General features: G+C 71.0%; 48 protein-coding genes and 1 tRNA gene (1 of these 49 running past the window's edge). 27 read left to right on the top strand and 22 right to left on the bottom strand.

Annotation, left to right across the window (positions count from 1 at the left end; genetic code table 11):
* The 4 genes from ACZ7NC_RS32525 to metH form a co-directional block, all read right to left on the bottom strand.
* Positions 1 to 1,169: the 5' portion of an ABC transporter substrate-binding protein gene (locus ACZ7NC_RS32525; RefSeq protein WP_471493368.1), read on the bottom strand. The gene continues 412 nt to the left of window position 1, outside the view; 1,169 of the gene's 1,581 nt are visible here — the first part of the coding sequence; the start codon lies at positions 1,167 to 1,169; the stop codon falls past the left edge of the window.
* A gap of 100 nt (positions 1,170 to 1,269) precedes the next feature.
* Positions 1,270 to 2,874, bottom strand: coding sequence for an ABC transporter substrate-binding protein (locus ACZ7NC_RS32520; protein ID WP_471493366.1), 1,605 nt, complete (start codon positions 2,872 to 2,874; stop codon positions 1,270 to 1,272).
* Positions 2,875 to 3,298: 424 nt separating this feature from the next.
* Positions 3,299 to 3,994, bottom strand: a complete 696-nt coding sequence (locus ACZ7NC_RS32515; RefSeq protein WP_471493364.1) for an HAD family hydrolase — start codon at positions 3,992 to 3,994, stop codon at positions 3,299 to 3,301.
* 159 nt (positions 3,995 to 4,153) lie between these two features.
* Complete coding sequence (gene metH / locus ACZ7NC_RS32510) at positions 4,154 to 7,672, bottom strand: methionine synthase (RefSeq protein ID WP_471493362.1); 3,519 nt, start codon at positions 7,670 to 7,672, stop codon at positions 4,154 to 4,156.
* A 295-nt stretch (positions 7,673 to 7,967) separates the two neighbouring features.
* On the opposite strand from metH, the gene ACZ7NC_RS32505 reads away from it, so the two are divergent.
* From ACZ7NC_RS32505 to ACZ7NC_RS32480, 6 genes are all read left to right on the top strand, one after another.
* Positions 7,968 to 8,732 carry an IclR family transcriptional regulator gene (locus ACZ7NC_RS32505; protein WP_403459151.1) on the top strand — a complete coding sequence of 255 codons (765 nt, stop codon included), beginning with the start codon at positions 7,968 to 7,970 and terminating at the stop codon, positions 8,730 to 8,732.
* Positions 8,733 to 9,075: 343 nt separating this feature from the next.
* Positions 9,076 to 9,870 carry an MIP/aquaporin family protein gene (locus ACZ7NC_RS32500; protein WP_471493358.1) on the top strand — a complete coding sequence of 265 codons (795 nt, stop codon included), beginning with the start codon at positions 9,076 to 9,078 and terminating at the stop codon, positions 9,868 to 9,870.
* A 97-nt stretch (positions 9,871 to 9,967) separates the two neighbouring features.
* The gene (gene glpK / locus ACZ7NC_RS32495; RefSeq protein WP_471493356.1) at positions 9,968 to 11,509 is read left to right on the top strand and encodes a glycerol kinase GlpK; all 1,542 of its coding nucleotides are present in this window, start codon (positions 9,968 to 9,970) and stop codon (positions 11,507 to 11,509) included.
* Between the two features lie 46 nt (positions 11,510 to 11,555).
* Positions 11,556 to 13,172, top strand: coding sequence for a glycerol-3-phosphate dehydrogenase/oxidase (locus ACZ7NC_RS32490; protein WP_471493353.1), 1,617 nt, complete (start codon positions 11,556 to 11,558; stop codon positions 13,170 to 13,172).
* A gap of 266 nt (positions 13,173 to 13,438) precedes the next feature.
* A complete protein-coding gene (locus ACZ7NC_RS32485) occupies positions 13,439 to 14,110 on the top strand; it encodes a FadR/GntR family transcriptional regulator (RefSeq protein WP_471493351.1) in 672 nt (223 codons plus the stop codon).
* A gap of 152 nt (positions 14,111 to 14,262) precedes the next feature.
* Positions 14,263 to 15,189 (top strand): PAC2 family protein, encoded by a 927-nt coding sequence (locus tag ACZ7NC_RS32480; protein WP_471493349.1) that lies wholly within the window; start codon positions 14,263 to 14,265, stop codon positions 15,187 to 15,189.
* A 72-nt stretch (positions 15,190 to 15,261) separates the two neighbouring features.
* On the opposite strand, the gene ACZ7NC_RS32475 is transcribed toward ACZ7NC_RS32480, so the two are convergent.
* The gene (locus ACZ7NC_RS32475) at positions 15,262 to 16,236 is read right to left on the bottom strand and encodes an SMP-30/gluconolactonase/LRE family protein (RefSeq protein WP_471493347.1); all 975 of its coding nucleotides are present in this window, start codon (positions 16,234 to 16,236) and stop codon (positions 15,262 to 15,264) included.
* 317 nt (positions 16,237 to 16,553) lie between these two features.
* Here ACZ7NC_RS32475 and ACZ7NC_RS32470 point away from each other — a divergent pair, with 317 nt between their 5' ends.
* Together ACZ7NC_RS32470 and ACZ7NC_RS32465 are read left to right on the top strand one after the other, a co-directional pair.
* Positions 16,554 to 18,278: a S8 family peptidase gene (locus ACZ7NC_RS32470; RefSeq protein ID WP_471493345.1), complete on the top strand. Its 1,725-nt coding sequence runs from the start codon at positions 16,554 to 16,556 to the stop codon at positions 18,276 to 18,278.
* A 35-nt stretch (positions 18,279 to 18,313) separates the two neighbouring features.
* Positions 18,314 to 18,886: a hypothetical protein gene (locus ACZ7NC_RS32465; RefSeq protein WP_471493342.1), complete on the top strand. Its 573-nt coding sequence runs from the start codon at positions 18,314 to 18,316 to the stop codon at positions 18,884 to 18,886.
* A 60-nt stretch (positions 18,887 to 18,946) separates the two neighbouring features.
* Here ACZ7NC_RS32465 and mshC read toward each other — a convergent pair whose 3' ends face one another.
* The 4 genes from mshC to ACZ7NC_RS32445 form a co-directional block, all read right to left on the bottom strand.
* Positions 18,947 to 20,176, bottom strand: a complete 1,230-nt coding sequence (mshC, locus tag ACZ7NC_RS32460; protein WP_471493340.1) for a cysteine--1-D-myo-inosityl 2-amino-2-deoxy-alpha-D-glucopyranoside ligase — start codon at positions 20,174 to 20,176, stop codon at positions 18,947 to 18,949.
* A 95-nt stretch (positions 20,177 to 20,271) separates the two neighbouring features.
* On the bottom strand, positions 20,272 to 21,090 hold the full coding sequence (locus ACZ7NC_RS32455) for an SCO1664 family protein (protein WP_471493338.1): 819 nt from the start codon (positions 21,088 to 21,090) through the stop codon (positions 20,272 to 20,274).
* Complete coding sequence (locus ACZ7NC_RS32450) at positions 21,054 to 21,644, bottom strand: DUF3090 domain-containing protein (protein WP_471493336.1); 591 nt, start codon at positions 21,642 to 21,644, stop codon at positions 21,054 to 21,056. Before ACZ7NC_RS32450 ends, ACZ7NC_RS32455 begins: the two co-directional genes overlap by 37 nt.
* Before the next feature lie 67 nt (positions 21,645 to 21,711).
* Positions 21,712 to 22,398 carry a histidine phosphatase family protein gene (locus ACZ7NC_RS32445; protein ID WP_471493333.1) on the bottom strand — a complete coding sequence of 229 codons (687 nt, stop codon included), beginning with the start codon at positions 22,396 to 22,398 and terminating at the stop codon, positions 21,712 to 21,714.
* A gap of 62 nt (positions 22,399 to 22,460) precedes the next feature.
* On the opposite strand from ACZ7NC_RS32445, the gene ACZ7NC_RS32440 reads away from it, so the two are divergent.
* On the top strand, positions 22,461 to 23,459 hold the full coding sequence (locus ACZ7NC_RS32440; protein WP_471493331.1) for a magnesium and cobalt transport protein CorA: 999 nt from the start codon (positions 22,461 to 22,463) through the stop codon (positions 23,457 to 23,459).
* Between the two features lie 31 nt (positions 23,460 to 23,490).
* On the opposite strand, the gene ACZ7NC_RS32435 is transcribed toward ACZ7NC_RS32440, so the two are convergent.
* Both ACZ7NC_RS32435 and ACZ7NC_RS32430 read right to left on the bottom strand, forming a co-directional pair.
* Positions 23,491 to 24,279 carry a ferritin-like domain-containing protein gene (locus ACZ7NC_RS32435; protein WP_471493329.1) on the bottom strand — a complete coding sequence of 263 codons (789 nt, stop codon included), beginning with the start codon at positions 24,277 to 24,279 and terminating at the stop codon, positions 23,491 to 23,493.
* A 239-nt stretch (positions 24,280 to 24,518) separates the two neighbouring features.
* Positions 24,519 to 25,574: an LLM class F420-dependent oxidoreductase gene (locus ACZ7NC_RS32430; protein ID WP_471493326.1), complete on the bottom strand. Its 1,056-nt coding sequence runs from the start codon at positions 25,572 to 25,574 to the stop codon at positions 24,519 to 24,521.
* Between the two features lie 185 nt (positions 25,575 to 25,759).
* Here ACZ7NC_RS32430 and ACZ7NC_RS32425 point away from each other — a divergent pair, with 185 nt between their 5' ends.
* The gene (locus ACZ7NC_RS32425) at positions 25,760 to 26,743 is read left to right on the top strand and encodes an aldo/keto reductase (RefSeq protein WP_471493324.1); all 984 of its coding nucleotides are present in this window, start codon (positions 25,760 to 25,762) and stop codon (positions 26,741 to 26,743) included.
* A complete protein-coding gene (locus ACZ7NC_RS32420) occupies positions 26,740 to 28,926 on the top strand; it encodes a helix-hairpin-helix domain-containing protein (RefSeq protein ID WP_471493321.1) in 2,187 nt (728 codons plus the stop codon). The genes ACZ7NC_RS32425 and ACZ7NC_RS32420 overlap by 4 nt, the downstream gene beginning before the upstream one ends.
* A 116-nt stretch (positions 28,927 to 29,042) precedes the next feature.
* Here the strand turns inward: ACZ7NC_RS32420 and ACZ7NC_RS32415 are convergent, their stop codons facing one another.
* On the bottom strand, positions 29,043 to 29,774 hold the full coding sequence (locus ACZ7NC_RS32415) for a hypothetical protein (RefSeq protein WP_471493318.1): 732 nt from the start codon (positions 29,772 to 29,774) through the stop codon (positions 29,043 to 29,045).
* 47 nt (positions 29,775 to 29,821) lie between these two features.
* On the opposite strand from ACZ7NC_RS32415, the gene ACZ7NC_RS32410 reads away from it, so the two are divergent.
* A complete protein-coding gene (locus tag ACZ7NC_RS32410) occupies positions 29,822 to 30,010 on the top strand; it encodes a DUF5703 family protein (protein WP_005485166.1) in 189 nt (62 codons plus the stop codon).
* 119 nt (positions 30,011 to 30,129) lie between these two features.
* On the opposite strand, the gene ACZ7NC_RS32405 is transcribed toward ACZ7NC_RS32410, so the two are convergent.
* The 3 genes from ACZ7NC_RS32405 to ACZ7NC_RS32395 form a co-directional block, all read right to left on the bottom strand.
* On the bottom strand, positions 30,130 to 30,945 hold the full coding sequence (locus tag ACZ7NC_RS32405; protein ID WP_471493316.1) for a chaplin: 816 nt from the start codon (positions 30,943 to 30,945) through the stop codon (positions 30,130 to 30,132).
* A gap of 146 nt (positions 30,946 to 31,091) precedes the next feature.
* A complete protein-coding gene (gene chpH / locus ACZ7NC_RS32400) occupies positions 31,092 to 31,325 on the bottom strand; it encodes a chaplin ChpH (RefSeq protein ID WP_030954008.1) in 234 nt (77 codons plus the stop codon).
* 130 nt (positions 31,326 to 31,455) lie between these two features.
* Entirely contained in the window at positions 31,456 to 32,781 is a 1,326-nt protein-coding gene (locus ACZ7NC_RS32395) for a M20/M25/M40 family metallo-hydrolase (RefSeq protein ID WP_471493314.1), read from the bottom strand.
* Between the two features lie 188 nt (positions 32,782 to 32,969).
* Between ACZ7NC_RS32395 and ACZ7NC_RS32390 the strand changes: the two genes are divergently transcribed.
* The 3 genes from ACZ7NC_RS32390 to ACZ7NC_RS32380 all read left to right on the top strand — a co-directional run bounded on the left by ACZ7NC_RS32390 (position 32,970) and on the right by ACZ7NC_RS32380 (position 38,670).
* Positions 32,970 to 33,057 (top strand) — tRNA-Leu (locus ACZ7NC_RS32390).
* Between the two features lie 313 nt (positions 33,058 to 33,370).
* Positions 33,371 to 37,225, top strand: coding sequence for a Pls/PosA family non-ribosomal peptide synthetase (locus ACZ7NC_RS32385; RefSeq protein ID WP_471493311.1), 3,855 nt, complete (start codon positions 33,371 to 33,373; stop codon positions 37,223 to 37,225).
* Positions 37,226 to 37,302: 77 nt separating this feature from the next.
* Positions 37,303 to 38,670 carry a M1 family metallopeptidase gene (locus ACZ7NC_RS32380; RefSeq protein WP_471493309.1) on the top strand — a complete coding sequence of 456 codons (1,368 nt, stop codon included), beginning with the start codon at positions 37,303 to 37,305 and terminating at the stop codon, positions 38,668 to 38,670.
* Positions 38,671 to 38,708: 38 nt separating this feature from the next.
* Here ACZ7NC_RS32380 and ACZ7NC_RS32375 read toward each other — a convergent pair whose 3' ends face one another.
* Positions 38,709 to 39,410, bottom strand: coding sequence for a FadR/GntR family transcriptional regulator (locus ACZ7NC_RS32375; protein ID WP_471493307.1), 702 nt, complete (start codon positions 39,408 to 39,410; stop codon positions 38,709 to 38,711).
* 137 nt (positions 39,411 to 39,547) lie between these two features.
* On the opposite strand from ACZ7NC_RS32375, the gene ACZ7NC_RS32370 reads away from it, so the two are divergent.
* The 5 genes from ACZ7NC_RS32370 to ACZ7NC_RS32350 all read left to right on the top strand — a co-directional run bounded on the left by ACZ7NC_RS32370 (position 39,548) and on the right by ACZ7NC_RS32350 (position 44,645).
* Positions 39,548 to 40,066, top strand: a complete 519-nt coding sequence (locus ACZ7NC_RS32370) for a gluconokinase (protein WP_471493305.1) — start codon at positions 39,548 to 39,550, stop codon at positions 40,064 to 40,066.
* Between the two features lie 72 nt (positions 40,067 to 40,138).
* Positions 40,139 to 41,536: a GntP family permease gene (locus ACZ7NC_RS32365; protein WP_471493303.1), complete on the top strand. Its 1,398-nt coding sequence runs from the start codon at positions 40,139 to 40,141 to the stop codon at positions 41,534 to 41,536.
* A gap of 27 nt (positions 41,537 to 41,563) precedes the next feature.
* Positions 41,564 to 42,325, top strand: coding sequence for an SDR family oxidoreductase (locus ACZ7NC_RS32360; RefSeq protein ID WP_471493301.1), 762 nt, complete (start codon positions 41,564 to 41,566; stop codon positions 42,323 to 42,325).
* Between the two features lie 14 nt (positions 42,326 to 42,339).
* Positions 42,340 to 43,365 (top strand): L-idonate 5-dehydrogenase, encoded by a 1,026-nt coding sequence (locus ACZ7NC_RS32355; protein ID WP_471493299.1) that lies wholly within the window; start codon positions 42,340 to 42,342, stop codon positions 43,363 to 43,365.
* A 137-nt stretch (positions 43,366 to 43,502) separates the two neighbouring features.
* Positions 43,503 to 44,645: a hypothetical protein gene (locus tag ACZ7NC_RS32350; RefSeq protein WP_471493297.1), complete on the top strand. Its 1,143-nt coding sequence runs from the start codon at positions 43,503 to 43,505 to the stop codon at positions 44,643 to 44,645.
* Here ACZ7NC_RS32350 and ACZ7NC_RS32345 read toward each other — a convergent pair.
* The 4 genes from ACZ7NC_RS32345 to ACZ7NC_RS32330 all read right to left on the bottom strand — a co-directional run bounded on the left by ACZ7NC_RS32345 (position 44,556) and on the right by ACZ7NC_RS32330 (position 48,705).
* Complete coding sequence (locus ACZ7NC_RS32345) at positions 44,556 to 45,179, bottom strand: cytochrome b/b6 domain-containing protein (RefSeq protein WP_471493295.1); 624 nt, start codon at positions 45,177 to 45,179, stop codon at positions 44,556 to 44,558. The two genes, ACZ7NC_RS32350 and ACZ7NC_RS32345, sit on opposite strands and share 90 nt — an antisense overlap.
* Complete coding sequence (locus tag ACZ7NC_RS32340; protein WP_471493293.1) at positions 45,163 to 45,912, bottom strand: molybdopterin-dependent oxidoreductase; 750 nt, start codon at positions 45,910 to 45,912, stop codon at positions 45,163 to 45,165. Before ACZ7NC_RS32340 ends, ACZ7NC_RS32345 begins: the two co-directional genes overlap by 17 nt.
* 102 nt (positions 45,913 to 46,014) lie before the next feature.
* A complete protein-coding gene (locus tag ACZ7NC_RS32335; protein WP_471493290.1) occupies positions 46,015 to 47,562 on the bottom strand; it encodes an APC family permease in 1,548 nt (515 codons plus the stop codon).
* A 192-nt stretch (positions 47,563 to 47,754) separates the two neighbouring features.
* Positions 47,755 to 48,705, bottom strand: a complete 951-nt coding sequence (locus ACZ7NC_RS32330) for a hypothetical protein (RefSeq protein WP_471493442.1) — start codon at positions 48,703 to 48,705, stop codon at positions 47,755 to 47,757.
* 316 nt (positions 48,706 to 49,021) lie between these two features.
* Between ACZ7NC_RS32330 and ACZ7NC_RS32325 the strand changes: the two genes are divergently transcribed.
* The 4 genes from ACZ7NC_RS32325 to ACZ7NC_RS32310 all read left to right on the top strand — a co-directional run bounded on the left by ACZ7NC_RS32325 (position 49,022) and on the right by ACZ7NC_RS32310 (position 51,247).
* On the top strand, positions 49,022 to 49,915 hold the full coding sequence (locus tag ACZ7NC_RS32325) for a DMT family transporter (protein ID WP_471493287.1): 894 nt from the start codon (positions 49,022 to 49,024) through the stop codon (positions 49,913 to 49,915).
* Between the two features lie 33 nt (positions 49,916 to 49,948).
* The gene (locus tag ACZ7NC_RS32320; protein ID WP_471493285.1) at positions 49,949 to 50,464 is read left to right on the top strand and encodes an NUDIX hydrolase; all 516 of its coding nucleotides are present in this window, start codon (positions 49,949 to 49,951) and stop codon (positions 50,462 to 50,464) included.
* Between the two features lie 64 nt (positions 50,465 to 50,528).
* On the top strand, positions 50,529 to 50,921 hold the full coding sequence (locus tag ACZ7NC_RS32315; protein WP_471493283.1) for a YidH family protein: 393 nt from the start codon (positions 50,529 to 50,531) through the stop codon (positions 50,919 to 50,921).
* Positions 50,918 to 51,247, top strand: coding sequence for a DUF202 domain-containing protein (locus tag ACZ7NC_RS32310; protein WP_471493281.1), 330 nt, complete (start codon positions 50,918 to 50,920; stop codon positions 51,245 to 51,247). The genes ACZ7NC_RS32315 and ACZ7NC_RS32310 overlap by 4 nt, the downstream gene beginning before the upstream one ends.
* Positions 51,248 to 51,993: 746 nt before the next feature.
* Here the strand turns inward: ACZ7NC_RS32310 and ACZ7NC_RS32305 are convergent.
* On the bottom strand, positions 51,994 to 52,971 hold the full coding sequence (locus ACZ7NC_RS32305) for an NADP-dependent oxidoreductase (protein ID WP_471493279.1): 978 nt from the start codon (positions 52,969 to 52,971) through the stop codon (positions 51,994 to 51,996).
* 111 nt (positions 52,972 to 53,082) lie between these two features.
* On the opposite strand from ACZ7NC_RS32305, the gene ACZ7NC_RS32300 reads away from it, so the two are divergent.
* The 3 genes from ACZ7NC_RS32300 (at position 53,083) to ACZ7NC_RS32290 (ending at position 55,823) form a co-directional block, all read left to right on the top strand.
* Positions 53,083 to 53,379 (top strand): hypothetical protein, encoded by a 297-nt coding sequence (locus ACZ7NC_RS32300; RefSeq protein WP_471493276.1) that lies wholly within the window; start codon positions 53,083 to 53,085, stop codon positions 53,377 to 53,379.
* Positions 53,380 to 53,567: 188 nt separating this feature from the next.
* On the top strand, positions 53,568 to 54,602 hold the full coding sequence (locus ACZ7NC_RS32295) for a phosphotransferase family protein (RefSeq protein WP_471493274.1): 1,035 nt from the start codon (positions 53,568 to 53,570) through the stop codon (positions 54,600 to 54,602).
* Between the two features lie 6 nt (positions 54,603 to 54,608).
* The gene (locus ACZ7NC_RS32290; protein WP_471493272.1) at positions 54,609 to 55,823 is read left to right on the top strand and encodes an acyl-CoA dehydrogenase; all 1,215 of its coding nucleotides are present in this window, start codon (positions 54,609 to 54,611) and stop codon (positions 55,821 to 55,823) included.
* A gap of 60 nt (positions 55,824 to 55,883) precedes the next feature.
* Here the strand turns inward: ACZ7NC_RS32290 and ACZ7NC_RS32285 are convergent, their stop codons facing one another.
* Positions 55,884 to 56,474: a peptidase inhibitor family I36 protein gene (locus ACZ7NC_RS32285; RefSeq protein WP_471493270.1), complete on the bottom strand. Its 591-nt coding sequence runs from the start codon at positions 56,472 to 56,474 to the stop codon at positions 55,884 to 55,886.
* Between the last annotated feature and the right edge of the window lie 78 nt (positions 56,475 to 56,552).

Raw genomic sequence — 56,552 nt, 5'->3', positions numbered from 1 at the left:
TGCTGGGCGATGGCCTTCAACTCGTCGTCGGTGGCGGGGCCGTAGCGCGACGGCGTGGACCACAGGGTCAGCTTGACCTTGCCGGTGATGCCCTCGTCCTGCAGCGCTGCGGCGGCCTTGGACTTGGAGGGACGGGCGCCGTAGGTGTCGAAGAAGGCCGTGTTGTGGCCTGCGATACCGGCCGGGATGATCGAGTACAGCGGGGAGGCCGTGCCCTGGTAGACGTCCTTGATGAGGGCGTCACGGTCGATGAGGTAGGCGATGGCCTTGCGGACGCCGAGCTTTCCGGTGACCGGGTCGTCCATGTTGAAGACAAGGTGCTGGACCTCGGCGCTGCTGCCCTCGACGACCTCGACGCCCGAGTCGCCGCCGGACTTCTCGACATCGGCGATGGCGCCCGCGCCGAGGCCTCGGTAGGCGATGTCGACCTCGTTGGCCTGCAGCGACTTCTTCAGGGCGTCCTGGTCGCCGTGGAAGAACTTCAGCGTGACGCCGTCGTTCTGCACCTCGGCGGTGCCCTTGTAGTTCTCGTTGACCGAGAAGACGGCTTCGTTGTCGTCGAACTTGTCGAGCTTGTACGGCCCGGAGCCGACCGCCTCGCCGTCCTTGCGCAGGCCGTCGGCGTCGTACTGGTCCTCGTCGACGATGGAGCCGGCGCCGGAGGCGACCTTGCTCGGGAAGGTCGCGTCGGGGGTGTTGAGCCGGAAGACGACCCTCTTGTCGTCCGGCGTCTCGACCTTGTCGAGCGTGGGGAACATGACCGCGGGGCCGTCGGGGTCGTTGATCTTCAGCATGCGGTCGAAGGAGAACTTGACGTCCTTCGAGGTGAGTTCGTCACCGTTGCTGAACTTGAGCCCGTCCTTGAGCGTGCACTCGAAGACCGTGGCCTTCGTGTCGGAGAAAGCGCACTGCTCGGCGGCCTCGGGCTGCGGCTCGGTGGCGCCCTTGGGGAAGCTGAGCAGCGACTGGAAGACGTTGTTGAACAACAGCCAGGAGCCGGGGTCGTAGCCGGAGGCAGGGTCGGTGGCCAGGACGTCGTCCGACATCCCCATGACCACCGAGGTGCCGCTGGTACCGGAATCCCCGCTCTCGGTTCCACAGCCGGTCAGCAGGCCGGAGGCCAGCCCTGCCACTACGGGCAGGACCGGCCACTGGTTGCGCATGTTCACGTACGAGTGCCTTGTCGTCGATTGTGAGGAACCCGGGCCCTCGTCCCGGTTCCCGGGCCGGACCCGGCGCCCTGGTCGAGGCGCCGGGCATGGGGAGACGTCAGCCGCTCACGCCACGGCCGAGCTCCCACAGCTGAAGGGTCGAGGAGGAGTTGAGCGCGTACGCCGTACCCGTGACGTCGTCGCCCGCCGCGACGAACTGCTTGCCCTGCCACAGCGGGATCACGGGGGCGTCGCCGGCGACGATGTCCTGAATCTCCGTCAGGCTGTTGGCGGCGGACAGCCGGTCGGCCGCGCGGCGGGACTCCGGGATGAGGCTGTCGCGGATCGTGCTGTTGGCGTACGGCGACCCGAGGAAGTTGTCCTTGTCGAGGAACGGCGCGAGATAGTTGTCGGCGTCGGGGAAGTCCGGGAACCAGCCCATCCCGTAGACCTCGTACTCGCCCTTCTGCTCGGCGGGGCGGAAGGTCGCCCAGGGAGTGCCCTTGATGTCGACGTCGAACAGGCCGCTGTCGTTGAGCTGCTTCTTCAGCAGCTCGAACTCCTTCTTGGTGGCCGAGCCGTAGTGGTCGGTGGTGTAGTGCAGCGTCAGCTTCACCGGGGTGGTGACGCCCGCCTTCTCCAGCAGCGACTTGGCCTTCGTGACGTCCGGGTCGCCGTACCTGTTGAAGAACGAGTTGGAGTGGCCGGTGATGCTCGCGGGCACCAGCGAGTACAGCGGCTGGGCCTGGGAGCCGTAGACCTTGGAGACGAGTTCGCCGCGGTCGATGATCTGGGCCATCGCCTGGCGGACGGCCTTGCTCTTCACGGCCGGGGCGTCGGTGTTGAAGGCCAGATAGCGGATTTCCAGGCCGGCCAGGTCGACGAGGTCGACCTTGTCGTCGGAGTCGGCGGACAGCTTCTGGATCTGCTCGGGCGACATGGTGCGGGTCATCAGGTCGATGTCGCCCTTGTCGAGGGCGGTGCCCATCTCGTCGGCGTCCGCGAAGTTGCGCAGTTCGACCTTGTCGTTGCTCACCTTCAGGCTCCCCTTGTAGTTGGGGTTCTTGGTGAACACGGCGGAGACCAGCTTGTCGTTGTGGACCTCGGCCTGGACGGTGTACGGGCCGGAGCCGTCGACCTCGAAGCCGTCGCGCAGCTTGTCCTTGGCGTAGACGTCCGGGTCGACGATGCCGGCGACCGGGGTGGACAGCTTGAACGGGAAGGTGGCGTCGGCGGTCTTCAGGTGGAAGATGACCTCGCGGTCGCCCTGGGTCTCGACGGTGTCGATGGTGGACAGCAGGGCGAAGACGCCGCTGTCGGCCTTCATAGCGCGGGCGCGGTCGATGGAGTACTTCACGTCCGCCGCGGTGATGGGGTCGCCGTTCGCGAACTTCAGGCCGTCGCGCAGGGTGCAGGCGTAGCGTTCGTTGCCGCTGTCGGTGAAGCCGCAGCTCTGGGCGGCCTCGGGCACCGGGTCGCCCTCGCCGCGCGGCTGGACCATCAGGGTCTGCACGGTCTGGCGCAGAATGTTCCAGGTGCCGACGTCGTAGGCGAAGGCCGGGTCCAGCGGCGCTGGAGCGTCCTTCGAGGCAGTGAACGCGTCCGTGGTGCCGACGACGATCGCGTCGCCGCTGTCGCTGCCGCTGTCGGTTCCGCCACAGGCGGCGAGAACCGGCGCGAGCAGGCCGATGACGGCCGGCAGCACCAAAGTCTTGCGGTTCATGCTCGGGTTTCTCCAGCTGTCGACTCCGTGTACCCGGCATGCAGGGGTGTCGCGGCGGATCACGGGGGTAAGTTCGATGTTCTCGCGACGAGATTAGTCCGCGCCCGCAGGAGGGTTCGAAGCGACCGGAGTTGAGACCCCATCACGGAGCGGAACCGGGTGCGAACACAAAGAAAGGCTGACCCCGGAAGGATTCGTGCACGCTTCCATCAATCGGGACACAAGGGTGCGCTCGCGGCCCGGTTTCATGGGTGTGCGGCACAGCGCGGGAGGCCTGTCGACCCTCAGTACAGTGATGAACGTCACAAACTGAACAGTCTTCGGAGGTACCGGAATTCAGCCATCCGGCAGGCTCGAATTTCCCTGCGGAATTCCCGCGTTATCGATGTCGCACGCTGGGTGAACGACGAGCGCATTTGTCTTGTCAGGCGACCAGCAGCCCACGCAGAAATGCCAGATCGACCTCTTCGAGGGAGCTCACCACGGTACGCCGGGCGGCCGGCGCGATCGGAGCGATCGACGGCACGGCCACCACATGGCAGCCGGCGGCCTCGGCCGCGGCGACACCGGTCGCCGTGTCCTCGACGACCGCGCATCTGGCGGGATCGGCGCCCAGTCCCCGCGCGGCGAGCAGATACGGGTCGGGGTGCGGCTTGGTCCGCGGCACCTCGTCACCGGCGACGGTCAGCGCGAAGTACTGGGGCCCGAGCGAGGTCAGCACGCGGTCGATGATGCGCCGGTGCGAGGCGGAGACCAGCGCCGTGGGGATCTCGTACGTGGCCAGCTCGGCCAGCAGCCGGGCCGCCCCGGGCATCAGCGGCAGCTCGCGGTCGATGCGGTCCTCGAAGCCCTGGTTGAGCAACACCGTGAGCTCGGCGAGTGTGATGTCGGCGCCGGTGGCCTCGATCAGGAAGCCGGCGCTGCGGGTCATCGGACCTCCCACCACGACATGGCGCCAGGTCTCGTCGAGGGTGTGGCCGAGGCCGGCGAAGACCTCGGCCTCGACGTCCCACCAGAAACCCTCGGTGTCCACCAGGGTGCCGTCCATGTCGAGGAGTACTGCCTGCAGGGCCGAGCCGTCGGCCGTACGGGTTACTGGCGCGGGGACCGTGCTGGTCATCCACGTACCTCCTTGAAGGGACGATCAGGCCGGTTCCCACGGAGGGAACCGGCCTGCGGTGGACCGTCCAGTGTACGACCTGCGGCAACGAAGCGCCTGGTTTATCCCGTGTGCCTCGGGGCACACCGCTCACACGCCACAGTGGCGTCGGGGGGCGCCTCAGCGTGCGTTGAAGTACTTCGCCTCCGGGTGGTGGATGACGATCGCGTCCGTGGACTGCTCGGGGTGCAGCTGGAACTCCTCGGACAGGTGGACGCCGATGCGCTCCGGCTGGAGCAGGTCGGCGATCTTGGACCGGTCCTCCAGGTTCGGGCAGGCGCCGTAGCCCAACGAGAAGCGGGCACCCCGGTACTTCAGCGCGAACATGTCCTCGATGTCGGCCGGGTCCTCCCCGGAGAAGCCCAGCTCCGAGCGCACGCGCGCGTGCCAGTACTCGGCGAGCGCCTCGGCCAACTGCACCGACAGGCCGTGCAGTTCGAGGTAGTCCCGGTAGGAGTTCGACTCGAAGAGCCGGGCGGTCTCCTCGCCGATGCGCGAGCCCACGGTGACCACCTGGAGCCCCACGACGTCGGTCTCACCGGACTCCTGCGGGCGGAAGAAGTCCGCGAGGCACAGGCGGCGGCCGCGGCGCTGGCGCGGGAAGGTGAAGCGGGTGCGCTCGTTGCCGTGCTCGTCGAGCAGGATCAGGTCGTCGTCCTTGGAGACGCAGGGGAAGTAGCCGTAGACCACGGCCGCTTCCAGCAGGTTCTCCGTCTGGAGCCGGTCGAGCAGTCCGCGCAGCCGCGGCCGGCCCTCGGTCTCGACGAGTTCCTGGTACGACGGCCCCTCGCCGGTGCGGGTCTCCTTCAGGCCCCACTGGCCCTTGAAGAGGGCACCCTCGTCGAGCCAGGACGCGTACTCCTTGAGCTGGATGCCCTTGATGACGCGGGTGCCCCAGAACGGCGGCTCGGGGACCGGGTTGTCGGTGGTGACGTCGGAGCGGACGTGGCCTTCCTCGGGGCGCTCATCCAGTACGGCCGTGGTGGCGGCGCTCCTGACGCGGCGCTGCTTGAGCTCGGGCAGCTTCACGCCGGGCACGCCGCGCTTGACGCCGATGAGGGCGTCCATCAGGCGCAGACCCTCGAAGGCGTCGCGGGCGTAGCGGACTTCACCCTCATAGAGCTCGTGCAGGTCCTGCTCGACGTACGCGCGCGTGAGGGCGGCGCCGCCGAGGATGACGGGGTAGTTCGCCGCGAGGCCGCGCTGGTTGAGCTCCTCCAGGTTCTCCTTCATGATCACCGTGGACTTCACCAGCAGACCGGACATGCCGATGACGTCGGCCCGGTGCTCCTCGGCGGCCTCCAGGATCGCGGAGACGGGCTGCTTGATGCCCAGGTTGACGACGTTGTAGCCGTTGTTGGACAGGATGATGTCCACGAGGTTCTTGCCGATGTCGTGGACGTCGCCGCGCACGGTGGCCAGCACGATGGTGCCCTTGCCCTCGGCGTCCGACTTCTCCATGTGCGGTTCGAGATGGGCGACCGCGGCCTTCATCACCTCGGCGGACTGGAGCACGAACGGCAGCTGCATCTGGCCGGAGCCGAACAGCTCGCCGACGACCTTCATGCCGTCCAGCAGGGTGTTGTTGACGATGTCCAGGGCGGGCGTGTCCTGGAGGGCCTCGTCGAGGTCGGCCTCCAGGCCGTTGCGCTCGCCGTCGATGATGCGGCGCTTGAGGCGTTCCTCCAGCGGCAGCGCGGCCAGCTCCTCGGCCTTGCCCGCCTTCAGGGACTTGGCGGTGGCGCCCTCGAACAGGGCCATGAGCTTCTGCAGGGGGTCGTAGCCCTCGCGGCGGCGGTCGTAGACGAGGTCCAGGGCCGTCTGGACCTCCTCCTCGCTGAACCGGGCGATCGGCAGGATCTTCGAGGCGTGCACGATCGCCGAGTCCAGGCCCGCCTTGACGCACTCGTCGAGGAAGACGGAGTTCAGCAGGATGCGGGCGGCCGGGTTGAGGCCGAAGGAGATGTTGGACAGGCCGAGGGTGGTCTGGACGTCCGGGTGGCGGCGCTTGAGCTCGCGGATCGCCTCGATGGTGGCGATGCCGTCCCCCCGGGACTCCTCCTGACCCGTGCAGATGGTGAAGGTCAGGGTGTCGATGAGGATGTCCGACTCGAGGATCCCCCAGTTGGTGGTCAGGTCCTCGATCAGCCGTTCGGCGATCTCGACCTTCTTCTGAGGGGTGCGGGCCTGGCCCTCCTCGTCGATGGTCAGCGCGATCAGGGCGGCGCCGTGTTCCTGGGCGAGCTTGGTGACCTTCGCGAAGCGGGACTCGGGGCCGTCGCCGTCCTCGTAGTTGACGGAGTTGATGACCGCGCGTCCGCCGAGCTTCTCCAGGCCGGCCCGGATGACGTCGACCTCGGTGGAGTCCAGGACGATCGGCAGGGTGGAGGCGGTGGCGAAGCGGCCGGCCAGCTCCTCCATGTCGGCGACGCCGTCGCGGCCGACGTAGTCCACGCACAGGTCGAGCATGTGCGCGCCCTCGCGGATCTGCTCGCGGGCCATCTCCACACAGTCGTCCCAGCGGCCCTGAAGCATGGCCTCGCGGAACTTCTTGGAGCCGTTGGCGTTGGTGCGCTCGCCGATGGCCAGGTAGGAGGTGTCCTGGCGGAACGGGACGGTCTGGTAGAGGGAAGCGGCGCCCGGCTCGGGCTGCGGCCGGCGCTCCCCCGGCGTGGCCTCACGGACCCGCTCCACGAGCTGCCTGAGGTGCTCGGGGGTGGTGCCGCAGCAGCCGCCGATGAGGTTGAGGCCGTAGTCCCGTACGAAGGTCTCCTGGGCGTCGGCCAGGCCCTCGGCGTCGAGCGGGAAGTGGGCGCCGTCCTTGGTCAGGATCGGCAGACCGGCGTTCGGCATGCACAGCAGCGGGGTGCGGGAGTGGCGGGCCAGGTAGCGCAGGTGCTCGCTCATCTCGGCGGGGCCGGTCGAGCAGTTCAGGCCGATCATGTCGATGCCGAGGGGCTCCAGCGCGGTCAGCGCGGCGCCGATCTCGGAACCGAGCAGCATGGTGCCGGTCGTCTCGAAGGCCATCGAGACCAGCAGTGGCACGTCGGTGCCGGTCACCTCCATCGCGCGGCGGGCACCGAGGATCGACGACTTCGTCTGCAGGAGGTCCTGTGTGGTCTCCACGATCAGGGCGTCCGCGCCGCCGGCCAGCAGGCCCTCGGCGTTGGCCTGGAAGCCGTCGCGCAGGGTGCCGTAGCCGATGTGGCCGAGGGTCGGCAGCTTCGTACCGGGTCCGATGGAACCTAGCACCCACCGCTGGCGGCCGTCGCCGGCGCCGAACGCGTCGGCCGTCTCGCGGGCGATGCGGGCACCCGCCTCGGACAGCTCGTACACCCGGTCGGCGATGTCGTACTCGGCCATCGCCGAGTGGTTGGCGCCGAAGGTGTTGGTCTCGACGCAGTCCACGCCCGCCTCGAAGTACGCCTCGTGGACGGAACGGACGATGTCGGGGCGGGTGAGGTTGAGAATCTCGTTGCAGCCCTCAAGGTTCTCGAAGTCCTCGAGCGTGGGGTCCTGGGCCTGCAACATGGTGCCCATCGCTCCGTCGGCGACCACCACTCGGGTGGCAAGCGCCTCACGGAGCGCGGACACACGGGTCCGGCTGTCGGCGGAAGGGGTCAGCGGCAACGAGGCCATGAAGGGGCTCCCTGGAATGCGACGGCTGTCGGCTTTGCACCCATCACGGAACTGTCCGCGACGGGCGCACGCCGCCAGCGTAACCGGGACCGCGCGGAAGTGGTCAGGCAGTCCACGGGCCGGGACGAGGATGACCTCGGGGTCGATCTTCGGCCACTGATAGGACAACAGAAGCGGACGGATGCCGACCGACCATTAGCGGGAGGTCGGCATCGACCGGTAGTGTTCGACATTGCCGAACGGCGGCAGCGACGTCGCGAGGTCGACGGTCGAAGGGGACGGAGGCAGTACGGCGATGGCACGGAACATCCAGTCGCTCGAACGGGCGGCCGCGATGCTGCGGCTTCTCGCAGGCGGCGAGCGACGCCTCGGCCTGTCGGACATCGCCTCTTCACTGGGCCTCGCCAAGGGCACCGCCCACGGGATTCTGCGCACCCTCCAGCAGGAGGGCTTCGTCGAGCAGGACGACGCCTCCGGGCGCTACCAGCTGGGCGCCGAGCTGCTGCGCCTGGGCACCACCTACCTGGACGTCCACGAGCTGCGGGCACGCGCCCTGGTGTGGACGGACGACCTGGCCCGTTCCAGCGGGGAGAGCGTCTACCTGGGCGTTCTGCACCAGCAGGGCGTACTGATCGTGCACCACGTCTTCCGCCCGGACGACAGCCGGCAAGTGCTGGAGATCGGCGCCATGCAGCCGCTGCACTCCACGGCGCTGGGCAAGGTCCTGTCGGCGTACGACCCCGTCGCGCACAGCGAGGCGATCGAGGCCGACCGCAAGGCCTTCACGGACCGCACGGTGTGCGAACTGGACGGCTTCGAGCACATCCTCGACATGACGCGCGCGCGTGGCTATGCCGCCGACGTCGAGGAGACCTGGGAGGGCGTCGCCTCCATGGCCGCCCCCATCCACGACCGGCGCCGTATGCCGGTGGGCGCCGTCGGCATCACCGGCGCCGTGGAGCGGCTGTGCCGGGACGGCGAGCTGCGCCCCGAGCTGATCGCGGCGGTGCGGGACTGCGCCCGCGCGGTGTCGCGGGATCTGGGCGCCGGGCGGTTCTGAGGGCACGCGCGGGGCGCATCGGCGACCCGCGCGGGATGCAAGTGACTGCCGGGGCGTCGTAGGACGTCCCGGCCTTCGTCGTGCTCTCACCGCAGCATCGCCATATCGATAAAGCAACACAATCAACAACGATCGCGCATTCGACGACAGAGCCCTTGACGCACACGTGACGCCGGGGCAAGACTCCCGTCCATCGGTCGGCATTGTCGAACACCTACCGGCAATACGCGCTAGAGTGTGACAGTGCCAAGGGCCGGCATCGCCCTCACCCCCGAGGGCAACGCGAACCACCGGTGGGACCCGGGGTTCGGCTTCCCCTGGACGAAGGACAAAGGAGTCGCGGGTGTCCAGCTCCGACATCTTCATCGGCGAGACCATCGGTACCGCCATACTCATCCTGCTCGGCGGTGGCGTCTGCGCCGCCGTCACGCTGAAGGCCTCCAAGGCCCGCAACGCCGGCTGGCTCGCCATCACCTTCGGGTGGGGCTTCGCGGTGCTCACGGCGGTCTACACCTCGGCGCCGCTGTCCGGCGCCCACCTGAACCCGGCCGTGACCGTCGCGCTCGCGATCAAGGACAACGACTGGAGCAACGTTCCGACGTACTTCGCCGGACAGTTCCTCGGCGCCATGATCGGTGCCGCCCTGGTCTGGGTCGCCTACTACGGCCAGTTCCACGCCCACCTCACCGACAAGGAGATCGTCGGCGGTCCGGGCGCGCAGGCCACGGCGGCCAAGGCCGTGGAGGCCCAGGAGAAGGGCGCCGGCCCGGTCCTGGGCGTCTTCTCCACCGGTCCCGAGATCCGGAACGTGGCGCAGAACCTCGCCACGGAGATCATCGGCACGATCGTGCTGGTGCTCGCGGTTCTCACGCAGGGTCTGAACGACAGCGGCAAGGGCCTGGGCACCCTGGGCGCCCTCATCACGGCACTCGTCGTCGTCTCGATCGGTCTGTCCCTCGGCGGCCCGACCGGCTACGCGATCAACCCGGCCCGTGACCTCGGTCCGCGTATCGTGCACGCCCTTCTGCCCCTGCCCAACAAGGGTGGCTCCGACTGGGGCTACGCCTGGATCCCGGTGGTCGGTCCGCTCATCGGCGGCGCCATCGCGGCAGGCATCTACAACGTCGCATTCGCCTAAGAGCACCGAGCTTCACCCGTTCGAGTGAGAAGCATCGAAACTCTCAGCGCGCGCCGTACGTAAAGCCCCATAACCACGGAACTTCCAGGAGCTCACAGTGACCGACGCCCACACGGCCGGCCCCTTCATCGCCGCCATCGACCAGGGCACCACCTCCAGCCGCTGCATCGTCTTCGACCGGGACGGCCGTATCGTCTCCGTCGACCAGAAGGAGCACGAGCAGATCTTCCCGAAGCCGGGCTGGGTCGAGCACAACGCCATCGAGATCTGGACCAACGTCCAGGAGGTCGTCGCCGGAGCCATCGCCAAGGCCGGCATCACCCGTGACGACATCAAGGCCATCGGCATCACCAACCAGCGCGAGACCACCGTGCTGTGGGACAAGAACACCGGTGAGCCCGTCCACAACGCCATCGTCTGGCAGGACACCCGCACCGACGCCCTGTGCAAGGAGCTCGGCCGCAACGTCGGGCAGGACCGCTTCCGCCGCGAGACCGGCCTTCCCCTCGCCTCCTACTTCGCCGGCCCCAAGGCCCGCTGGCTGCTGGACAACGTCGAGGGCCTCAAGGAGCGCGCCGAGGCCGGCGACATCCTCTTCGGCACCATGGACACCTGGGTCATCTGGAACCTGACCGGCGGTGTCAACGGCGGCAAGCACGTCACGGACGTCACCAACGCCTCCCGCACCATGTTGATGAACCTCCACACCATGGAGTGGGACGACAAGATCGCCGAGTCGATCGGCGTGCCGCTGCAGATCCTGCCCGAGATCCGCTCCTCCGCCGAGGTCTACGGCGAGATCACCGGCGGCAAGCTGGGCGACCTGCTCGGCGGCATCCCGGTCGCCTCCGCGCTCGGTGACCAGCAGGCGGCCCTGTTCGGCCAGACCTGCTTCGCCGAGGGCGAGGTCAAGTCGACGTACGGCACCGGCACCTTCATGGTGATGAACACCGGCGACAAGATCATCAACTCGTACGCGGGCCTGCTGACCACCGTCGGCTACAAGATCGGCGAGCAGCCGACGGTCTACGCCCTGGAGGGCTCGATCGCTGTCACCGGCTCGCTGGTGCAGTGGATGCGCGACCAGATGGGCCTGATCTCCACCGCGGCCGAGATCGAGACGCTCGCGCTCTCGGTCGAGGACAACGGCGGCGCCTACTTCGTGCCGGCCTTCTCCGGACTGTTCGCCCCGCACTGGCGCTCCGACGCCCGCGGTGTGATCGCCGGTCTGACCCGGTACGTCACCAAGGCGCACCTCGCGCGTGCCGTCCTGGAGGCCACCGCCTGGCAGACCCGTGAGATCGCCGACGCCATGGTCAAGGACTCCGGCGACGAGCTGGTGGCCCTCAAGGTCGACGGCGGTATGACCTCCAACAACCTGCTGATGCAGACCCTCTCGGACTTCCTCGACGCCCCCGTGGTGCGCCCGATGGTCGCCGAGACCACCTGCCTCGGCGCCGCCTACGCCGCCGGTCTCGCCGTCGGCTTCTGGTCCAGCACCGACGAGCTTCGCGCCAACTGGCGTCGGGCCGCCGAGTGGACCCCCCGCATGGACGCGGAGACCCGCGACCGTGAGTACAAGAACTGGCTCAAGGCCGTCGAGCGGACCATGGGCTGGCTCGAGGACGACGAGAACTGACGGCTCTCGCCAGCTCTCGAACTCTGATGAGGAGTAAGAACCCGAAATGACCAGTCAGACCACCCTGCAGTCCGTGCCTGCCCTCGGGACGCACCCGGCCTCCGGCTCCAACCCGAGTCGCGCCGAGACCCGGGAGCAGCTCGCCAAGGCGTCGTACGACCTTCTCGTGATCGGCGGCGGCATCCTGGGCATCTCCACCGCCTGGCACGCCGCGCAGTCCGGCCTCAGGGTGGCTCTGGTCGACGCCGGTGACTTCGCCGGCGCCACCTCTTCCGCCTCCTCCAAGCTTCTCCACGGCGGTCTGCGCTACCTGCAGACCGGCGCGGTGAAGCTGGTGGCGGAGAACCACTTCGAGCGCCGTGCGGTATCTCGCCAGGTGGCACCTCACCTGGCGAACCCGCTCACGTTCTACCTCCCCGTGTACAAGGGCGGGCCGCACGGCGCCGCGAAGCTCGGGGCGGGCGTCTTCGCCTACTCCGCGCTCTCCGCGTTCGGTGACGGCGTCGGCCACCTCCTGTCCCCCGCCAAGGCGGCGCAGGACGTGCCGGAGCTGCGCACCGACAACCTCAAGGCCGTGGCCGTGTACGGCGACGACCAGATGAACGACGCGCGCATGGCGCTGATGACGGTCCGCGGGGCCGTCGAGGCGGGCGCGGTCGTGCTCAACCACGCCGAGGTCACCGGCCTGCGCTTCACCAAGGGCCGGGTGACGGGCGCGGACCTGAAGGACCGGCTGTCCGGTGACGAGTTCGGGGTGAACGCCCGGCTCGTGCTGAACGCGACCGGTCCGTGGGTCGACCACCTGCGCAAGATGGAGGACCCGAACGCCGCGCCGTCGATCCGTCTGTCCAAGGGCGCGCACCTGGTACTGAAGCGGACGGCGCCCTGGAAGGCGGCGCTCGCGACCCCGATCGACAAGTACCGCATCACGTTCGCCCTGCCCTGGGAGGACATGCTGCTGCTGGGCACCACGGACGAGGAGTTCGAGGGCGACCCGGCGGATGTCGGGGTCAACGACAAGGACATAGCCCAGATCCTGGACGAGGCCGCGTTCTCGATCCGGGACCAGCAGCTGGACCGGGACCTGATCACCTACGCGTTCGCGGGCCTGCGGGTGCTGCCGGGCGGCCCCGGTGACACCGCGAAGGCCAAGCGCGAGACCGTCGTGACCGAGGGCACGGGCGGCATGCTGTCCGTCGCGGGCGGCAAGTGGACCACCTTCCGCCACATCGGCCGCACGATCATGAAGAAGCTGGAGTCACTGCCGGGCGCCCCGCTGGGCGACGACTTCGAGCCGATCGCCTCGCTGCCGAAGAAGCTGCCGCTGCCGGGCATCGCCAACCCGCGCGCGGTCGCCCACCGGCTGCTGACCGACCGCCCGGCGCCGGGTCCGCGCATGGCGGCCGACACCGCCAAGCACCTGGCCACGCACTACGGTTCGCTGGCCTTCGACATCGCCCGCATCGCCAACGAGAACCCGGAGCTGGGCGAGCGCGTCCACCCGGACGCCCCGGAGATCTGGGCCCAGGTCGTCTACGCCCGGGACAACGAGTGGGCCGAGACGCAGGACGACGTGCTGCGCCGCCGTACGACGCTGACGATCCGGGGTCTGGCGACGGACGACGTCCGGGCCAAGGTGCAGGACCTGCTCGACAAGAAGTGACCTCGCAGGCGCCGTGAGAGGTTTCCGCCGGATGAGCCTCTCCCGGAGCCAGGTCCGGCCACTGCCCTGACCAGGCCGGACCGCTCGAGGGCGGCCCCTTCCGCACCGGGGCCGGCCAAGCCGGAAGGGGCGGCTCCCGCCGATGGAGCCGCCCCTTTCGCATGCGCATCACTGGCAAACTGCGCCTCCACCGACCCCGCCCCGCATAATGACGTGAGTGATCGGATGTCTGGCAACGACATCCTGAACGACAGGGAGGGCCGGCCATGGCAGTCACCGACGAGGCGATCGAGAAGATCAAGGGCATGATCGTCTCCGGCGCGCTGCGCCCCGGCGACCGGCTCCCCAAGGAGAGCGAGCTCGCCGCCGAACTCGGGCTGTCACGTAACTCACTACGTGAGGCCGTGCGCGCCCTGTCACTGATCAGGATCCTGGACGTACGGCAGGGCGACGGCACCTATGTGACGAGCCTGGATCCGCAGCTGCTGCTGGAGGCGCTGAGCTTCGTCGTCGACTTCCACCGCGACGACACCGTGCTGGAGTTCCTCGCCGTCCGCCGCATCCTGGAGCCGGCGGCCACGGCGATGGCCGCCTCCCGGATCAGCGAGCAGCAACTGGACGCGCTGTCGAACCAGTTGGACAAGCTCGGCGACGACCCGTCGGTGGAGGAACTCGTCGCCTGCGACCTGGAGTTCCACCGGGGCATCGTGCGCAGCTCCGGGAACTCGGTCCTGTGCTCGCTCCTCGACGGCCTGTCCGGGCCGACGACGCGGGCGCGTGTCTGGCGGGGGCTGACCCAGGAGGACGCGGTCAGCCGGACCCTGCACGAACACCGGGCGATTCTGGCGGCTTTGCGGGACCGGGACGCGGAGGCGGCGCGGTCGTGGGCGACGGTGCACATCGCGAGCGTGGAGCAGTGGTTGCGGTCCAGCCTGTGAGCCGGACACAGCTCGGATGACCGCGGGGTGTTCCGGGGTGGCGAACGGGGCAGTGATCCGTTCACTCCCCCGTGCAAGGGGGCTGCGGGCGCCCCCGCCGCACGCCGTAAGGTTGGGTGGTCAGACGAGGGCACGTCGGAAGGAGGCGCTGGGTGATCGAGCTCGAGGGGGTTCCCGAGCTGATCGACCCGGTCATGGTGGCCGCGTTCGAGGGCTGGAACGATGCCGGCGACGCCGCCTCCACCGCGGTCGCGCATCTGGACAAGGAGTGGAAGGGCGAGGTGTTCGCGGCGCTGGACGCCGAGGACTACTACGACTTCCAGGTGAACCGCCCCACGGTGTGGATGGACGCGGGCGTCCGCAAGATCACGTGGCCGACGACCCGGCTCTCGGTGGTCCGGGTCGGCGGCGAGAAGCCCCGCGATCTCGTACTCGTCCGAGGCATAGAACCGTCCATGCGCTGGCGCTCGTTCTGCAACGAGCTCCTCGGCTTCGCGCACGAGCTGGGCGTGGAGCTGGTGGTCATCCTGGGCGCCCTGCTCGGTGACACCCCGCACACGCGTCCGGTCCCGATCAGCGGCACCACGTCCGACCCGGACCTGGCCCGCCGGATGGATCTGGAGGAGACCAAGTACGAGGGCCCGACGGGCATCGTCGGCATCCTGCAGGAGGCGTGCACGCACGCCGGCGTACCGGCGGTGTCGCTGTGGGCCGCCGTACCGCACTACGTCTCGCAGCCGCCCAACCCGAAGGCGACGCTGGCCCTGCTCAACCGGCTCGAGGACCTGATCGACGTACGCATTCCGCTGGGCGAGCTGCCCGAGGACGCGCGCGCCTGGCAGGTAGGTGTGGATCAGCTGGCCGCGGAGGACAGCGAGGTCGCGGAGTACGTGCAGTCGCTGGAGGAGGCCCGGGACACCGCGGAGCTGCCGGAGGCGTCGGGTGAGGCCATCGCGCGCGAGTTCGAGCGGTATCTGCGGCGCCGGGACGGCGGCCCGTCGCCGGGCGACCGTACGCGTCCGCCGATGCCCCCGAAGCCCGGCGGCAAGGACGACGACGAGGACTCGTCGGAGGACTGAGGCTCTCGGAGCCGGACAGAGGGCGGTGCGCTGTGGTGTGCACCGCCCTCTGCCTGACTCAGGTCACGTACGTCACGCCGGCACGGATATCACGTCGTACGTCGTCTCCGGCGTCGGTGTCGTGGTGAAGCGCGCGTTGGGCAGGTAGAGGCGGCCCTGGTACGCGGCCACCGTGGTCGGCACGTCGAACAGCGGGTCGGTGACGCGGCGCTGGAAGACACCGCTGCGGCCGTCGGCGGTGAGCCGGAACACATCGATCGCGTTCTGCCGGTTCTGCACGACGTACAGCGTCCGCCCGATCAGCAGCAGGCCGTCGCCGTTGGTGAGCGGTGCCGCCTCGCCGAGGTCGACGAGTGCGGTGACGCCGGTGCGCGGGTTCACCCGGTGCAGGCCGCCGGCGCCGGACTGCACGACCAGCAGCGCGGAGCCGTCGGGGGTGCTCGTGATGCCGTTGGCATTGACGACCTCGCCGGGGACCTGGCTCCAGGCGCCGCTCAGGGTGAGCGTCACGGCCTCGTCCGGGTCCGGCAGTTCACCGTGCCGCCCGAGCGGCAGGGCGTACAGCGCGGGCTGGTAGGAGTCGGTGAACCAGGCCGTGCGCGGCGTCAGGAACACGTCGTTGACGAAGGTAGGGGTCGCCGTGGTGAGGACGTACGAGGTGAGGATCTCGCCGGTGCGGGCGTCCACGACCCGGGCTCCCTCGCCGCGTCCGGCGACGAACAGGCGTCCCTGGTGGTCGAGTTTGAGGCCGACCGACGGTGTTCCGGGTCCGGCGGAGATGATGCCGCCCTCGCCGGTGCGCAGGTCGGCGCGGTAGATCGAGCCGTCGCCGAGGGAGCCGAGGTAGGCGTACGGTCCGCCGCCGACGGTGATGCCCTCGGGGCGGAATCCGTTCGGGAGGCGGATCACGGTGGGCCGGCTCTTTCCGGCCGCGGTGGCGGGGGTGCCGGCGGTCCCCGCGAGTACGGCGCCCGCGGTGGCGGCGCCGGCCGTGAGGAGTCTGCGGCGGGTGAGGTGAGGTGCGAAGGAGCGGTGCTCGGGGGCCACGGTGCGTCCTTCCGCGGACAGGACCGGCCGACGGCTGGTCCAGCGGTCAACTGACTCCTCAACCCCACCACACACCGGTCACCTCCGCAGCCGTGGACAGCCACTCGACAGGGACTGGACGGCAATCGGCCGGATTATGGCGTGACATCTGGTTCCGGCCGGATTGCACACGGTGCCCAATTCAACTTGTTCTCAAACCAAGTTGGCGAAAACAGTCTGGACGGACCGAGCTGTGCGTGCTTGGTTGTGATGCGAAGGCGAAGGCGCGCCGCACCACCCGCACTTGGCAACCCAAGGATCGAAGGGAGCGGCAGACGATGACCGACCAGACAGAGCCGGCGCAGGGCCCGGGAGCGTCCGGGCCGGGCCCCGACGGAGCGGGATTCACCTATCGAGGAGCCGAGCGGGAACTGATCGTCGTCGCCCGTCCCGAGGCACGGCTGCGTGCCCAGGCCGAGGGTGTGCGGTCGGTGGCCGGCGCCGATGTGTCGGCTCTCAACATGTTCCTCACCGACGAACAGCTCACGCTGGAGCCGCTGTTCGGCAGCGAGGAGCGACTTCAGCAGGCCACGGCCGCGGACGACGTGCCGGACCTCGCGCTGTTCTACCGGGTGGGCGGCGGCCGGAGCCGTGCCGAGGAACTGCGGGCGCGGATCGCCGCGTTGCCGGGGATCGACACGGCGTATGTGAAGCCGGGTGCCGTGCCCGCCTCACTCGGGCCGTTCGGTGAGGTCGGCGGGCGTCTGAAGGAGGGCACGCCGGTCACGCCCGACTACAGCGGCCGGCAGGGCTATCTGCGGCCCGCGCCCGAGGGCGTCGACGCCCACTGGGCGTGGCAGCGGCCCGGCGGCGCCGGTCGGGGCGTGACCGTGATCGACGTGGAGGGCTCCTGGCAGCTGGGCCACGAGGACCTGGCCGGCAAGCTGGCCGGCATCGTCGTCGGCACGCCGGTGGCTGACCTGGCCTGGCGCAACCACGGCACCGCCGTGATCGGGGTGATCGGCGGCGACCGCAATGAGTACGGAGTCACCGGCATCGTGCCGCAGACGGTGACCGCGGCCGCGTCCTTCCAGGACATCGGCACGGCGGCCGCGATCCACGCGGCGGCCGAGCGGCTGAGCCCCGGTGACATCGTGCTGGTCGAACTCCACCGCCCGGGACCGCGGTTCGAGTATGCCGAACGCGACGACCAGCGCGGCTATGTCGCCCTGGAATGGTGGCCGGACGACCTGGCCGCCGTCCGCCACGCCACCGCCAAGGGCATCGTCGTGGTGGCGGCCGCGGGCAACGGCGCCGAGTCGCTCGACGACGGGCTCTACGAGCGCCGCCCGGACGAGTTCCCCGAGTGGTGGCGCAACCCCTTCAACCCGTCCAACCCGTCCTCCGGCGCGGTCCTGGTCGGCGCGGGCGCCCCGCCGCCCGGCACGCACGGCCGCGACCACGGCCCGGACCGCTCACGGCTCGCGTTCTCCAACTACGGCGCCCGGGTGGACGCGCAGGGCTGGGGTCGCGAGGTGACGACGACCGGCGGCTTCTGGGACGGGCCCGGCGATCTGCAGGGCGGACCCGAGGAGATCGCCTGGTACACCGACACGTTCTCGGGGACGTCGTCGGCCTCCCCGGTGGTGGTCGGCGCACTGGCCGCGCTGCAGGGCATGCTCAAGGCGGCGGGTCAGCCTCCGATGTCCCCCGAGCGGGCCCGCGCGGTACTGCGGGCGACGGGTTCCCCGCAGCAGGACGCGCCGGGCCGGCCCGCCTCCCAGCGGATCGGCAAGCGGCCCGACATCAAGGCGGCGGTGACCTATCTGGTCCCGCAGGCGATCGGTTCGGGCAAGGCCGAGCGCTACTGGGACGAGTTGCTGCCCTATCCCCGTGAACTTCCGCCCCGGCTCCGGCTGTTCGTGGCCGGCGCTTGGCGGAACCTGAACCATCCGTCCCCCGAGATCCGTCAGGCGGTCCATGCCGCCTTCGCGGGGGGACGGCCCGATGTCCGAGTGTGGTTCTCGGACGACGAGATCGTCGGCCTGGTGACCACCGGCTGACGCAGCCCATCGCATCAAGGGAAGGTGACACCCGTATGAGCACCACCCCGCAGATGAGTCACATGGGACAACAGCAGGGCCAGCAGTACCCGAGCACATCGCCGTACCAGCAGCAGGGCTACGGCCAGCAGAACTACGGTCAGCAGCAGGGTTACGGCCAGCAGCAGCCGTACGGCATGGGCATGGCGGGCTCGCTGGAGCAGCTCCAGCAGCTCGGTCAGCAGCAGCCGTTCCAGCAGTTGCTCCAACAGCTGGCTCCGCAGCAGGACCAGCAGCAGGACCAGCAGGCTCAGCAGGCCGAGCAGCAGATGCAGCAGCAGTTGCAGCAGGTCGCGCTGTCCGCCGTACAACAGGTGGTCCAGCAGGTGCAGGCGCAGGCCCTGGCCTCCGGCGTGGCGAACGGCTTCATCGACATCGTCCACCCGCTTCAGGGGCAGCCGCACCAGATCTTCCTGCGCATCAACAACCAGTTCCGGGTCCTCAACAACCCCAACCCGCAGATCCATCAGCAGATTCAGCAGGCGTTCGCTTTCGGCCACCAGGTGGTCGGCATCTGGGACACCCAGGCGCCGAACGTGCTGCGCAGCGTGCGGATCCAGCGGATCTGACCGGTATCCGAGCGAGCACAGGGGCGCCCCCTCCGGCCAGGAGGGGGCGCCTTCTCGCTGTTACAGGGCCACGCCCAACAACGCGTCCACGGCCCGCGACACGACACCGGGGGCGCCGATGTCCGTGCCGCCCTCGGCGTCCTGCCGCGCGACCCAGCGGTCGACCGCGGCGAGCGCGGCCGGGGCGTCCAGGTCGTTGGCGAGGGCGTCGCGGATCTCCTCGACGACTTCCTCGGCTCCCGGTCCGTCGGGCCGGGACACGGCCGCCCGCCAGCGGCCGAGGCGGGCCACGGCCTCCTCCAGCACCTGATCGGTCCACTCCCAGTCCGCCCGGTAGTGGTGGGCGAGCAGGGCGAGCCGGATGGCGGCGGGGTCGACGCCGTCGCGACGCAGCTGGGAGACGAAGACGAGGTTGCCCTTGGACTTGGACATCTTCTCGCCGTGCAGCCCGACCATGCCCGCGTGGACATACGCCTTGGCCATGGGGAACTCACCGGTCAGCACCTGGGCGTGCGAGGCGCCCATCTCGTGGTGCGGGAAGGCGAGGTCGGAGCCGCCGCCCTGGACGTCGAAGCCCATCCCGAGGTGGTCGAGGGCGATGGCGACGCACTCGATGTGCCAGCCGGGCCGGCCGCGCCCGAGCGAACCGCCGTCCCAGCTGGGCTCGCCCTCGCGGGCGGCCATCCACAGCATCGGGTCGAGCGGGTTCTTCTTGCCGGTCCGCTCGGGGTCGCCGCCCCGCTCGGCGGACAGCAGCCGCATGGCGGCGGCGTCGAGGCCCGAGACCTTGCCGAAGTTCGGGTCGGCCTCGACGGAGAAGTAGATGTCCCCGTCGAGTTCGTAGGCGGCGCCGGCGTCCCGCAGCCGCTCGACGAGCGGCACGATGCCGGGTATCGCCTCCACCGCGCCGATGTAGTGCTGCGGCGGCAGCATCCGCAGGGCGGTCATGTCCTCGCGGAAGAGGGCGGTCTCCTTCTCGGCGAGGGCCACCCAGTCGATCTTGTCGCGCTCGGCCCGCTCCAGGAGCGGATCGTCGACGTCGGTGACGTTCTGGACGTAGTGAACCTGCCGCTTGGTGTCGAGCCACACACGCTGCACGAGGTCGAACGCGTTGTAGGTCGCCGCGTGTCCCAGGTGGGTGGCGTCGTACGGGGTGATGCCGCAGACGTAGATACGGGCGACGGGACCGGGGTCGAGGGTGATCAGGCCCCTGGTCGCGGTGTCGTGGATCCTCAGGTCGCGGCCCTGACCGGGCAGGACGGGGACCTCAGAAGCGGGCCAGGCATACATGCCATGAGCCTAACCGGACGGATGTTCCGTACACGAACCGGACCAGGCCGGATGGCCGGTGAGGCGTTCTTGCGCGATACCCCGCCAGTGTGCTCCTACACGGGCGGCCAGGGAATGGCCGGCCACTCCCCGCTCGGCTCCGGATGTGTCCCGGACGTCAGCAGCGCCTCGACACGCGCGCGGGTGGCCGCCACCTCGGCGGCCGTGATCAGCCCGGCCAGCCGTACGGCCAGCGCGCCGCCCTCCTTCAGCCCGTCCCGCAGACCGCCGAGCACCTCCAGGGCCTCTTCCGTGAGCGGTTCGCCCGCCCAGCCCCACAGCAGCGTCCGGAGCTTGTTCTCGACGTTGAAGGTGACGCCGTGGTCGATGCCGTGGAGCCGGCCGTCCTCGGTGGGCAGCAGATGCCCGCCCTTGCGGTCGGCGTTGTTGATCACGGCGTCCAGGACGGCCAGGCGGCGCAGCCGCTCGTCGTCGGCGTGCACCAGCAGCGCGGTCCTGCCCTCGCCGACCTCGGCGAGACCGATCGCCTTCCAGCCGGGCTCGGGGTCCTCGCCGTCGACCAGCGCGAGCAACTCGGCCTCGGGCGTCGCCTCGATCCACAGCTGGACCATTCCCTCGCCGTACGGCCCCTCGCGCAGCACGGTGGGCGGTACGAGCCCCCAGCCGGTGGCCTCGGAGACCTCGTACGCGGCGACCTCGCGCTGCGCGAGCGTGCCGTCGGGAAAGTCCCACAGCGGCCGCTCACCGGCGACCGGCTTGTACACGCAGGACGCCTCCTGCCCCTCGTACGCCACCGTGCAGAACAGCGCCGCGTTGGACGCCTCCCGGATGCGGCCGCGCACGGCCAGCTCACCGGCGGTGAGCAGTTCCACCGAGGTCATGCGCCGCGGCGGTATCCGTTCTGGCGCGGACATACGTGTCCTTCCGGGTCGAGCGGGAGACTGCACAGCGGACACGGCGGCCGCCCGGCGTTGACGACGTCCAGGGCGCGCTTGGCGAAGGCCCTCGCCTGTACGCCGGTGAGCCGGACCCGCAGCATCGGGGGCCCGTTCTCCTCGTCCTGGAGCAGCCGCTCCTCGGCCTCGGCGAGGTCCTCCTCGGAGTCGGCGTCGAGCTCCACGAGGGCCTGCGCCTCGACGATCATGCGCTGCTCCTCGCCGTCCCAGGCGAGCGCCATGGTGCCGACGCGGAACTCCTCTTCGATGGGGGTGTCCAGCGGGTCGGTGTCGGCGACCTCGTTGGGCGCCATGGCGGGGACCGCGGCGCTGCCGCCGCTGCGCCGTACGACCTCGTCGAGCAGTTCGTCCATGCGCTCGGCGAGGGCGGCGACCTGGGTCTTCTCCAGGGCCACGCTGGTCACCCGGGAGCCTGCGGTGGCCTGGAGGAAGAACGTACGGCGTCCGGGCAGTCCTACCGTGCCGGCCACGAAGCGGTCCGGGGGGTCGTAGAGGAACACCTGACGGGACACGTCCTGTCTCCATTGGAATCGTGAGTACGGCGCTGCTTCGACCGCTTCACCCTACTGCGCCCGACGATCACGGTGCGCCCGCGCCGCCCCCGACCGTCGCATCGTCGGCCGGCGGTTCCTCGCGCGGGGCGAGGGACGCGAAGTCACCGGTGTCCCCGAGGCGTACGAGGAACGGCCTCAGGCGGGTGTAACGGATCGCGGTGATGGAACACGGTTCAACGGAGATCCTCTGGAAGAGGTCGAGATGAAGACCCAGCGCGTCCGCCACGAGCGACTTGATGATGTCGCCGTGGGAGCACATCAGGTACACGGCGTCGGCCCCGTGATCGCGCTCCACGCGCGCGTTCCACTCGCGTACGGCCTCGGCGGCCCGGGTCTGCATGGCCCGCATCGACTCCCCGCCGGGGAAGGCCGCCGCCGACGGATGGGCCTGGACGACCTCCATCAGCGGCTCGTCCTTGAGCTCGGCCAGTTTGCGGCCGGACCAGTCGCCGTAGTGGCACTCCCCGATCCGGTCGTCGGTGTGCGCGGTGAGGCCGGGCCGCGCGTCGAGAAGCGGCCGGATCGTCTCCTGACAGCGCTGCAGCGGGCTGGTGACGACCTCGGAGATCGGCAGCTCGGCGAGCCGTCCGGGCAGTGCGGCGGCCTGTGTGGCCCCGCGCTCGTCGAGGGCGACGCCGGGCGTCCACCCGGCGAGCAGCCCCTCGGTGTTGGCGGTGGAACGTCCGTGCCGGACCAGGATCAGCGTGGGCATGCCGCCCAGGGTAGGCGCACGACGGGGTGCGTTCGGGGGCGGACGGCGGGAGAATACGCTCCGTGATCGTCGACTGCGCCATCTACCGGGACGGGCGGCGGACGGAGGGGCCCGGGGACTTCTCCGACGCCCTGGACATGTGCCGTCTGCAGGACGACGCGTTCGTCTGGATCGGCCTGTACGAACCGACGGAGAAGGAGTTCGACAAGGTCACCGAGGAGTTCGGGCTGCATCCGCTGGCCGTGGAGGACGCCTTGAACGCCCACCAGCGGCCCAAGCTGGAGGTGTACGACGACTCGCTGTTCATGGTGCTCAAGCCGGTCGGGTACGAGCCGAAGAGCGACATCGTCTCCTCCGGCGAGGTCATGGTCTTCATCGGTGACTCGTTCGTGGTGACGGTGCGGCACGGCGAGGAGGCGCCGCTGGGGGCCGTCCGTGACCGTCTGGAGCACGAGCCGGAGATGCTGCGGCACGGTCCCACGGCGGTGCTGTACACGATCGCCGACGCCGTGGTCGACCACTACTTGGACGTGGCGGGCGAGTTGGGCACGGACCTCGCGGAGCTGGAGGCCGAGGTGTTCTCGCCGACCGGCGGCGGCTCCCGGCACACGGCCTCGCGGATCTACGCCTTCAAGCGGCAGATCACGGAGTTCCGCAAGGCCACCGGCCCGCTCGCGCAGCCCCTGTCCCGGCTCGCGGGCACCGGCCTGATGGGCCCGCGCGTGCCCTTCGTGCACGACAAGGCGCAGCCCTTCTTCCGCGACGTGAGCGACCACCTCACGCGCGTGAACGAGTCCGTGGAGGGCCTGGACCGGCTGGTCTCCGACGTCCTCTCGGCGCATCTGGCGCAGACGAGCGTCCGGCAGAACGACGACATGCGGAAGATCTCCGCGTGGGCGGCCATGGCCGCGGTTCCCACGATGATCGCGGGAATCTACGGCATGAACTTCGAGCACATGCCGGAGCTGCACTGGATCGGGTCGTACCCGGCGCTGATCGTGGCCATGGCCGCCATCGAGGTGCTGCTGTACCGGCTGTTCAAGCGCCGGGGCTGGCTGTAGTCACGCGCGCGTGACGCGTCCCGGATGCGGCTCAGGCGAACTCGGGTGCCGAGGTGGCGGGTCCGCCGAGGGCGTCGCGTCGCTCCGGCATCCTCAGGGACACCATGCGCCGCCAGCCCGCGAACCGCTCCCAGGCGTACACGGCGTGGATGCCGGCGGCGAGCACGGCGGCCTTGGCCCGGGGCCAGCCGAGGATGCGTCCCATGTGGTCCATGACCGCGAGGCTGACGTCCCGGTAGATCCGGATCTCGGCGAGCGCGCACTCGCGCAGGGTGCGCTGGATCAGCCGGCCGTGCCCCGCGGCGGCGAAGCGCAGCAGTTCCTCGTGCGTGTAGGCGAGGTGGTTGTCCTCGTCGTTGGAGATCATCCGCACGGCCTTGCCGATCACGGGATGGTCGGCGAAGTACGTGCGGAGCATGATCATCTGGTCGGAGGCGCGCTGCTCGGTGACCCGGCTGTGCGCGAGGTAGATGATGATGTCGTCGACCGTGAGCGGCTTGTCGGCCTTGAGCTTGTCGTGGGCGAGCCCGATGCCGTGCTGTTCCAGAAGCATCGTGTAGTCGGTCTCGGGCGGGACGGGGACGGGTCGCAGTCCCCGCTTCTTCAGCAGGGCGTTGAAGATCCGCCCGTGCTTGTCCTCGTCCGCGCCATGCCGGGTGATCTTGGGAGCCATGGCTCGCTCGCTGTCGGGCACGAGCGCGGCGATGCGCGTGTTCTCCCAGCCGCCCTGGGTCTCCCCGCTGGCCGCGATGGAGCAGAACAGGCGGAAGGACTCGTCGTTGTCGAGGATCTCGTGGAACAGGCTCTTGGCCGAAAGCATCGTGGGGCACCTCTCTGCAGGACGCCGCAGGATTCCGCAAAGAACGAGTCAAATGCGGTGAGAGAGGTGCTGCAACAGCTACGACGGACAACTCCGCCAAAAGAATGACCATCGGGGTCACGACGGGGGCGTAACCGCGTGGGCACGCGCGCGTTGTTCTGCGTGACGGCCGTGGCGGGGAAGACCCCCGAGCCCCCACCACGGCCGCTGAAACTTCCCCAGGTCCCATGCCGCTCGCGTCACGCGAGACCGGCGCGCTCCAGGGCCTCGCTGCCGGCGCGGAGCGAGGCGAGACGCTCGTCGAGGGTGAAGCCCGCGGGTGCGAGGGACAGGGTGGTGACCCCGGCCGCCGCGTACGCCTTCATCCGGTCCGCGATGCGGTCGACGGAGCCGAGCAGCGTGGTCTTGTCGATGAGGTCCTGCGGTACGGCGGTCGCGGCGCCCTGCTTGTCGCCGGAGAGGTACTTGGTCTGGATCTCGGCGGCTTCCTTCTCGTAGCCCATGCGCTGGGCGAGCTGGTTGTAGAAGTTCTGCTTGGGGCTGCCCATGCCGCCGACGTACAGCGCGGTGTAGGGGCGGAAGGTGTCGGCGAGCGTGGCCACGTCCTTGTCGTCGCCGACGGCGAGCGGCAGGGTCGGGCAGACGTCGAACCCGTCGAGGGTCCTGCCGGCCTTCTCGCGCCCGGCGCGCAGGTACTTGACGGTGGTGTCCTCCAGGTGGTCGGCGGAGGGGAAGATCAGCAGGGCGCCGTCGGCGATCTCGCCGGTCTGCTCCAGGTTCTTCGGGCCGATGGCGGCGATGTACAGCGGGATGTGCTCGCGCTGCGGGTGCACGGTCAGCTTGATCGGCTTGCCGGGGCCGTCGGGCAGCGGCAGCGTCCAGTGCTGTCCCTCGTACGTCAGGCGCTCGCGGGTCATCGCCTTGCGGACGATCTCGACGTACTCACGCGTGCGTGCCAGCGGCTTGTCGAACTTGACGCCGTACCAGCCCTCGGAGACCTGCGGCCCGGAGACACCGAGACCGAGCCGGAAACGGCCGCCGGAGAGCGAGTCCAGGGTGGCGGCGGTCATCGCGGTCATGGCCGGCTGGCGGGCCGGGATCTGGAAGATGGCGGAGCCGACGTCGATGCGCTCGGTCTGGGCGGCGACCCAGCTGAGCACGGTGGCCGCGTCCGACCCGTACGCCTCGGCGGCCCAGCACACGGCGTACCCGAGCCGGTCGGCCTCCTGCGCGACGGCGAGATTGTCCGCGTCCATTCCGGCACCCCAGTAGCCGAGGTTGATCCCGAGCTGCATGGCCGATCCCCTTACCGATCAGTAACGTCCCTTGTGGGCCCGACCTTAGCGCGGGGGACCTCCGGCGGGGAGGCCGATGTGGCGGGCGTCGCCCGGCAGGCCCTGCGCAGCCCCGGTGACCTTCCTGAAAACTGGTTATCCACAGGCCCCCACATGGCAGGTTCTGGCCAGTAATCTCGGCGTTCATGGAGCAGAGGCATCTCGGCCGCACCGGCCTGCGCGTGTCCCGTATCGGGCTCGGCACCCTCACCTGGGGCAGGGACACCGACGAGCACGACGCGGCGGACCTCTTGAAGACGTTCTGGGAGGCGGGCGGCACCCTCGTCGACACGGCGGACGTGTACGGCGACGGGGAGGCCGAGTACCTGCTGGGCCGGCTCATGGAGGGGCTGGTCCCGCGGCGGGACCTGGTCATCTCGACGAAGGCGGGCAGCGTGCCCGACCCGGACCGCCGCTTCGACGGCTCGCGCGGCCATCTGCTCTCCGCGCTGGACGCCTCGCTGGCCCGGCTCGGCACGGAGTACGTCGACGTCTGGCACATCCACGCCTTCGACCCGTACACCCCGCTGGAGGAGACCCTCCAGGCGCTCGACATCGCGGTCAGCAGCGGTCGCGCGCGGTATGCGGGCGTCTCCAACTTCTGCGGCTGGCAGCTCGCCAAGGCGGCGACCTGGCAGCTCGCGGCGCCCGGCATACGGACCCGGCTGGCCAGCACCCAGCTGGAGTACTCGCTGCTCCAGCGGGGCGTGGAGCGCGAGGTGCTGCCGGCCGCGCTCGATCTGGGCGTGGGCCTGCTCCCCTCCTCCCCGCTCGGCCGTGGGGTCCTGACCGGCAAGTACCGCAACTCGACGCCGCCGGACTCGCGCGGCGCCTCGGAGCATCTGGCGCCCTTCGTCGCGCCGTACCTCGACGACACGGCGAGCCGGATCGTGGACGCCGTGCAGACGGCGGCCGACGGTCTCGCCGTCTCCCCGCTCCAGGTCGCCCTCGCCTGGGTCCGCGACCGGCCCGGCGTGACCGCGCCCGTCATCGGCGCGCGCAACGCCCAGCAGCTCACGGCGGCGTTGTCAGTGGAGGCCCTTAGTCTTCCTGACGAGATCTGCCGGGCGCTCGACGACGTGTCGGCGCCGGTGCACCGCTATCCCGATCACGACTGGAGCACGCTGTGAGCACGGAGCCACCCGAGACCACGGAGAACACGCAGCCGGGGACGCCGGGGGCCGCGACGGAGGGCGGGTCACCGGGGACCGAGGGTGCGGGTGCCGCCGAGGGCGGCGTCGGCGAGGGCGTCGCGAACGAGACGCCCACGGCCGAGGACGGCGACAGCGCGGCGAAGCTGTCGGAGGCCGAGGCCGAACTCGCCGCTCAGCGGATCGAGCGGGAGCGGATCGAGCGACGCAAGGCAGAGCGGGAGGGGCCCGTCGAGAGCGGGGGCAAGCTCAGCGGGACGGCCGCCGATCTGCTCGCGGCCGTACGGGCCGTGGAGAGCGGCGCGAAGCCCCCGGCCACCGTCTTCAGCGAGCCGCAGTCACCGCGTCGCCCGGCCCCGGAGCCGGCCCGCCGGCCGCAGCCCGTGCCGGCGCCCGGTACACCCACGGCCCCGGCGCCGGAGGCGGTCGAGTCCGTACGGGGCGTGCTGACCGAAGGCGGCGCTCCGGAGGCGCTCGCCGCGCAGGTCACCGCGGCGCTCGGCGAGGGTGCCGCCGACCGGTTGCGGGCGGACCCCTGGCAGTTGCTGCGGGTCGGCGGTGTACGGCCCGAGCAGGCCGACGGGTTCGCGCGGGCGCTGCTCGGCGCGGAGTGCGGACCGGACGACGAGCGGCGCGGGCGGGCGGTCACCGGCTGGCTGCTGGAGCAGGCGGCCCTGGCCGGGCACACGGCCCTGGAGCTGCCGACGCTCACCGCCGCGCTGGCCCAGCGGGGAGTGCCGGACGCCGACGCGGCCGTGCAGAGCGCCCTGGCCGAGGGCGACGCGCTGGCCTTCCAGGACGCCCTGGACGAGCCCGGCGCCCCGGTCGTACGGGACGAGGAGGCGGCGGAGGACGAGGAGCGGCCCGTGCGTGTCCTCGTCGGTCTGGAGCGGTACGCCCTCGCGGAGGAGAGCCTCGCCGACGGGCTGGCCCGTCTGATCAACTCGGTGCCCAAGCAGGACGGTTCGGCCGAGGAGTGGGAGCGGGCGGCGGGCGGCGCGGGCTCCGCCGCCGACCTGATCCGCGCGGTCGCGGCGAACGGGCTGGTCCTCCACACCGGCGGGGAGGCGTCGCGCGCCGAACCGGCGTCCCTGCTGCACGCGGCGCGGGATCTCGGGCTGCGGGCCTGGGCTGCCACGCACAGCGCGCTCGGCCGGGAGCGCTTCTCGGCGCTGCTGAGCGGAGCCGACGCCCCGGCGCAGACGGGAGGCGTCGCCACCGTCGCCGGCCTGCTCTCCGGTGCCGAAGGACCCGGCCGGGACGCGGACGGGGCGCTCGATCTGGAGCTGCTCGTCGTGCTCGACGCGCCGCTGCTGGACGTCGAGACGGCCGCTCTGCTCACGGAGTCGCTGCCGGACGGGGCCCGGCTGGTGCTGGCCGGGGATCCCGGGGTGCTGTGGTCGGCGGGGCCGGGGCGGGTGTTCGCCGATCTGCTGGCGGCGCGGATCTGCCCGCAGATCGCCTCGCGGCGGCCGGACCCCGGTCCCCTGGGCGAGCTGGTGTCCGGCATCGGCATCGGCGAGCTGAACCAGGTCGAGGCGCCCGGCAAGGAGGTCGTGATCGTGCCGGTGCGCGACGCGGGCGAGGCCGTGCACCGCACCGTGCAACTCGTCGCGGACTCGGTGCCGAGGGCGATCGGCGTCCCGCCGGAGGCCACCCAGGTGATCACGCCGGGCCACGGCGGCGAGGGCGGCACGCGCGCGCTCAACGCCGCGCTCAAGGAGCGGCTCAACCCCGGCCCCGGCCGCTTCGGCGGCTTCGACCCCGGTGACCGTGTCGCGTACTCCCCCGCGCCGGGGCGTACCGTGCCGGGCCGGGTGGTGAAGGCCGACGCGGAGGGACTGCACCTCGACTGCGCGGGCGAGGCCGTGGTCGTACCGAAGGAGCGGGTGGAGCAGTCCGTACGGCACGGCTGGGCCCTGACCGCCCATCAGGCGGCGGGCGGCCGGTGGCCGGCGGTGGTCGTCGTGCTGCCCAAGGACGCGGCCCAGGCCCTCAGCCGTCCCTGGGTCTACACGGCCTTCAGCCGCGCCGACCGCCACCTCTCCGTGGTGCACGGCGCGGAGCAGGCCCTCCTCCGGGCGGTGGCCGAGATCCCGGCCAAGCCCCGCACGACCCGGCTGCCGGTCCTGCTCGCACCACAGGTGCCGTCCGTGGGCTGACCGGCCGGACCGAGACGCCCCAGGGCCGCGGGGGGACTGCCCGCGCACACGACGGCGGCGGTCACGGAAATCCTCCGTGACCGCCGCCGTCGAAACAGCCGCGTCAGCGATCCGCGTCAGCGATCTACGTCCAGTGGTTCGAGGTCGTCCTCGTCGAGGTCCGTGTCGATCTCGTCCTCGAGGTCCTCGTCGCTGTCCTCGTCGCTGTCCTCGTCGTCCCCTTCGCTTCCGTCGGCGTCCAAGTCGTCGTCGAACACCGTGCTGACGTCGAAGCGGCAGACCACCCGCTGCGGGTCGACCCCCTCGAAGGGCGCCTCCAGCCATTCACCGGGGTCGGTCTGGTCGTCCGCCGCGGTCACCCAGAGCGTGGAGTCGCCCTCCTCCAGGCCGAACTCCTTGTGCCGGGAGGCGATCTCGTCCGGCTCGAACTCACCGAACAGGATGCCGAGCGCCCCGTGCACCGTGCCGGAGGCTTCCGCGTCCGCGCCGCCGTCGTAGTCCGCCGCCTCGACCCGCTGGGCCTGCGCCAGCAGCCGCTGCGGCTCGACCACGGCGTAGTCGCGGCGGATCAGCACGCTCAGCGCGTTCGGTTCCTCGGGGCCGATGTACGGCGGCAGCGCGTCCTCCGCACCGGGGATCTCGAAGGGGGTGACCTCGTCGTAGCGGTCGTAGAGCAGCTCGTCGTAGGTCTCGGCGGCCGCGGCCAGCTCGTTGAACGCCTCGTAGACGGCCGGATCGTCCTCACCCGACCGGCGTTCGACCGCGGCCAGGTGGCGGTCGAGCGCGGTCTTGACCGCCTCGGCGGCGGCGCGTACCTCGGCAGCGGTGGGCTGCACAGCATCAGACATAGTGCAGACGCTATCCGTACCGGGCCCCAGCCCGCACAATAGATGCGATGCCGGAATACGAATTTGTCGACGTGTACGTACCGCGCGGGGTCTCCCGCAAGGACGCCACACGCCTGCTGACGGACCATGCCGAGTACGGACACTGGGAGTTGGACCGCCTTAGCCTGCTGCGCGACGGCAGCCGCAGGGTGCGGTTGCGCCGCCGGATCATCCGCCAGGTGCGGGCGACGTGGTGAGCTGAGGCGACAGGAAGACAAGGGAGATTACGGGACGACACGGAGCGGGCCCCGCCGAGGCGGGGCCCGCTCCGTGTCCATCGGAGTCGGGCCGGACGTAGTGCCCGACGGGCTGCCGCCTACTCCGAGGGCCGCGCCTTGCGGTACAGCACCGCGCCCGCCAGCAGCGCACCCGCGCCGACCGGCAGGACGAGGCCCATCGGCAGGTCACTGCCGGTCTGGGCGAGCTGTGCGTCGCCCTGGGGCTGGGTGACGAAGTGGGCGCCCGGCTGGTTCGCGTGCGAGGAGCCGCCGCCCGGTGTCACGTCGCCACTGCCGGGCGGCGTGCTCGGGGAACCGGGGTGGGTCGGCTCGACCGGGTTTCCGGGGTTGCCCGGGTTCCCCGGGTTTCCGGGATTACCGGGGTTTCCCGGATTGCCAGGGTTCCCGGGGTTGCCCGGATTTCCGGGGTTGCCCGGCTGCTCCGGCGACCCCGGCGGGTTCTCGTGGCCGCCACCCGGCGGGGTGTGCCCCCCGCCGTTGCCGCAGTCGTTGCCCGAGCTGGGGTTGCCGATGCCGATGATGTCGACGCTGTTGCCGCACACGTTGACCGGCACATCGACCGGTGCCTCGACGTGGTTGCCGGAGCCGACACCGGGCGAGTCACTGGCGTGTCCGTCGGCCGAGGCCCCTGAGCCGCCGCCGGAGCCGCCCGTGTTGGCGCAGCTGTTGCCGCTCGACGGGTTGAGCAACCCGACGACATTGACGGTGTTGCCACAGACGTTGACCGGCGCGTGCACCGGCGCCTGCACCGTGTTGCCCGACAGCACGCCGGGCGAGTTCACGCTGGAGCCGTGTGCCCCCGCGCCGGTCGCGTGGGCCGTGCCGCCCGCGGCGGCGATGACGCCGGTCGCGGCCGCCACAGTCATCAGGCCCTTGCGGGTGACCTGTCGCATTTACTGATTACCTGCCTTCGACCTTGTTCCGAAAGGACGACGTCGGGAATTCCACCGACGTTCCGAAAGGCCGGTCGGCCCCGGAGCGCATGGCACGCACTCCGGGGCCGACGGGCTCAGCCCCATTCACGGGGCGAGGCACAACGTCACTTGTTGATGCAGGTGTTGCCGAAGGCGGGGTTCAGCAGCCCGATCACCGAGATCGTGTTGCCGCAGACGTTCACGGGGACGTGAACCGGAACCTGAACCACGTTGCCGGACAGGACGCCCGGGGAGTGCACCGCGGCACCCTGGGCACCGGAGTCGGCAACGGCCAGGCCCGCGCCCGCGAGAACCAGCCCACCGGTGGCAGCCGCAGCGGCGACGACCTTCTTGATCATTATTCCTCCTTGTTGGCAATGCGATCACAAGTAGCTGATCGCATCACCTGTAACGAGGAGGAACTAATAGGGCTACGACCTGATGAGCGCGTTCACTCTCCCCAGTCAGGTCCAGTACATCTGGACGAATTCAGGACCCGTCGATGAACCGGTCGAGCACCCGGACCCCGAACTTCAGCCCTTCCACCGGCACCCGCTCGTCGACGCCGTGGAACATGCCCGCGAAGTCCAGCTCCGGCGGCAGCTTCAGCGGGGCGAAGCCGAAGCCGCGGATCCCCAGGTCGTCGAAGGACTTGGCGTCCGTGCCGCCGGACAGCATGTAGGGGATGGCCTTCGCCGCCGGGTCCTCGGCGACCAGCGCGGACTGCATGGCGTCCACGAGTGCCCCGTCGAAGCTCGTCTCGACGGCCTTGTCGGCGTGCACGTCCTCGCGCTTGACCTTGGGCCCGAGGATCTTGTCGAGGTCGGCGAGGAACTCCTCCTCGAAGCCCGGCAGGAACCGGCCGTCGACGTGCGCGGTGGCCTCGCCGGGGATGACGTTGACCTTGTAGCCCGCGCCGAGCTGCGTGGGGTTGGCCGTGTTGCTGAGGGTCGCGCCGATGAGCTTGGCGATGCCGCCGAGCTTGGCGAGGGTGCCCTCCATGTTCTCCGGGTCGAGCTCGGTGCCGAGCGCGTCACCGAGTTCGTCGAGGAAGGCCCGGGTCGTCTTGGTGACCCGCACCGGGAACTTGTGCCGACCCAGCCGCGCGACCGCCTCCGACAGTTCGGTGATGGCGTTGTCCCGGTGGATCATCGAGCCGTGCCCGGCGGTGCCGGCCACGGTCAGCTTCATCCAGTGCATGCCCTTCTCGGCCGTCTGGATCAGATAGAGCCGCCGTTCCTCGCTCACCGTGAACGAGAATCCGCCCACCTCGCTGATCGCCTCGGTGACGCCCTCGAAGAGGTCCGGGTGTTTGTCGACGAGGAACTTGGCGCCGAACTTGCCGCCCGCCTCCTCGTCGGCGAGGAACGCGAGCACGATGTCCCGCGGCGGCTTACGGCCGCTGCGCAGCCGGTCGCGCACGACCGCCAGGGTCATCGCGTCCATGTCCTTCATGTCGACGGCCCCGCGCCCCCACACGCACCCGTCGGTGACCTCGCCGGAGAAGGGGTGGTGGGTCCAGTCGTCGGCGTTGGCCGGTACGACGTCGGTGTGGCCGTGGATGAGCAGCGCGGGCCTCGAGGGATCCTCGCCCTCGATGCGGGCCACGGTGGAGGCGCGCCCTGGGTGCGACTCGAAGATCTGCGGTTCGAGGCCCACCTCGGCGAGCTTCTCGGCGACGTACTCGGCCGCCTTGCGCTCACCGGGACCCGAGTGGTCGCCGTAGTTGCTGGTGTCGATCCGGATCAGCTCGCGGCAGAGGTCCACGACCTCGTCCTCGCCGGTGACGCCCCTGGTCGTGCCCGTCTCACTCACGCTGCTTCCTTCCGCGCGGTCGCTGCCGGTGGTCCCCCTCATCCTCCCCCGGGTGACGGCCCGGCCCAAGACCGGCCGCGACCCGTCACACGCAGTTCACGTCGCGACGGGGGGTGATCGGGCACCCCTCGAAAGCTGGTAATGTTTCCTCTGTCGCCGCGGGGGACACCCCGCACGACAGACACCTTGTCCGGGTGGCGGAATGGCAGACGCGCTAGCTTGAGGTGCTAGTGCCCTTTATCGGGCGTGGGGGTTCAAGTCCCCCCTCGGACACCAGCTGAAACCCCTGTCACCAGGGGTTTCTTGCTTTTCCGGGGCCCTGTGCCGCGGTCGTCCGGACGCCCTGTCCACACCTCCTCACCCACTGTGTGGGGCATGTCTCCTCCGCTTGAAGATCGCCAGGTCAGCACCTGTCGACCGCGCCCCCGAGCGCCCCGAACGGCCGTCCCGGGTGGCCGTTCAACAACCACGAACCTAGCTTCGTACTAAAATTTCCGGCTTGTTACGGAGCTGGAGCCGGACACCCCCAGGCAAACCTGCGGACCCGCCAGCGCCCCGGAGGCATCCGGGATCGAGACGCGAGGACCGGATGGCAGCGATACACGAGAGCGATGCTCTCGGCCTGCTCGACCAAGAGATCCGCGAGAAGTTCGGCGACACAGCCCGTTTCTCCGGGGGGCCGGCGGCATCCCCGCGCACGCTCGTCGACATCCTCGACGCGTCCGTGCGGTCGTATCCCGACGAGCCCGCTCTGGACGACGGCACGACCAGCCTGACCTACCGGGCGCTGGCCGTCGAGGTGGAGCGGCTGCGGCGCGGGCTGGCCGCGGCCGGGGTCGGACGCGGGGACCGGGTGGGCGTGCGCGTGCCGTCCGGCACCAATGACCTGTACGTCGCGATCCTCGCCGTACTGGCGGCCGGCGCCGCCTATGTCCCCGTGGACGCCGAGGACCCCGACGAGCGGGCCGAGCTGGTGTTCGGAGAGGCGGACGTACGGGCTGTCGTCGGGGCCGGCCACGAGCTGACCGTGCACTCGCGCGGCGAGGTTCCGGCCGCGCGGCCCGGCGTCGAGGACGACGCGTGGATCATCTTCACCTCCGGCTCCACCGGGAAGCCGAAGGGCGTCGCCGTCTCGCACCGCAGTGCCGCCGCGTTCGTGGACGCCGAGTCCGCGCTGTTCCTCACGGAGGAGCCGATCGGGCCCGGGGACCGGGTGATGGCGGGGCTTTCGGTGGCGTTCGACGCGTCCTGCGAGGAGATGTGGCTGGCCTGGCGGTACGGCGCCTGTCTGGTGCCGGTGCCGCGTTCGCAGGTCAGGAGCGGTGCCGATCTCGGGCCGTGGCTGGTCGAGCAGGAGATCACGGTCGTGTCGACCGTGCCGACGCTGGCCGCGCTCTGGGAGCCGGAGACCCTCAACGACGTACGCCTGCTGATCTTCGGCGGCGAGGCCTGCCCGCCCGAGCTGGCGCAGCGGCTGGTGACCGAGGGGCGCGAGGTCTGGAACACGTACGGGCCCACCGAGGCGACCGTCGTGGCCTGTGCGTCACTGATGAGCGGCGAGGAGCCGATCCGGATCGGGCTGCCGCTGAACGGCTGGGAGTTGGCCGTCGTCGACGAGGCCGGGGAGCCCGTGCCGATGGGCGCCAGCGGGCAGCTGGTGATCGGCGGGGTCGGGCTGGCCCGGTATCTCGATGCCGGGAAGGACGCGGAGAAGTACGCGCCGCTGCGGTCCCTGGGCTGGGAGCGGGCGTACCGCAGCGGGGACCTGGTGAAGGCGGAGCCGGAGGGGCTGGTCTTCCTCGGGCGGGCCGACGAGCAGATCAAGCTCGGCGGGCGGCGGATCGAGCTCGGTGAGGTGGATGCGGCGTTGCAGGCGCTGCCGGGTGTGGCCGGCGCCGCCGCCGCCGTGCGGACCGCTCGCAGCGGCAATCAGCTCCTGGTCGGGTACGTCGTCACCCAGGACGGCTGGGACCAGGCCGCCGCGGTCGAGAAGCTGCGGGCGGAGCTGCCCGCCGCGCTCGTACCGCTGCTCGCACCGGTCGACGACCTGCCGACCCGTACATCGGGCAAGGTGGACCGGGGCGCCCTGCCTTGGCCGCTGGAAGGCCTGGACTCCGGCGGACCGGCCGAGCAGCTCTACGGCACCGAGGCGTGGCTGGCCGAGCAGTGGACCGAGGTGCTCGGCATCCCGGTCACCGGCGCCGCCGACGACTTCTTCGCGATCGGCGGTGGCAGTCTGGCCGCCGCCCAGCTGACGACGCGGCTGCGTACCCGCTACCCGAGCGCTGCCGTCCTCGACATCTACCAGCAGCCGGTGCTGCGCAAGCTGGCCCGGCACCTCGAGGCCTCCGCGCACGACGACGGGGCGGAGCGCGTCATCGCGCCGGTGCCCCGGAGCGCGCAGCTGATGCAGCTGCTGCTGCTCGTTCCGCTGTTCACGCTGCTCGGTCTGCGCTGGACGGTCGTGCTGGCCGTGCTCGGCAATCTGCTGCCCGCCTACTCGTGGCTGCCCACCGCCCCCTGGTGGCTCCTCGCGGCCGGCGCCGCCGTGCTGTTCAGCCCGCCGGGGCGGCTCGCGCTGGCCGCCGGTGGGGCGCGGCTGCTGCTGCGGGGCGTGCAGCCCGGCCGCTACCCGCGCGGTGGCAGTGTGCATGTGCGGCTGTGGACGGCCGAGCGGCTGGCCGAGTTCACCGGGGCGACCTCGCTGACCGGGGCATGGCTGGAGCGGTACGCGCGGGCGCTGGGCGCCAAGGTCGGGTCCGACGTCGACCTGCACTCGCTGCCGCCGGTCACCGGGCTGCTCAAGCTGGGGCGCGGCGCCGCGGTCGAGTCCGAGGTGGATCTGTCGGGGTACTGGCTGGACGGCGACCGGCTGGAGATCGGCGCGGTCAAGGTGGGCGCGCACGCCGTCGTCGGCACCCGGAGCATGCTCTTCCCGGGCGCCCGCGTCGGCAAGCGGGCCGAGGTGGCCCCCGGCTCGGCGGTCACCGGGCAGATCCCGACCGGCCAGCGCTGGGCGGGCGCGCCCGCGGTCAAGCTCGGCAAGGCCAAGCGCAACTGGCCCAAGCAGCGGCCGAGCCGCGGCACGTACTGGCGTGTCATGTACGGCATCACGGGCTTCGTGCTCAGCGCGCTGCCGGTGCTGGCGGGGGCGGCCGCGTTCCTCGTGGCCCGGGTGTTCTTCACGCCGGACGCGCCCCTGACGGGCGCCGCGCTGGCTCTCGTGCCGGCGACGCTGGCCTTCGGGGCGGCGTACGCGCTGCTGATCCTGGTCGGCGTACGGCTGCTGAGCCTCGACCTGCGCGAGGGCACGCATCCCACGCACAGCCGGGTCGGCTGGCAGGCCTGGACCGTCACCCAGCTGATGGACCGCTCGCGCGACACCCTTTTCCCGCTGTACGCCGGGCTGGTCACGCCGGTGTGGCTGCGGCTGCTCGGGATGCGGATCGGGCGGGGCGCCGAGGTGTCCACGGTGCTCGCGCTGCCGAGCCTGACGACGGTCGGCGAGGGCGCGTTCCTGGCCGACGACACGCTGACCGCACCGTACGAGCTCGGCGGTGGCTGGATGCGGATCGGGCGCGCGGAGATCGGGAAGCGGGCGTTCCTCGGGAACTCGGGCATGACGGCGCCGGGGCGGAGCGTGCCGGACGGCGGGCTGGTCGGGGTGTTGTCGGCGACGCCGAAGAAGGCCAAGAAGGGCACCTCGTATCTGGGGCTGCCGCCGGTCAAGCTGCCGCGTGCCGCGGCCGACGGCGACGACAGCCGGACGTACGCCCCGCCGGCCCGGCTGCTGTGGGCGCGCGCGCTGGTGGAGCTGTGCCGGATCGTGCCGGTGTTCTGCTCGGCGGGGCTCGCGGTGCTGACGGTCGCCACGCTGTGTGCGCTGGGGGTCTGGGCGCCGCTGCTGTCAGGGCTGGTGCTGCTCGGGGCGGGGGCCGTCGCCGGCGTCGTCTCGATCGTCGCGAAGTGGCTGCTCGTGGGCCGGCATCACAGCGGTGAGCATCCGCTGTGGTCCTCCTTCGTGTGGCGCAACGAGCTGGCCGACACCTTCGTCGAGGTGCTCGCCGTGCCGTGGCTCGCGGGTTCGGTGCCCGGTACGCCGGTGATGACGGCGTGGCTGCGCGGGCTCGGCGCGCGGATCGGCAAGGGCGTGTGGGTGGAGAGCTACTGGCTGCCCGAGACCGATCTGGTGACGCTCGAGGACGCGGCCACCGTGAACCGGGGCTGTGTGCTCCAGACCCACCTCTTCCACGACCGGATCTTGCGGACGGATACTGTGGTCCTCCGTGCGGGCGCGACGCTGGGTCCTGGCGGGATCGTCCTGCCCGGCAGCGCGATCGGGGCCCGTACGACGCTGGGTCCCGCGTCGCTCGTGATGGCGGCGGAGTCGGTCCCCGACGACACCCGCTGGCTCGGAAATCCGATCGAGGCATGGCGACCCTGAGTACGGCCCACTCGGGGCCGGAGAGCGGTGGGCCGGCACTCAGTGGCAGCAGTACGGCGCAGGGAGCACAGACGGCAGTGGCAGTTCAGCAGACGGCGGGCGCGGACCCGTACTTCCCGGAGCACGGCGACCCCCGCTACCGGGTGCACCGGTACGAGCTCGCGGTGGACTACCGCCCCGGCCCGAACCGGCTGTCGGGGACGGCCCGGATCAACGCCATAGCGGGACGGGCGCCGCTCACCGAGTTCGTGCTGAACCTGGCCGACTTCAAGATCGGCCGGGTCCGGCTCGACGGACGGCAGCCGCACTACACCCACCGCGGCGGGCGCCTGCGCGTCCGCCCCGCCAAGCCGATCCGCGCCGGGGCGGCCTTCACGGTCGAGGTGCACTGGTCGGGCAACCCCAAGCCGGTGAACAGCCCCTGGGGCGGGCTCGGTTGGGAGGAGCTGGAGGACGGGGCACTGGTGGCGAGCCAGCCGATCGGGGCGCCGTCGTGGTACCCGTGCAACGACCGGCCCGCCGACAAGGCGTCGTACCAGATCTCGGTCACCACGCCGTCGGCGTACGCGGTGGTGGCGGGCGGGCGCCTGCTGACCCGTACGACCAAGGCCTCGACGACGACCTGGGTGTACGAGCAGTCGGCGCCGACGTCCAGCTATCTGGTCGGGCTGGCGATCGGGAAGTACCAGACGGTGCTGCTCGGGGATCCCGGGCCCGGCGGGGTGCCGCAGCACGGTCACATTCCGGCGCATCTGCTGCCGGAGTTCTCGCGGGACTTCGCGCGGCAGCCGGCGATGATGGAGCTGTTCCAGGGGCTGTTCGGGCCCTACCCCTTCGAGGAGTACGCCGTCGTTGTGACGGAGGAAGAACTCGATGTGCCGGTCGAGGCGCAGGGGTTGTCGCTCTTCGGCGCCAACCATGTGGACGGCGCGCGGGGTTGGGAGCGGCTGGTCGCGCACGAGCTGGCGCACCAGTGGTTCGGGAACAGTGTGTCCATCGCCGACTGGCGGCACATCTGGCTGAACGAGGGCTTCGCGAAGTACGCCGAGTGGCTGTGGTCGGAGCGCTCGGGCGGACGGACCGCGCAGCAGCACGCGGCGGCGGCGCACCGGCTGCTCGCCGGGCAGCCGCAGGATCTCAAACTGGCCGATCCCGGGCGCAAGTCGATGTTCGACGACCGGCTGTACCAGCGTGGCGGGCTGGTGGTGCACGCGGTGCGCTGTGCCCTGGGGGAAGAGGCTTTCTTCCGGATGCTGCGCGGGTGGGCCGGTCAGCATCGCGGGAGTGCGGTGACCACGGCGTCGTTCGTCGCGCATGTCGGGCGGTTCACGTCCGAGCCGGTGGACGATCTGCTGCGGGCGTGGGTGGAGCAGCCGGCGCTGCCTCCGTTGCCGGAGCAGGAGCTGCGGATTCCCGAGCAGCCCGCGTTTCCGCCGGGCGCCTGAGGGGCGGGCCGGTCGGCCGGGCACGGCGGCGGTCAGGACTACGGCGCCAGGATGTCCAGTTCCTGGAGGGCCCCGACGGTGATCTCGCGGGTCAGGTGCTCCGCCCGGGTCGCGTCGCCCGCGCGGACCGCCTCCGCGACCTGGACGTGCAGGGTGACCGCGGCCGGGTCGGGGTCCTCGAACATGACCTCGTGGTGGGTACGGCCCGCGAGGACCTCGGCGACGACGTCGCCCAGGCGTGCGAACATCTCGTTGCCGGAGGCGTTGAGGATGGCGCGGTGGAAGGCGACGTCGTGGAGGAGGTAGCCCTCCAGCTGGTGGCCGCGTGAGTGGGCGACCATGCCGAGGGCGCACTCGGTGAGTTCGGCGCACTGGTCGGCGGTGGCGTGCTTCGCCGCCAGGCCGGCCGCCACCGGCTCGATCGCCGAGCGCAGCACCGTGAGCGAACGCAGCTGCCCGGGGCGGTCCGTGCCGGCCAGGCGCCAGCGGATGACCTGGGGGTCGTAGACGTTCCACTCGGACCTGGGAAGGACCGTGACGCCCACGCGGCGGCGGGACTCGACCAGGTGCATGGACTCAAGGACGCGGACCGCCTCGCGCATCACCGAGCGGGACACATCGAAGCGCTGCGCCAGTTCGTCGGTGCGCAGCACGCTGCCGGGCGGGTACTCGCCCGCGGTGATCGCTGGGCCGAGGGTTTCGAGTACATGGCCGTGCAGACCCCGGCCCGGAGTGGTCATGCACTCAGCGTACGGGGTGGATCACGATCTCAAAAAGTCAGACTTATATGTCACAGGCTCTTGAATTCGTCGTACCTAATGCGTTTCAGTTGCGTCGACATCACGTGTCGACGAGGACAGCAGACAGTGAGGCAGCGATGAGTACCCCCCATGTCGTCGTGGTCATGGGCGTAGCGGGCACCGGGAAGACCACCATCGGTCCCCTGCTCGCGGCCCGGCTCGGCGTCCCCTATGCCGAGGGCGACGACTTCCACCCGGCGGCCAACATCGCCAAGATGTCGGCCGGCACCCCGCTCGACGACACCGACAGGTGGCCGTGGCTCGACGCCATCGGCGCCTGGGCGCACGAGCGGGCCGGGCTCGGCGGGGTGGTCAGCTGCTCGGCACTGAAGCGGTCGTACCGGGACCGGCTGCGGGCCGCTGCGCCCGGGGTCGTGTTCGTACACCTCACCGGTGACCGGGCCCTCATCGAGGACCGGATGACGCACCGGCAGGGGCACTTCATGCCGACCGCGCTGCTGGACTCGCAGTTCGCCACGCTCCAGCCGCTCCAGGCCGACGAGGCCGGAGTCGCCGTTGATGTCACCGGCAGCCCGGAGGAGATCACCGAACGGGCCGCCGACGCGCTGAACGGGCTTCCCGAGTCGGTCGCGTAGCACCTCCCGCAGCACCCCACCCCCCACGGCAGTACCCCCCTCCCCAACCCCCGTACCTGCAAGGGAAACCCCGTGACCAGACTCAGCGTCGAGATGCTGGCAGCGGACACCGTCGAGCCCATCACCTCGGCCGGCCACGCTCAGTTGGGCATCGCCGTCCTGGCGGGCATCGCCGTCATCGTCCTGCTCATCACCAAGTTCAAGCTCCACGCGTTCCTGTCGCTGACCATCGGGTCGCTGGCGCTGGGCGCGTTCGCCGGGGCGCCGCTCGACAAGGTCATCGCCAGCTTCACCACCGGTCTCGGCACCACGGTGGCCGGCGTGGGCGTGCTGATCGCCCTCGGCGCGATCCTCGGCAAGATGCTCGCCGACTCCGGCGGCGCCGACCAGATCGTCGACACCATCCTCGCCAAGGCCGGCGGGCGGTCGATGCCCTGGGCGATGGTGCTGATCGCCTCGGTGATCGGTCTGCCGCTGTTCTTCGAGGTCGGCGTGGTGCTGCTGATCCCGGTCGTACTGATGGTCGCCAAACGCGGCAACTACTCGCTGATGCGCATCGGCATCCCCGCCCTCGCCGGTCTGTCCGTGATGCACGGCCTGGTCCCGCCGCACCCGGGCCCGCTCGTCGCGATCGACGCGGTCGGCGCCAACCTGGGTGTGACGCTGGCGCTCGGCGTCCTCATCGCCATACCGACGGTGATCATCGCCGGTCCGGTGTTCTCGCGGTACGCGGCCCGTTGGGTGGATGTGCCGGCTCCGGACCGGATGATTCCGCAGCGCGTCTCGGAGGAGCTGGACAAGCGTCCCGGCTTCGGCGCCACCCTGACGACCATTCTCCTGCCGGTCGTCCTGATGCTCTCCAAGGCACTGGTCGACATCGTCATCGACGACCCCGAGAACACCGTTCAGCGCGTGTTCGACGTCATCGGCTCGCCGCTGATCGCCCTGCTCGCCTCGGTGCTGGTCGGCATCTTCACCCTGCTCAGGCCCGCGGGCTTCAGCAAGGAGCGGATCTCGCCGCTGGTCGAGAAGAGTCTCGCCCCGATCGCGGGCATCCTGCTCATCGTGGGCGCGGGCGGCGGCTTCAAGCAGACGCTGATCGACACCGGGGTGGGCCAGATGGTCCTGGACATCTCCGAGGACTGGTCGATCCCCGCGCTGCTGCTGGCCTGGCTGATCGCGGTGGCGATCCGGCTGGCGACGGGCTCGGCGACGGTGGCCACGGTCTCCGCGGCCGGTCTGGTCGCCCCGCTCGCGGCCGACATGTCGACGACCCACACGGCCCTGCTCGTCCTGGCCATCGGCGCCGGCTCGCTGTTCTTCAGCCATGTCAACGACGCCGGTTTCTGGCTGGTGAAGGAGTACTTCGGCCTGAGCGTCGGCCAGACCGTCAAGACCTGGTCCGTCATGGAGACGATCATCTCCGTGGTCGCCGGGGGTCTGGTCCTGCTGCTCTCACTGGTCATCTAGCGGTACGACTCGTTCAGGGATACGACGATGACGGCTCACCCCCTCTTCGACATCAGCGGCCGCACGGCCCTGGTCACCGGCTCCAGCCGGGGCATCGGCCTCGCGCTCGCCCGCGGTCTGGCCGAGGCCGGCTGCACGGTGGTGCTCAACGGACGCGACGGCGAACGCCTCGCCGAGGCCGCCGGGGAACTGCCCGGCGACGTCCACACGGCTGTGTTCGACGTGACCGACGGCCCCTCGGTGGCCGCCGGGATCGCGGACGTCGAGGAGCGGGTGGGCCCGCTCGACATCCTGGTCAACAACGCGGGGATGCAACTGCGCGCGCCCCTGCTGGAGTTCACGGACACGGACTGGCACCGCATCCTGGACACCAACCTCACCAGCGCGTTCCTGGTCGGCCGCGAGGCCGCCCGGCGGATGACGGAACGCGGCCACGGAAAGATCGTCAACATCTGCTCGCTGCAGAGCGAGGTGGTCCGCCCCGGCATCGCGCCCTACGCCGCCACCAAGGGCGCGCTGAAGATGCTCACCAAGGGCATGTGCGCCGACTGGGGCCCGTACGGCGTCCAGGTCAACGGCCTCGGCCCCGGCTACATCGAGACCGAGCTGACCCGACCCCTCGTCGCGGACGAGGAGTTCAGCGCGTGGGTGCGCCGCCGCACCCCGGCCGGACGCTGGGGCCGTACGGAGGACCTGGTGGGCGGGGTGCTGTTCCTCGCCTCTGCGGCCGCCGACTTCGTCAGCGGACAGGTGCTGTATGTCGACGGCGGCATGACCAGCGTGCTGTGAAGGAGGCTGCGGGGATGCTCGGTTGTGTGATCCACGCTCGGGGCGACCTGCGGGTCGAGGAACTGCCGGTGCCCGTCCCGAGCCCCGGACAGGCGCTGGTGGCCGTGCGCTACGGCGGCGTCTGTGGCTCCGATCTGCACTATTGGCGGCACGGCGGGGTCGGCGACTTCCGGCTGAGGGAACCGATGGTGCTCGGGCACGAGGTGGTCGGCACGGTCGTCGCGTACGGCGACGGCGCCTCGGGTCCCCTCGCCGGTACGGCCGTCGCCGTGCACCCCGCCACTGCCTGCGCGGTCTGCCCGGAGTGCGCGGACGGCCGGCGCAATGTCTGCCGGGACACCCGTTACCTCGGCAGCGCGGCCCGCTTTCCGCATGTGCAGGGCGGCTTCGCGGCCCAAGTGGCCGTCCCGGCCGACCAGTTGCGACCGCTCCCGGCCGGCCTCGACCTGCGCCGGGCGGCGCTCGCCGAGCCGCTGTCCGTCGCGCTGCACGCGGTGCGCCGGGCTGGGAAGGTGGCCGACAGGCATGTCCTGGTCACCGGTGCCGGGCCCATCGGCTGTCTGGTGGTCGCGGCGGCGAAGGCGGCCGGCGCGGCCCGCGTGACGGTGACGGACCTGCTCCCGGCGGCCCTTGAGTACGCGCGGATCGCCGGCGCCGACGCCGTCGTACGGGCGGATGATCCGGACGACGCCGGGTGGCCTTCCGAGGTGGACGTGGCGATCGAGGCGTCGGGGGTGGCCGCCGGGCTGGACACCTGTCTGCGGCTGGTGCGGCGCGGCGGAGTCGTGGTGCAGCTGGGGATGCTTCCGCCGGGGCAGAGTCCGTTCGCGGGGAACCTCGTGGTGAGCCGGGAGATCGAGCTGCGCGGGGCGTTCCGCTTCGACGGGGAGTTCGACGCGGCGCTGGAACTGCTCGCCGCCGAGCCGTCGTTCGACGGGCTGGTCAGCGCGGTGGTGCCGGTCGGGAAGGCCGAGGAGGGGTTCGCGCTGGCGGCCGACCGGAGCCGGTCGTGCAAGGTGCTGCTGGACTTCGGCGGCTGAACCTCCGCGGTGCCAGGTGCCCGGACTCACACGGACGATCACTTGAAGCGGCTTCCCCCGGGGGCGCCTTCGGCCTGATGATGAGGCAACCTGGAGGCTCACTCGGCCGTCGGGGGCGAGGACTTCGGGGGGGCGTCATGGCGGTTTCCCTCGGGATGCGTATCTCGGGGCTGCTCGTCGCAGGGGCGGTGGCGGTGGCCGCCGTGGCTTTCACCGGTGACGGTGGTGACACGGCGGACGGCAGGGGCGACGGGGGCTCGATCAGCACCGCCGGGCCCACGGCCGGTGCCGGGCGGCTGCCGACCGACCCGGTCGGCAATTCCGCTGCCCCGCCGGGGCAACGGCCCGACGGGCACATCGGCGCACCCGCCTCCACGGACACGCCCAGCGCTTCGGCGCGCAACGGCACGGCGAGTGCACCCCCGAGCCCCTCCCCCAGCTCCTCCGTGAGCCAGAAGCTCCTCGAAGTCCCCGACTGGCTGCCGCTCGGCCCCGATTCACCGGACACCGACGGCACCCCTGACCCGGCGAGCGTGTACGACCTGCTGCGCGATCCCGCCGAGTGCGGGGCCGCCCAGCGCGTGATCCCCCGGCTCACGTCCGACGGCGGCTGGAGGCTGCTGCGCGGTCTGGCCGCGGCCTGTCTGGCCGTGCGGGGCGAGGGCGGCAGCTGGCAGCAGGCGGTCCGGGACCATGCCGCGGCGAAGGGCGCGGCCGACTCCTGCAAGGGACGGGCCGCGTATGCCGTGCTCGGCGGGCTGCTCGACTTCCACCGGCGGCATCCCGAAGTGACGGTGCGTCTGAAGCCCGCGTCGAGCGGTACACCTGCCTGCCGCTACCGGATCGCCGGGGTGGACACGGGCGGCGACGCCGAGGCCAGGCCCGGTGAGGTGGTCGGGATCGAGCTGGCGGACATGTACTTCGACCCCGCCGAGTCGCTGCCGGCCGGGGGCGTGAGCATCGGCGGGGTGCCGGTGCCCGGCGTGCCCGTCCCGCAGCCGGTGGCGGGCGGCGGGACCTCGCTGTCGGTGGTCGTACCGGCGCTGGAGCCGGGCCCCGTGGATGTGGCCGTACGGTACGGCGGAACCGAGATCCGGCTGCCGGGCGCCTTCACGGTCGCCGCTCCCGACGTGGTGCCGGAACCGGACGTGGACACGGGCACACCCGGCGATCCGGCGACGCTGACCGCCTCATGGCCGCCAGAGCCGGTGCTCCCGCTCGGCCCACTCCCGGCTGACCAGGCCGGTCCGCATACCCCGCCGGGCCTGCGGATCCCCTAGCGCCATTCCGATGTGTCCCGCGAGGACGATGCCGATGGTGAGGGCCAGCCAGTCGTGCACGAAGGTCGCGCTGGTGCGCCACTCAAGCGGCGTGAGATGGGTGAACCACATGATGAGACCGGTGCCGAGCATCACCAGGGTCGCACCGGAGATCCAGGCCGCGTAGATCTTCTGGCCGGCGTTGAACTTGCCCGCGGGCCGGGACGAGCGCCGCTTGTCGCGGCGCAGGGCGGCGCGCAGCCAGACGCGGTCGTGCGGGCCGAAGCGGTTGAGGAAGCCGAGGTCGGCGCGGAACAGCCTGGAGGCGAGGCCGGCCAGGACGGGCACGGGCAGGGCGAGGCCGGCCCACTCGTGGACACGGACCACCAGCTCGCGGCGGCCGACGAGTTCCGCGAACTGCGGGATGTACAGACAGGCGGCGGTCGCCACGCACACGCCCATCAGCGCGGCCGTCGTACGGTGCACCCAGCGCGTGGCGGGGCCGAAGCGCCGGACGCCGGCGGCCGCGGGGGGTGGGTCAGCTCGTAGGGTCATCGTCGCGTCCGTTCGAGCGGCCGACCCAGGCGTCGACGTCGTAGCCCCGTTCCTCCCAGTAGCCGGGGCGCACGTCCTCGGTGACGGTGATGCCGGAGAGCCACTTGGCCGACTTGTAGAAGTACATGGGGGCCACATAGAGGCGGACCGGGCCGCCGTGGGCGTGGCCCAGGTCCTTGTCCTGCATGCGCAGGGCGACGAGGACGTCCGCGCGGCGGGCCTGGTCGAGGGTGAGGCTCTCGCTGTACGCGCCGTCGAAGCAGGTGAAGCGCACCGCCCCGGCCCCCTTGCGCACCCCGGCCGCGTCGAGGAGCCGGGACAGGCGCACCCCCTCGAAGGGCGTGCCGGGCACCCGCCAGCCGGTGACGCACTGGACGTCGCGCACCATCCGGGTCTGCGGCAGGGCGCGCAGGTCGGCCAGTGTGTAGGTCCGGGGGCGGTCGACCAGACCGTCGATCTTGAGGCGGTAGGTCGTGGCGTTCTTGCGGGGTACGGAGGAGGTCACCGAGTAGTAGCGGAAGCCGCCGCCGTTGGGCAGCAGGTCCGTGAGGCCGGTGGGGTCCTTGTCGGACGCGCCGGCGAGGAAGGACTCCAGGCCGCGCTGGAGGGTGGGCGCGGTGATCACGCCGAGGGCGCCCAGGCCGAGGGTGCCGAGCAGGACACGGCGACCGATCGGTTTGCCCTTGACCTCGCCCTGTTCGTCGCCCTCGTTCTCGGGCTGCTCGGGGTTCACGTACTTATTCGAACACCCGCGACCCCGGGCGGACCAGGGATCGCGGGTGCTCGTCAGACTTCCGTAACCACTTCTCACCCGGCTCTCGGAAGTGGTCTTCGGCTACGACCCCTCGGTCGCCGCCTTCTCCAGCTGGAACGCCTCGTTGCCGAGCCCGATACGGGCGTGCCGCTCGGGTGCGCGGGAGCGCAGCAGCAGGCCCTGAACCACGCCGGCGACCAGCGCGAGGGCGATGACGGCGGGCAGCGCCCAGCTCAGGGCCGAGTCGGGGCCGGCGCCGATCAGGACGTCGAAGTCCTTGACCGTGTACACGACGATGAACAGCAGCCCCACGACCGAGAGCCCGGATGCGGCCAGCCGCCAGAACTGGGCGGCGACGGCCCCGCGCCGTACGAAGAAGACGATGACGGAGACCGACGCGGCCGCCATCAGCGCGGCGACGCCCAGCGCGCCGAGGTTGCCCATCCAGGTGAACAGGTGCAGCACCGGTGCCGTCGGGTCACCGGTCGGCTTGTCGTCGGCGAACGCGAACGCGGCGACGACCACGAGCGAGATCACGGTCTGGAGCAGCGAACCCGTGCCGGGCGCGCCGCTCGCGCCGCTGGTGCGGCCGAAGGCGGACGGCAGCAGGCCCTCGCGGCCCATCGCGAAGGCGTAGCGGGCGACGACGTTGTGGAAGCTGAGCATGGCCGCGAACATGCCGGTCACGAAGAGCACGTGCAGGGCGTCGGTGAACGTCTCGCCGAGCAGGTCCTCGGTGAGGAAGAACAGCAGCCCGGCGCTCTGGTCCCGCGCGGTGCCGACGATCGCCGAGGGTCCGGCGGCGACGGTGTAGGCCCAGCAGCTGATCGTGTAGAACACCGCGATGCCACCGATGGCGAGGAACATCACGCGGGGCACGAGGACATGCGGGCGGCTGGTCTCCTCGGCGTAGACGGGGGCCTGCTCGAAGCCGAGGAAGGCGGCGACGCAGAAGCACAGGGCGGTGCCGATGCCCGCGCCGCTGAGGGTGTCCGGGTTGAAGGCGTGCAGCGACAGCCCCTCCTTGCCCGGGTCGGCGATGGCGGCGACGTCGAAGACGACCACGAGGACGACCTCGATGATCAGCAGGACGCCGAGCACCCGCGCGTTGAGGTCGATCTTCAGCCAGCCGAGCGCGCCGACCACGAGCACGGCGAGGAGCGCCGGTATCCACCAGGCGAGCTCCAGGTCGAGATAGGTGGCGAACAGCCCGGACACCTCGAAGCCGAAGATGCCGTAGATGCCGACCTGGAGCGCGTTGTAGGCGACGAGGGCGACCATCGCGGCGCCGGCGCCGGCCGTGCCGCCGAGGCCGCGGGAGATGTACGCGTAGAAGGCGCCGGCGTTGTGGACGTGCCGGCTCATCTCGGCGTACCCCACGCTGAACAGGGCGAGGACGACGCCGAGGATCACGAAGAGCAGCGGCTGACCGAGGATGCCCATCACCCCGAAGGTCGTGGGCATGACACCCGCGACGACCATCAGGGGCGCGGTGGCGGCGAGCACGGACAGCAGCAGGCCCGTGGTCCCCAGCCGGTCGGCGCGCAGGGCACGGTCCTGCCCCTTGAACGTACTGATGCCGCCGCCGTCGGCGATGGCTCTGCTCGTGCTGGAACTGCCCGTCGTCATCGAAAGACCGTCCTTCGTCGGGTCGGGGGCGCGTGTGCGCGGTCGGGGGGCGGGGCGTTTGCGTGCGGTCCGGATCGGGGGTGGTTCGGTTCGGTCCGGGTCAGGGGCCTTGCGCGCGCGGTCCGGGGTCGATCGCGCTCGCGGGCGGGGTGGGCGTGCGGTCGGGGCGGTGTGTGCGTCAGGTCGGGGCTCTCACGTCGTGCCGAGCGCGGTGTCGCGTGCGGTGCGGAAGGCGGAGTACGGCTCACGGTCGGGGTACGACCACGGCGACGGGGTGGCGTGTTCGCCGATGCGGTGGAACAGGGCGGCGGCCTCGGCGCCCCGGCCCTCGCAGACCTTGGCGTGGGCGAGGAAGTTCAGATCGATCAGTCGGCGCGGGTGGCCCTCCTGCTCCCACTCCAGCCACCAGTCGAAGGCGGCCCGCATCACCTGCCGGGCCCGCCGGCCGGTCCAGTGCCCGGAGGCCGCGGCGTCACGCGGCTCGTGTCCGGACGCGGCCAGGACGCGGTAGCGCTCGGCGTGGGCGATGACCGGGAGGATGGCGAGCGGGGAGTCCGCCGGGGCCCGCTCGGCGGACTCGATGGCGAAGTCGTAGACCTCGTGCATCGGGTCGGCGCCGGTGCCGGACCGGTGCTCGGCGAGCCGGGCGACCATCACATGGTGGGCGTGGTGGTGATCGGCATACCGGGCGCGGACCTCGGCGAACAAGCGCCGCACCTCCACCTCGGCGCCGAGGGCGCTCTCCAGCATGAGCAGGCCGAGCCAGGGGGTGGGGTCGGCGGGCGCGAGCGTGGCGGCGGTGTGGCAGGCCTCGCGGGCACGGACCGGTTTCTCCTTGCCGCGCAGGGCCCGCTGGACCTGGGCGAGGGCGAGCAGGACGGCGGCGTCCGCGGAGTCCGGCTCGGCGAGCAGCCAGTCGCGGGTCCAGGGGACGCTGTACGGCTCCTGGGCGAGGACGGTGACGCGGTGCCCTCTGCGGTCCCAGTCGTCGCCGGTCCGGGCGAGCAGTGAGCGGGCCGTCTGCCATCTGCCCTGGGCCAGTGCGGCACGGGCCGCGGCGAGCTCGGCGTCGTCGAGGGCCGCGTCGAAGGCGTGCGCTGCGCGCTTGCGGCCGCGGCCGAGGGGTGGCGGAGGTGGGGACACCGTTCCGGGTCCTGTTGTGAGCAGAATGTGGACAGTCATCAAACGATCACACACAGCAAACCCGCAGCCAACGGTTCGCGTCAAGGGCCGCCGAGGCGTTACACGCGTCAACTTCTGTTACTGGTGTGGCAGTTGAGACATTCCGAGACATTCAATATGCCCGCAAATGCCGGATTTATTGGCAGTGTGTGGCGTACGTCATGGCAATGTGGGCATCCGCACCGCACGATTGCTGGAACGCGCATGCCGGGCTCGGGGCCGCTACAGTCGGCCCTTACCGCACCCCGTCCGCCCGGCAGGATTCGAGGTACGCAGCGTGTCGCTCCAGATTCTGATACTCGCCGTCACCGCGGCGTGCTGCCTGGGCTTCGGTTTCGTCCTGCAGCAGAACGCGGCCCAGAAGGCACCGCTGAGCGACTTCCTCTCGCCGCGGATCCTCCTGGACCTGATGAAGGTGCCGCGCTGGCTCGGCGGCATCGGCCTGATGGTGGTCGGCATGGCGCTCGGCGCGATGGCACTGGGCCAGGGCGAGATCTCCCTGGTGGAACCACTGCTCGCGACGAACCTGCTGTTCGCGCTGATGCTCTCCCGGCGCCAGACCAAGCAGCCCCTCGGCCGCCAGGGCTGGACGGGCCTCGCACTGCTCGCTGGCGGCGTGACGGCGTTCATCGTCGCAGGCCAGCCGACCGGTGGTACGGCGGCCAGCGACCCGTTCCGGCACTGGCTGATCATCGGCGTCATGATCGGAGTGGCCCTGCTGCTCACGACGTACGCCAAACGTTCCCGGCTCAGCTCGGGCCCGGCGCTGCTGGCGACCGCGGCCGGTCTTCTGTACGGCGTGCAGGACGCTCTGACGCGAGTGACCGGGGAGCGGTTCGCCGAGGGCGGCATCATGGAGGTCCTGACCGGCTGGCAGCCGTACGCCGTGGCGGCGCTCGGCCTCACCGGGCTGATCCTGGTCCAGAGCGCCTTCGAGACGGCGTCCCTGCGCATGTCCCTGCCCGCCCTGACCGCCGCCCAGCCGCTGGCCGGCATTCTCTGCGGCGTCGGCTTCCTCGGCGACCGGCTCCGCACCGACGCGGGCGCGCTGGCGTGGGAGGCCGCGGGCCTCGCCGGGATCGTGGTCGGCATCATCTGCCTCGGCACGCATGCGGCGATGCCGTGCGGGGCGACCCAGCCGAAGCGCACGCCTGCCCTTCAGACGCCCTGACCGCCTCCCGGGCCGCCCTGCTTGGATGGCCGCATGAGCTCTGCTGACGAGATCCTCGACATCGTCGACGAACAGGACCGGGTCATCGGGCGGTCCCCGCGCGGCGAGGCCTACACCAAGGGCCTGCGCCACCGATGCGTGTTCATCGAGGCCCGGGACGCGCAGGGCCGCCTCTTCGTCCATCGCCGCACGCCCACCAAGCTGGTGTTCCCCTCGCGGTACGACATGTTCGTCGGCGGGGTGGTCGGCGCGGGCGAGTCCTACGACGACGCCGCGCTGCGCGAGGCCGAGGAGGAGCTCGGGGTGAGCGGGCTGCCCCGGCCGTCGTACCTGTTCAAGTTCCTCTACGACGACGGTGCCGGGCAGACCTGGTGGTCGGCGGTGTACGAGGTGCGCTGCGAGCTGCCGGTGAGTCCCCAGGTGGAGGAGGTCGCCTGGCACGACTTCCTGCCCGAGGCCGAGGTGGAACGGCGGCTGCCGGAGTGGGCGTGGGTGCCCGACGGGCTGGCCGCGTACGAGCGCCTACGGGCCTACCGCACGGCCCGCTGACCCGCCCCCCCTCGCGGCGGGACTGACGACGCCCGCCGACGGGAGCCCGGATAGGGTCGTGCATGTGATCGAGTTCGCACGAAACGTCCGGCTGTGGTTCGCGCCCCAGGGGATCCGGCGGGAGGGCAGCACTCCCGACTACCGGTTCTCGCTGGCGAACGAGCGCACCTTCCTGGCCTGGCTGCGTACCGCGCTCGCACTGATCGGCGGGGGCTTCGCGGTCGACCAGTTCCTGCCGGACCTGCGCTGGGGCTGGCGCGTCGGACTGGCGCTCGCGCTGCTCGCGGCGGGTGTGCTGTGCTCGCTGCGCGCGGTCAATCACTGGGTGCGCTGCGAGCGGGCGATGCGCCGGGGCGAGGATCTGCCGGTGTCACGCTTCCCGGCGGTGCTGAGCCTGGTGGTCGCGGTCGTGGCCGTCGCGATGGTCGTCGTCGTGCTGGTCGGGTGGGAGGGATGAGCGCCGGGCCGGCCGTGGAGCCGGTGCGTGATCCGGGGCTGCAGCCCGAGCGGACGCGGCTGGCGTGGCGCCGTACGACACTGTCCGGCACCGTGGCCGCCGTACTCGCCGTACGGACCGCGCTGCACGGCGGGGTCTCGGTCGCCGGGGGCGTCGTCTGCGCCCTGTGCTGCGGGCTGTGGCTGGGCTTCCTGGCCCTCGCCCACCAACGCATCCGCACCCTCGCCGCGTCGACCGAGCCCGCGGCACTGTCCCCGCGACAGGCCACGGCCACCGTCCTGCTCACGGTGTCCCTGGCCGTGTGCGCGGCCGCGCTGCTCTTCTGAGACGAACGGCGGCGTGCGCCATCCCGTGCGACACCCCCACGCTCCACTTCTGAGACCGACGGCCCCTCGGGGCTGGTCCGCCCTCTGCCCCAGCCCACCCGGCACCACGACGCTGCTCCCCTGAAACCGGCGACCCCCGGGCCAGCCCGCCCCCTACCCCAGCGCTACCGGCGCCACGACACTGCTCCCCTGAAACCGGCGACCCCCGGGCCAGCCCGCCCCCTACCCCAGCGCTACCGGCGCCACAACGCTGCTCACCTGAGACCGGCGAACCTCGTCCAGCCCGCCCCCCACCCACAGCCCGTCCGGCCACCGCGCCCCACTTCTGAAACCGGCAGCCCCTCTGGACTGGTCCGCCCTCTGCCACGGACCTCCGGCGCCACGACGCTGCTCACCGGAGACCGGCGAACCTCGTCCAGCCCGCCCCCACCCACAGCCCGTCCGACACCGCCTTCTGAGACCGACGGCCCCTCTGCTGGCCCACCCTCGGCCACGGCCCGTCCGGCGCCACGACCCTGCTCCCCTGAAACCGGCGAACCTCCGCCAGATCCGCCCCCACCCTCAGCCCGACCGGCCCCCGCGCACCTCTTCTGACGTCAACGGCCCCCTGGGCTAGCCCACCCCTGCCCCAGCCCATCCGGCACCGCCACGCCGCTCCCCAACACCGATCTCCCCCGCGCCAGCCCGCCCCCACCCCATCCCTCCCAACACCACCACGCCCTCCCCCCGAGACCAGCGCCCCCGCACTATTCCGCCCCCTGCCAAAGCCCCTCCGGCACCGCCGCCTCCTCCGTGTCCCAGTTCACGGTCACCACGATCTTGCCGCGGGTGCGGCCCTCCTGGTTCAGTTGGTGGGCGTCCGCCGCACGTTCCAGGGGGAACGTCTCCGAGACATGCACCGTCACCACGCCCTGCTCCGCCAGCTCGGACAGCCGTAGCAGGTCCTCGGTGTCGGGACGGACGAAGTAGTAGCGGCCGCCGTAGTCGAAGACGTCGGGGTCGGCGATCGACACCAGGCGGCCCTCGGGGGCCAGCAGGTTGGCGGAGGCCTTCAGTGCCTCGCCGCCGACCGTGTCGAAAGCCGCGTCCACGCCCTCGGGCGCCAGCCCGCGCACCCGTTCCGTCAGCCCGTCGCCGTACTCCACCGGCTCGCCGCCGAGCTCGCGGACGAAGTCGTGGTTGTGCGCGCTCGCCGTGCCGATCACGCGGGCGCCCAGATGGCGGGCGAGCTGGACGGCGATCGAGCCCACCCCGCCCGCCGCGGCGTGCACGAGGACGGTCTCGCCGCGCTTGACCTGGAGCACCTTGGTCAGCACCTGATATGCCGTCAGCCCCACCAGCGGCAGGCCGGCCGCCGCCTCCCAGGTGAGGTTGCGGGGCTTGCGCGCCAGCGTGCGCACGGGAGCGGCGACGTACTCGGCGAAGGTGCCGCGCGAGAGGAGGTCCTCGCGCACGTACCCGATCACCTCGTCGCCGACGCCGAACTCCGTCACGGAGACGCCCGGTTGGACGACGACACCGGAGACGTCCCAGCCCGGGACCACCGGGAAGGCCGGCTCCAGCATCCGGTCCATGTAGCCCTCGCGGCACTTCCAGTCGACCGGGTTGACCGCCGCCGCCCGCACCTTGACCAGCACGGAGTCGGGGCCGACCCGCGGGTCGCGCAGATCTCCGTATGCGAGCACCTCGGGCCCGCCGTAGCGTGAGTAGCTGATCCCCTTCATGGGTCGACCCTCCGGCGTGGCCGAGCGCCACGCAAGCCGAATGACCCGATATGCGGCGTTCGCGTGGCAGCCTGTCCGACGTCACGAACCGCTTCTCCGAAGGCGAGCAGCATGACCACCCTTCACACGGAACACCCCGCCCACACCCACGCCCACGGCCCCGACTGCGGGCACACCGCGGTGCGGCACGGCGACCACACCGACTACGCGCACGACGGCCACCTGCACCGCGAGCACTCCGGCCACTGGGACGAGTGCGAAAGTGACGGGCACGTCGCACACGAGGGCCACACCCATCAGCACGGCGCCGACTGCGGGCACGAGAGCGTCCGGCACGGCGACCACATCGACTACCTGCACGACGGCCACCGGCACGCCTCGCACGACGGCCACTGGGACGACCACTGAGCCCGTCCACCGACCCCGGCCGGCCGGCCCTACCGGCCGAGAAGGCACCACCGACAGCTCCCCGGCGCTCCGCGCGGGGAGCTGTCGGCCTATGGTGGCTCCGATCACGTTCGGCTCCGCCACTGGACGACATACCGACTGGTCGGCATCATGAGTCAGGTCCAGTTCACCTGTCTTAGGAGCGCTCTATGAGCCCCGACCATCCGCCCGGACTCGATCTCGAACGGCTGCGCGGCCTGCTCGAGCGCGAGCGGCCCGGTCTGGCGCAGGGTCCGCTGACCGGCCGGCTGATCGAGGGCGGACGGTCGAACCTCACCTACGCGGTCTCCGACGGGACCTCGAAGTGGGTCGTACGGCGGCCCCCGCTCGGCCACGTCCTCGCCACGGCGCACGACATGAAGCGCGAGCACCGCGTCATCAGCGCGCTGCACCCGACGAACGTGCCGGTGCCGCGGCCGGTGCTGCTGTGCGAGGACGACGAGGTGCTCGGGGCGCCGTTCTACGTCATGGAGTTCGTCAAGGGCACCCCGTACCGCACGGCCGACCAGCTCGCCCCGCTCGGCGCGGAGCGCACCCGGGGCGCGGTGCTGTCGCTGGTGGACACGCTCGTCGAGCTGCACGCGGTGGATCCGGCGTCGGTGGGCCTCGATGACTTCGGCCGGCCCGAGGGCTTCCTCGACCGCCAACTGCGCCGCTGGGGCAAGCAGTTGGACGCCTCCCGCAACCGCGACCTGGCCGGCATCGACGAGCTGCACGCGACGCTCGGCCGCAGGCTGCCGGCCTCTCCCGCGGCGACGGTGGTCCACGGCGACTACCGGCTGGACAACGTCCTCATCGGTGAGGACGACAAGATCAAGGCGATCCTCGACTGGGAGATGTCGACGCTGGGCGACCCGCTGACCGACCTGGGTCTGCTGGTCATGTACAGCATGCCGCTCGGCATGCCCGACTCCCCCGTCTCCACGACCGCCGAGGCCCCGGGGCATCCGGATCCGGCCGAGCTGATCGAGCGGTACGCCGCGCGCTCGGGGCGCGACGTCTCCGCGGTCTCCTGGTACACGGCGTTCGCATGGTTCAAGCTCGCCGTGATCCTGGAGGGCATCCACTACCGCTACACGCTGGGCCAGACGGTCGGCCGCGGCTTCGACCGCATCGGGGACCTGGTCCCGGTCTTCATCGAGCACGGCCTGACCACGCTTCAAGACGGCATCCAGGAAGGCTGACGGGACATGGACTTCGCGTTCGACGCACGCACCGAGGAGCTGCGCGCCAAGCTGCTGGCCTTCATGGACGAGTACGTCTATCCGGCCGAGGCGGTGGCGGAGGAGCAGCGGGCCGCGCTGGCGTCCCCGTGGGACACGCCCGCCGTGGTCGAGGAGCTCAAGGCCGAGGCGCGCAGGCAGGGCCTGTGGAACCTCTTCCTGCCCGACGCCGAGTACGGCGCCGGCCTCACCAACCTCCAGTACGCCCCGCTCGCCGAGATCACCGGCCGCTCCCCGCAGCTGGCGCCGACCGCGCTGAACTGCGCGGCGCCGGACACCGGGAACATGGAGGTGCTGGCCCAGTTCGCCGACGAGCAGCAGCGGAAGCAGTGGCTGGAGCCGCTGCTGGCCGGTGAGATCCGCTCGGCGTTCGCGATGACCGAGCCGGAGGTGGCCTCCTCGGACGCCACCAACATCACCACGCACATCGAGCGGGACGGCGACGAGTACGTCATCACCGGCCGCAAGTGGTACATCTCCGGGGCGATGAACCCGGACTGCAAGATCTTCATCGTGATGGGCAAGACCGACCCGGACGGCGAGGACATCCGCCGTCAGCAGTCCATGATCCTGGTCCCCCGCGACACCCCGGGCGTCACGGTCCAGCGCGCGATGCAGGTCTTCGGCTACGAGGACCACTACCACGGCGGCCACGCCGAGGTGGTCTTCGACCACGCGCGCGTGCCGGTGGCCAACCTCATCGGCGAGGAGGGCGGCGGCTTCGCCATCGCCCAGGCCCGGCTCGGCCCCGGCCGGATCCACCACTGCATGCGGCTGATCGGCATGGCCGAGCGGGCGATCGAGCTGATGTGCCGCCGGGCGGTGTCCCGGAACGCCTTCGGCAAGTCGCTGGCCCAGCAGGGCGTGGTCCACAACTGGATCGCCGACGCGCGGGTGACGGTCGAGCAGCTGCGGCTGCTGGTGCTGAAGACGGCCTGGCTGATGGACACCGTCGGCAACAAGGGCGCTCACACCGAGATCCAGTCCATCAAGATCGCCACTCCGCGTGCCGTGGTCGACATCATCGACCGGGCGATCCAGCTGCACGGCGCGGGCGGCGTCAGCCAGGACTTCCCGCTGGCCGAGCTGTACGCCGGGGCGCGGACGCTGATGATCGCCGACGGGCCGGACGAGGTGCACCAGCGGTCGCTGGCGCGGCGGGAGTTGAAGAAGTACCTGTAGCGTCTGTGGCCGGCGTACGGCATGTACGTGCCCGTACGCCGGCCACAGACGACATAGGTCCTAGCCGCAGGGGATTACGTAGCGGACGGGGTTCCAGTCGCCGTGCGCGTCGAAGCTGTACGCCTGCGGCGTCTTGTAGATCATGGTGCCGCTGGGGTTGTACATCCGGGCCCGGCGGCTCTCCAGGTTGCGGGTCTGGTCGTTGATCCAGGAACCGCCCCTGCCCCAGGTGGACACGTAGTACCTCGTATTGCACTGGAACATATCGATCCGGGTCCCCTCGAAGCCGTCTTTCCGGTAGGCACAGAAGTTCCCCGACACCCCCGGAGAACGGCACGGGTCGGCCGCGGCGCGCATCCCGTTGCCCGAGGCGAAGTCGCGCGGGTGGGCCTCGCCCGGCAGGGCGACGAGGACCTCACCCTTGCCGTTGAGGTCGATCTTGTTGAGCGCGACCTGAGTCCCGCCCATCTTCTTCAGGTAGCGATCCACGTCCGCCTGCAGCGCCGTGCTCTGCACACTTGTCAGGTGCGCGGACTCGGCCTGCTGGGCGAAGCGCGAGGCCGCCGGCGCCCCCGGTCCTGCCTCGGCCGTGCCCACGCCCGTGACGAGCATGAGCAACCCGCCTGCCACCGCCATACCGGTCTTGTGCATGTACCGCATATCTCTCCTTCGACTCACGGGCACGGCTTGTGCCCACGTCCGCACGCCGCCGGATCCCGGGGCGTGCCG

The sequence above is a fragment of the Streptomyces sp. NPDC111802 genome (assembly GCF_055634335.1).
Note: the sequence above shows the minus strand (reverse complement) of the source record. Positions and strands in the feature narration are given on the sequence as shown.

What these genes read in the sequence shown, in the direction of transcription:
- ACZ7NC_RS32520 (WP_471493366.1), bottom strand. Translation starts at nt 2,874, where the DNA reads ATGAACCGCAAGACTTTGGTGCTGCCGGCCGTCATCGGCCTGCTCGCG.
- ACZ7NC_RS32515 (WP_471493364.1), bottom strand. Translation starts at nt 3,994, where the DNA reads ATGACCAGCACGGTCCCCGCGCCAGTAACCCGTACGGCCGACGGCTCG.
- metH (WP_471493362.1), bottom strand. Translation starts at nt 7,672, where the DNA reads ATGGCCTCGTTGCCGCTGACCCCTTCCGCCGACAGCCGGACCCGTGTG.
- ACZ7NC_RS32505 (WP_403459151.1), top strand. Translation starts at nt 7,968, where the DNA reads ATGGCACGGAACATCCAGTCGCTCGAACGGGCGGCCGCGATGCTGCGG.
- ACZ7NC_RS32490 (WP_471493353.1), top strand. Translation starts at nt 11,556, where the DNA reads ATGACCAGTCAGACCACCCTGCAGTCCGTGCCTGCCCTCGGGACGCAC.
- ACZ7NC_RS32485 (WP_471493351.1), top strand. Translation starts at nt 13,439, where the DNA reads ATGGCAGTCACCGACGAGGCGATCGAGAAGATCAAGGGCATGATCGTC.
- ACZ7NC_RS32470 (WP_471493345.1), top strand. Translation starts at nt 16,554, where the DNA reads ATGACCGACCAGACAGAGCCGGCGCAGGGCCCGGGAGCGTCCGGGCCG.
- ACZ7NC_RS32465 (WP_471493342.1), top strand. Translation starts at nt 18,314, where the DNA reads ATGAGCACCACCCCGCAGATGAGTCACATGGGACAACAGCAGGGCCAG.
- mshC (WP_471493340.1), bottom strand. Translation starts at nt 20,176, where the DNA reads ATGTATGCCTGGCCCGCTTCTGAGGTCCCCGTCCTGCCCGGTCAGGGC.
- ACZ7NC_RS32455 (WP_471493338.1), bottom strand. Translation starts at nt 21,090, where the DNA reads ATGTCCGCGCCAGAACGGATACCGCCGCGGCGCATGACCTCGGTGGAA.
- ACZ7NC_RS32445 (WP_471493333.1), bottom strand. Translation starts at nt 22,398, where the DNA reads ATGCCCACGCTGATCCTGGTCCGGCACGGACGTTCCACCGCCAACACC.
- ACZ7NC_RS32435 (WP_471493329.1), bottom strand. Translation starts at nt 24,279, where the DNA reads ATGCTTTCGGCCAAGAGCCTGTTCCACGAGATCCTCGACAACGACGAG.
- ACZ7NC_RS32430 (WP_471493326.1), bottom strand. Translation starts at nt 25,574, where the DNA reads ATGCAGCTCGGGATCAACCTCGGCTACTGGGGTGCCGGAATGGACGCG.
- ACZ7NC_RS32425 (WP_471493324.1), top strand. Translation starts at nt 25,760, where the DNA reads ATGGAGCAGAGGCATCTCGGCCGCACCGGCCTGCGCGTGTCCCGTATC.
- ACZ7NC_RS32415 (WP_471493318.1), bottom strand. Translation starts at nt 29,774, where the DNA reads ATGTCTGATGCTGTGCAGCCCACCGCTGCCGAGGTACGCGCCGCCGCC.
- ACZ7NC_RS32410 (WP_005485166.1), top strand. Translation starts at nt 29,822, where the DNA reads ATGCCGGAATACGAATTTGTCGACGTGTACGTACCGCGCGGGGTCTCC.
- ACZ7NC_RS32405 (WP_471493316.1), bottom strand. Translation starts at nt 30,945, where the DNA reads ATGCGACAGGTCACCCGCAAGGGCCTGATGACTGTGGCGGCCGCGACC.
- chpH (WP_030954008.1), bottom strand. Translation starts at nt 31,325, where the DNA reads ATGATCAAGAAGGTCGTCGCCGCTGCGGCTGCCACCGGTGGGCTGGTT.
- ACZ7NC_RS32385 (WP_471493311.1), top strand. Translation starts at nt 33,371, where the DNA reads ATGGCAGCGATACACGAGAGCGATGCTCTCGGCCTGCTCGACCAAGAG.
- ACZ7NC_RS32375 (WP_471493307.1), bottom strand. Translation starts at nt 39,410, where the DNA reads ATGACCACTCCGGGCCGGGGTCTGCACGGCCATGTACTCGAAACCCTC.
- ACZ7NC_RS32370 (WP_471493305.1), top strand. Translation starts at nt 39,548, where the DNA reads ATGAGTACCCCCCATGTCGTCGTGGTCATGGGCGTAGCGGGCACCGGG.
- ACZ7NC_RS32360 (WP_471493301.1), top strand. Translation starts at nt 41,564, where the DNA reads ATGACGGCTCACCCCCTCTTCGACATCAGCGGCCGCACGGCCCTGGTC.
- ACZ7NC_RS32355 (WP_471493299.1), top strand. Translation starts at nt 42,340, where the DNA reads ATGCTCGGTTGTGTGATCCACGCTCGGGGCGACCTGCGGGTCGAGGAA.
- ACZ7NC_RS32350 (WP_471493297.1), top strand. Translation starts at nt 43,503, where the DNA reads ATGGCGGTTTCCCTCGGGATGCGTATCTCGGGGCTGCTCGTCGCAGGG.
- ACZ7NC_RS32345 (WP_471493295.1), bottom strand. Translation starts at nt 45,179, where the DNA reads ATGACCCTACGAGCTGACCCACCCCCCGCGGCCGCCGGCGTCCGGCGC.
- ACZ7NC_RS32335 (WP_471493290.1), bottom strand. Translation starts at nt 47,562, where the DNA reads ATGACGACGGGCAGTTCCAGCACGAGCAGAGCCATCGCCGACGGCGGC.
- ACZ7NC_RS32320 (WP_471493285.1), top strand. Translation starts at nt 49,949, where the DNA reads ATGAGCTCTGCTGACGAGATCCTCGACATCGTCGACGAACAGGACCGG.
- ACZ7NC_RS32310 (WP_471493281.1), top strand. Translation starts at nt 50,918, where the DNA reads ATGAGCGCCGGGCCGGCCGTGGAGCCGGTGCGTGATCCGGGGCTGCAG.
- ACZ7NC_RS32305 (WP_471493279.1), bottom strand. Translation starts at nt 52,971, where the DNA reads ATGAAGGGGATCAGCTACTCACGCTACGGCGGGCCCGAGGTGCTCGCA.
- ACZ7NC_RS32300 (WP_471493276.1), top strand. Translation starts at nt 53,083, where the DNA reads ATGACCACCCTTCACACGGAACACCCCGCCCACACCCACGCCCACGGC.
- ACZ7NC_RS32295 (WP_471493274.1), top strand. Translation starts at nt 53,568, where the DNA reads ATGAGCCCCGACCATCCGCCCGGACTCGATCTCGAACGGCTGCGCGGC.
- ACZ7NC_RS32290 (WP_471493272.1), top strand. Translation starts at nt 54,609, where the DNA reads ATGGACTTCGCGTTCGACGCACGCACCGAGGAGCTGCGCGCCAAGCTG.
- ACZ7NC_RS32285 (WP_471493270.1), bottom strand. Translation starts at nt 56,474, where the DNA reads ATGCACAAGACCGGTATGGCGGTGGCAGGCGGGTTGCTCATGCTCGTC.